The 50,074-nt window shown below is 72.2% G+C and carries 41 protein-coding genes and 2 pseudogenes (1 of these 43 only partly in view); 23 read left to right on the top strand and 20 right to left on the bottom strand.

Going from position 1 to position 50,074, the window contains the following annotated elements:
* Nucleotides 1-143 precede the first annotated feature (143 nt).
* From trxA to ACFQ87_RS03355, 7 genes are all read right to left on the bottom strand, one after another.
* Nucleotides 144-470, bottom strand: coding sequence for a thioredoxin (gene trxA / locus ACFQ87_RS03385; protein ID WP_380608872.1), 327 nt, complete (start codon nucleotides 468-470; stop codon nucleotides 144-146).
* A 131-nt stretch (nucleotides 471-601) separates the two neighbouring features.
* Nucleotides 602-1,567, bottom strand: a complete 966-nt coding sequence (gene trxB, locus ACFQ87_RS03380; protein WP_380608871.1) for a thioredoxin-disulfide reductase — start codon at nucleotides 1,565-1,567, stop codon at nucleotides 602-604.
* A 194-nt stretch (nucleotides 1,568-1,761) separates the two neighbouring features.
* On the bottom strand, nucleotides 1,762-2,739 hold the full coding sequence (locus ACFQ87_RS03375; RefSeq protein ID WP_380608870.1) for a hypothetical protein: 978 nt from the start codon (nucleotides 2,737-2,739) through the stop codon (nucleotides 1,762-1,764).
* Entirely contained in the window at nucleotides 2,736-3,500 is a 765-nt protein-coding gene (gene sigM / locus ACFQ87_RS03370) for an RNA polymerase sigma factor SigM (RefSeq protein ID WP_380608869.1), read from the bottom strand. The genes ACFQ87_RS03375 and sigM overlap by 4 nt, the downstream gene beginning before the upstream one ends.
* A gap of 45 nt (nucleotides 3,501-3,545) precedes the next feature.
* On the bottom strand, nucleotides 3,546-5,549 hold the full coding sequence (locus ACFQ87_RS03365; protein ID WP_380608868.1) for a protein kinase family protein: 2,004 nt from the start codon (nucleotides 5,547-5,549) through the stop codon (nucleotides 3,546-3,548).
* Nucleotides 5,550-5,855: 306 nt separating this feature from the next.
* The gene (gene murJ / locus ACFQ87_RS03360) at nucleotides 5,856-8,312 is read right to left on the bottom strand and encodes a murein biosynthesis integral membrane protein MurJ (protein ID WP_380608867.1); all 2,457 of its coding nucleotides are present in this window, start codon (nucleotides 8,310-8,312) and stop codon (nucleotides 5,856-5,858) included.
* 58 nt (nucleotides 8,313-8,370) lie between these two features.
* The gene (locus tag ACFQ87_RS03355) at nucleotides 8,371-10,863 is read right to left on the bottom strand and encodes a DUF6049 family protein (protein WP_380608866.1); all 2,493 of its coding nucleotides are present in this window, start codon (nucleotides 10,861-10,863) and stop codon (nucleotides 8,371-8,373) included.
* 360 nt (nucleotides 10,864-11,223) lie between these two features.
* Between ACFQ87_RS03355 and ACFQ87_RS03350 the strand changes: the two genes are divergently transcribed.
* Entirely contained in the window at nucleotides 11,224-12,648 is a 1,425-nt protein-coding gene (locus tag ACFQ87_RS03350) for a CCA tRNA nucleotidyltransferase (protein ID WP_380609116.1), read from the top strand.
* Nucleotides 12,649-12,720: 72 nt separating this feature from the next.
* Here ACFQ87_RS03350 and ACFQ87_RS03345 read toward each other — a convergent pair whose 3' ends face one another.
* From ACFQ87_RS03345 to ACFQ87_RS03325, 5 genes are all read right to left on the bottom strand, one after another.
* Nucleotides 12,721-13,728 carry a hypothetical protein gene (locus tag ACFQ87_RS03345; RefSeq protein WP_380608865.1) on the bottom strand — a complete coding sequence of 336 codons (1,008 nt, stop codon included), beginning with the start codon at nucleotides 13,726-13,728 and terminating at the stop codon, nucleotides 12,721-12,723.
* Nucleotides 13,729-13,787: 59 nt separating this feature from the next.
* Entirely contained in the window at nucleotides 13,788-14,402 is a 615-nt protein-coding gene (locus ACFQ87_RS03340) for a hypothetical protein (RefSeq protein WP_380608864.1), read from the bottom strand.
* A 196-nt stretch (nucleotides 14,403-14,598) separates the two neighbouring features.
* A complete protein-coding gene (locus ACFQ87_RS03335) occupies nucleotides 14,599-15,936 on the bottom strand; it encodes an MFS transporter (RefSeq protein WP_380608863.1) in 1,338 nt (445 codons plus the stop codon).
* A gap of 173 nt (nucleotides 15,937-16,109) precedes the next feature.
* Nucleotides 16,110-17,192: an inositol-3-phosphate synthase gene (locus tag ACFQ87_RS03330; RefSeq protein ID WP_380608862.1), complete on the bottom strand. Its 1,083-nt coding sequence runs from the start codon at nucleotides 17,190-17,192 to the stop codon at nucleotides 16,110-16,112.
* 127 nt (nucleotides 17,193-17,319) lie between these two features.
* Nucleotides 17,320-18,018: a helix-turn-helix transcriptional regulator gene (locus ACFQ87_RS03325; protein WP_380608861.1), complete on the bottom strand. Its 699-nt coding sequence runs from the start codon at nucleotides 18,016-18,018 to the stop codon at nucleotides 17,320-17,322.
* A gap of 515 nt (nucleotides 18,019-18,533) precedes the next feature.
* Between ACFQ87_RS03325 and ACFQ87_RS03320 the strand changes: the two genes are divergently transcribed.
* Nucleotides 18,534-20,984 (top strand): transglycosylase domain-containing protein, encoded by a 2,451-nt coding sequence (locus ACFQ87_RS03320; RefSeq protein ID WP_380608860.1) that lies wholly within the window; start codon nucleotides 18,534-18,536, stop codon nucleotides 20,982-20,984.
* A 164-nt stretch (nucleotides 20,985-21,148) separates the two neighbouring features.
* Nucleotides 21,149-22,726: a glycosyltransferase family 87 protein gene (locus ACFQ87_RS03315; protein ID WP_380608859.1), complete on the top strand. Its 1,578-nt coding sequence runs from the start codon at nucleotides 21,149-21,151 to the stop codon at nucleotides 22,724-22,726.
* A gap of 51 nt (nucleotides 22,727-22,777) precedes the next feature.
* Here ACFQ87_RS03315 and ACFQ87_RS03310 read toward each other — a convergent pair whose 3' ends face one another.
* The 3 genes from ACFQ87_RS03310 to ACFQ87_RS03300 all read right to left on the bottom strand — a co-directional run bounded on the left by ACFQ87_RS03310 (nucleotide 22,778) and on the right by ACFQ87_RS03300 (nucleotide 25,414).
* The gene (locus ACFQ87_RS03310; protein ID WP_380608858.1) at nucleotides 22,778-23,812 is read right to left on the bottom strand and encodes an alanine racemase; all 1,035 of its coding nucleotides are present in this window, start codon (nucleotides 23,810-23,812) and stop codon (nucleotides 22,778-22,780) included.
* Between the two features lie 13 nt (nucleotides 23,813-23,825).
* On the bottom strand, nucleotides 23,826-24,944 hold the full coding sequence (locus ACFQ87_RS03305) for a lipid II:glycine glycyltransferase FemX (RefSeq protein ID WP_380608857.1): 1,119 nt from the start codon (nucleotides 24,942-24,944) through the stop codon (nucleotides 23,826-23,828).
* A gap of 170 nt (nucleotides 24,945-25,114) precedes the next feature.
* Nucleotides 25,115-25,414 carry a hypothetical protein gene (locus tag ACFQ87_RS03300; protein WP_380608856.1) on the bottom strand — a complete coding sequence of 100 codons (300 nt, stop codon included), beginning with the start codon at nucleotides 25,412-25,414 and terminating at the stop codon, nucleotides 25,115-25,117.
* Between the two features lie 319 nt (nucleotides 25,415-25,733).
* On the opposite strand from ACFQ87_RS03300, the gene rpsF reads away from it, so the two are divergent.
* The 4 genes from rpsF (at nucleotide 25,734) to rplI (ending at nucleotide 27,503) form a co-directional block, all read left to right on the top strand.
* Nucleotides 25,734-26,024 carry a 30S ribosomal protein S6 gene (gene rpsF / locus ACFQ87_RS03295; protein ID WP_030233085.1) on the top strand — a complete coding sequence of 97 codons (291 nt, stop codon included), beginning with the start codon at nucleotides 25,734-25,736 and terminating at the stop codon, nucleotides 26,022-26,024.
* 96 nt (nucleotides 26,025-26,120) lie between these two features.
* Nucleotides 26,121-26,723: a single-stranded DNA-binding protein gene (locus ACFQ87_RS03290; RefSeq protein WP_380608855.1), complete on the top strand. Its 603-nt coding sequence runs from the start codon at nucleotides 26,121-26,123 to the stop codon at nucleotides 26,721-26,723.
* Between the two features lie 79 nt (nucleotides 26,724-26,802).
* The gene (gene rpsR / locus ACFQ87_RS03285) at nucleotides 26,803-27,039 is read left to right on the top strand and encodes a 30S ribosomal protein S18 (protein ID WP_030059640.1); all 237 of its coding nucleotides are present in this window, start codon (nucleotides 26,803-26,805) and stop codon (nucleotides 27,037-27,039) included.
* Between the two features lie 17 nt (nucleotides 27,040-27,056).
* Nucleotides 27,057-27,503 (top strand): 50S ribosomal protein L9, encoded by a 447-nt coding sequence (gene rplI, locus ACFQ87_RS03280; RefSeq protein WP_270145722.1) that lies wholly within the window; start codon nucleotides 27,057-27,059, stop codon nucleotides 27,501-27,503.
* Nucleotides 27,504-27,578: 75 nt separating this feature from the next.
* Here rplI and ACFQ87_RS03275 read toward each other — a convergent pair whose 3' ends face one another.
* Nucleotides 27,579-28,913, bottom strand: coding sequence for an MATE family efflux transporter (locus tag ACFQ87_RS03275; protein ID WP_380608854.1), 1,335 nt, complete (start codon nucleotides 28,911-28,913; stop codon nucleotides 27,579-27,581).
* A gap of 452 nt (nucleotides 28,914-29,365) precedes the next feature.
* On the opposite strand from ACFQ87_RS03275, the gene dnaB reads away from it, so the two are divergent.
* Together dnaB and ACFQ87_RS03265 are read left to right on the top strand one after the other, a co-directional pair.
* Nucleotides 29,366-30,964: a replicative DNA helicase gene (dnaB, locus tag ACFQ87_RS03270; protein WP_380608853.1), complete on the top strand. Its 1,599-nt coding sequence runs from the start codon at nucleotides 29,366-29,368 to the stop codon at nucleotides 30,962-30,964.
* A gap of 68 nt (nucleotides 30,965-31,032) precedes the next feature.
* The gene (locus ACFQ87_RS03265; protein WP_380608852.1) at nucleotides 31,033-32,415 is read left to right on the top strand and encodes an acyltransferase family protein; all 1,383 of its coding nucleotides are present in this window, start codon (nucleotides 31,033-31,035) and stop codon (nucleotides 32,413-32,415) included.
* Nucleotides 32,416-32,489: 74 nt separating this feature from the next.
* On the opposite strand, the gene manA is transcribed toward ACFQ87_RS03265, so the two are convergent.
* Nucleotides 32,490-33,689: a mannose-6-phosphate isomerase, class I gene (gene manA / locus ACFQ87_RS03260; protein ID WP_380608851.1), complete on the bottom strand. Its 1,200-nt coding sequence runs from the start codon at nucleotides 33,687-33,689 to the stop codon at nucleotides 32,490-32,492.
* Nucleotides 33,690-34,017: 328 nt separating this feature from the next.
* Here manA and ACFQ87_RS03255 point away from each other — a divergent pair, with 328 nt between their 5' ends.
* Nucleotides 34,018-34,785, top strand: coding sequence for a polyprenol monophosphomannose synthase (locus ACFQ87_RS03255; protein ID WP_380608850.1), 768 nt, complete (start codon nucleotides 34,018-34,020; stop codon nucleotides 34,783-34,785).
* A gap of 93 nt (nucleotides 34,786-34,878) precedes the next feature.
* Here the strand turns inward: ACFQ87_RS03255 and ACFQ87_RS03250 are convergent, their stop codons facing one another.
* Nucleotides 34,879-35,286 (bottom strand): winged helix-turn-helix transcriptional regulator, encoded by a 408-nt coding sequence (locus ACFQ87_RS03250; protein WP_380608849.1) that lies wholly within the window; start codon nucleotides 35,284-35,286, stop codon nucleotides 34,879-34,881.
* A 107-nt stretch (nucleotides 35,287-35,393) separates the two neighbouring features.
* Here ACFQ87_RS03250 and ACFQ87_RS03245 point away from each other — a divergent pair, with 107 nt between their 5' ends.
* The 11 genes and pseudogenes from ACFQ87_RS03245 (at nucleotide 35,394) to ACFQ87_RS03195 (ending at nucleotide 46,252) form a co-directional block, all read left to right on the top strand.
* Nucleotides 35,394-36,041 (top strand): FMN-dependent NADH-azoreductase, encoded by a 648-nt coding sequence (locus tag ACFQ87_RS03245; RefSeq protein WP_380608848.1) that lies wholly within the window; start codon nucleotides 35,394-35,396, stop codon nucleotides 36,039-36,041.
* A 119-nt stretch (nucleotides 36,042-36,160) separates the two neighbouring features.
* Nucleotides 36,161-37,132 (top strand): MBL fold metallo-hydrolase, encoded by a 972-nt coding sequence (locus tag ACFQ87_RS03240; RefSeq protein WP_380608847.1) that lies wholly within the window; start codon nucleotides 36,161-36,163, stop codon nucleotides 37,130-37,132.
* Nucleotides 37,133-37,178: 46 nt separating this feature from the next.
* Nucleotides 37,179-37,760, top strand: a complete 582-nt coding sequence (locus ACFQ87_RS03235; RefSeq protein WP_380608846.1) for a molybdenum cofactor guanylyltransferase — start codon at nucleotides 37,179-37,181, stop codon at nucleotides 37,758-37,760.
* 106 nt (nucleotides 37,761-37,866) lie between these two features.
* A pseudogene (locus ACFQ87_RS03230) lies at nucleotides 37,867-38,148 on the top strand (DUF6457 domain-containing protein); the annotation flags it as partial.
* Complete coding sequence (locus ACFQ87_RS03225) at nucleotides 38,145-39,353, top strand: molybdopterin molybdotransferase MoeA (protein WP_380608845.1); 1,209 nt, start codon at nucleotides 38,145-38,147, stop codon at nucleotides 39,351-39,353. The pseudogene ACFQ87_RS03230 and the gene ACFQ87_RS03225, both read left to right, overlap by 4 nt.
* A 236-nt stretch (nucleotides 39,354-39,589) precedes the next feature.
* Nucleotides 39,590-40,006, top strand: a pseudogene (locus tag ACFQ87_RS03220) (NAD-binding protein); the annotation flags it as partial.
* A 36-nt stretch (nucleotides 40,007-40,042) separates the two neighbouring features.
* Nucleotides 40,043-41,020, top strand: coding sequence for an NAD(P)H-quinone oxidoreductase (locus tag ACFQ87_RS03215; RefSeq protein WP_380608844.1), 978 nt, complete (start codon nucleotides 40,043-40,045; stop codon nucleotides 41,018-41,020).
* 138 nt (nucleotides 41,021-41,158) lie between these two features.
* Nucleotides 41,159-41,824, top strand: coding sequence for a hypothetical protein (locus ACFQ87_RS03210; protein ID WP_380608843.1), 666 nt, complete (start codon nucleotides 41,159-41,161; stop codon nucleotides 41,822-41,824).
* A 247-nt stretch (nucleotides 41,825-42,071) separates the two neighbouring features.
* Nucleotides 42,072-42,686, top strand: coding sequence for a bacterial proteasome activator family protein (locus tag ACFQ87_RS03205; RefSeq protein WP_380608842.1), 615 nt, complete (start codon nucleotides 42,072-42,074; stop codon nucleotides 42,684-42,686).
* 271 nt (nucleotides 42,687-42,957) lie between these two features.
* The gene (locus ACFQ87_RS03200) at nucleotides 42,958-44,382 is read left to right on the top strand and encodes a protein kinase (RefSeq protein WP_380608841.1); all 1,425 of its coding nucleotides are present in this window, start codon (nucleotides 42,958-42,960) and stop codon (nucleotides 44,380-44,382) included.
* A 112-nt stretch (nucleotides 44,383-44,494) separates the two neighbouring features.
* On the top strand, nucleotides 44,495-46,252 hold the full coding sequence (locus ACFQ87_RS03195) for a protein kinase (protein ID WP_380608840.1): 1,758 nt from the start codon (nucleotides 44,495-44,497) through the stop codon (nucleotides 46,250-46,252).
* 5 nt (nucleotides 46,253-46,257) lie between these two features.
* Here ACFQ87_RS03195 and ACFQ87_RS03190 read toward each other — a convergent pair whose 3' ends face one another.
* Together ACFQ87_RS03190 and ACFQ87_RS03185 are read right to left on the bottom strand one after the other, a co-directional pair.
* A complete protein-coding gene (locus tag ACFQ87_RS03190; RefSeq protein WP_380608839.1) occupies nucleotides 46,258-47,346 on the bottom strand; it encodes a phosphotransferase in 1,089 nt (362 codons plus the stop codon).
* A gap of 65 nt (nucleotides 47,347-47,411) precedes the next feature.
* Nucleotides 47,412-48,071 carry a response regulator gene (locus ACFQ87_RS03185; RefSeq protein ID WP_380608838.1) on the bottom strand — a complete coding sequence of 220 codons (660 nt, stop codon included), beginning with the start codon at nucleotides 48,069-48,071 and terminating at the stop codon, nucleotides 47,412-47,414.
* A gap of 425 nt (nucleotides 48,072-48,496) precedes the next feature.
* Here ACFQ87_RS03185 and pdhA point away from each other — a divergent pair, with 425 nt between their 5' ends.
* Nucleotides 48,497-49,651, top strand: a complete 1,155-nt coding sequence (gene pdhA / locus ACFQ87_RS03180; RefSeq protein WP_380608837.1) for a pyruvate dehydrogenase (acetyl-transferring) E1 component subunit alpha — start codon at nucleotides 48,497-48,499, stop codon at nucleotides 49,649-49,651.
* On the top strand, nucleotides 49,651-50,074 hold the start of the coding sequence (locus ACFQ87_RS03175) for an alpha-ketoacid dehydrogenase subunit beta (RefSeq protein ID WP_380608836.1). The gene runs 551 nt beyond the window's last position; 424 of the gene's 975 nt are visible here — the first part of the coding sequence; the start codon lies at nucleotides 49,651-49,653; its stop codon lies off the right edge, out of view. The genes pdhA and ACFQ87_RS03175 overlap by 1 nt, the downstream gene beginning before the upstream one ends.

Genomic DNA, 50,074 nt, shown 5'->3' with positions numbered 1-50,074 from the left:
GGGTGGGGGGGTGGGAGGGGAGGGGGGGGCGGTGTGGTGGTGCTGTTGGGGGGGAGGAAGGCGAGGGGGGGGGGGAGGAGGGGTGTTGTCCCCCCCCCCCCCCCCCCCCCCCCCCCCCGCCGTTCGGTTGAGGACCGAAGGGCCTAGTACAGGCCGTCCAGCTCGCGCAGCAGCGCGGCCTTCGGACGCGCGCCGGTGATCTGCTTCACCGGCTGGCCGCCCTTGAAGAGGATCAGCGTCGGGATCGAGATGACGTTGTACTCGGCGGCGGTCACCTGGTTGGCATCCACGTCGAGCTTGGCGACGGTCAGCTTGTCGCCGTGCTCGGCCGCGATGTCCTCCAGGACCGGGGCGACCTGGCGGCACGGGCCGCACCAGGTGGCCCAGAAGTCGACCAGTACGGGCTTCTCGCTGTCCAGGACGTCGGACTTGAACGTCGCGTCGGTGACGATGGTGGTGGCGCCGGCCACGGGAACTCCTCGGGTTCGGACGGAGGGGGCTGCCAGGAGAACAACGGGAGGGCCGTTTCTGTTTCTGCCTGGCCGGGGCGGGGGTGTTCCACGTGGAACACCCCCGCGGGGATCGGTCGGTGGCGAGGGGGTCAGACCGCCACGGCGGCGGCCTTGGACTCCAGGTCGTCCAGCGCGGCGAGGTAGCGCTCGGCGTCCAGCGCGGCGGAGCAGCCGGTGCCGGAGGCGGTGATGGCCTGGCGGTAGGTGTGGTCCACGACGTCGCCGGCGCCGAACACGCCCTCGATGTTGGTCCGGGTCGAGGGGGACTCGACCTTGAGGTAGCCCTCGGCGTCGAGGTCCAGCTGGCCCTTGAACAGGTCCGTGCGCGGGTCGTGGCCGATCGCGATGAACAGGCCGGTGACGGCCAGCTCGCGGGTCTCGCCCGTGGTGGTGTCGCGCAGGGTGACGCCGGTCAGCTTCGGGTCGCCGTGGATGGCCTCGACCGCGCTGTCCCACTCGAAGCGGATCTTCGGGTCGGCGAAGGCGCGCTCCTGCATCGCCTTCGAGGCGCGCAGGGTGTCCCGGCGGTGGATGATCGTGACGCTCTTGGCGAAGCGGGAGAGGAAGGTCGCCTCCTCCAGGGCGGTGTCGCCGCCGCCGACCACCGCGATGTCCTGGTCGCGGAAGAAGAAGCCGTCGCAGGTCGCGCACCAGGAGACACCGCGGCCGGAGAGCTTGTCCTCGTTCGGCAGGCCCAGCTTGCGGTGCTGGGAGCCGGTGGTGACGATCACGGCGCGGGCCTTGTGCACATTGCCCTCGGAGTCGGTGACGGTCTTGATGTCACCGGTGAGGTCGACCGCGACGATGTCGTCCGGGATCAGCTCGGCGCCGAAGCGCTCGGCCTGCGCCCGCATGTTGTCCATCAGCTCGGGGCCCATGATGCCGTCCCGGAAGCCCGGGAAGTTCTCGACCTCGGTGGTGTTCATCAGCGCACCACCGGCGGTGACGGCCCCCTCGAAGACCAGCGGCTTGAGGGAGGCACGGGCCGTGTAGAGCGCAGCCGTGTACCCGGCCGGGCCGGAACCGATGATGATCACGTTACGGACGTCGCTCACTGCTTCTCCTGGTTCGCATCGCGACCCGCGTTTGCTGCGGGGAGGGCGGTCCTGCTCCGCCGCCCGGGACAACGACTGACCAGTCTCTCGCATTCCCAGGCCGATCAGTACCATGCACCCGCAGTGTGGGAGCGGCGTGGCGTCCTGGTCGTCGATCGCATGGGAACGGTCCCGCGACGGCTGGGAACGCCTGGTCAGCCCTTGGGGACGGTCCGCTGCAGCACGATCGGGCCGCAGTCGGGGGAGCGCAGGTAGACGTCCACGAACCCGGCCCGGCCGGGGGCCGGGTAGACCAGGACCTCGACCGGGGCGCCCTGGAAACTACCCCGGTCGGTGGCCAGCGGGGTGCCTGCGGCGGGGGCCGGACAGGAGGCCGGAGGAGAGGCCGCGGCGGAGTTCGGGGTGGCCGGGGTGTTGAGCTCCGGCCGGATGCCCTCGGCGGGTGCCGCGGCGTCGGACTTGGCGGGACCGGTGGCGCGCGGACCGGGAGCGGTGCCGGAGCGGGCCAGCAGCTGCTGCACCTGGGCGGTGAGTCGGTCCTCCTGGTAGACGGTGACCGGACCGGTGCTGCGGGGGGTGCGGGCGCTCTGGTCGGCGGCGGAGGTGCCCGCCGGGGCGCCTGCGGCGACCGAGGGGCGGTCGGTCGGGTCGGAGGAGTTCAGCAGCAGCGCCCCGCCGAGTCCGAGGGCGGCCAGTACGGCGGTCGCGCCGAGGAGCAGACCGGCCCGCCGTCGGCGCGGGCGAGGGCGGCCGGGCCCGGTGGCGGAGGCGGGGCGGGACGGGGGCGCGGAGGGCGCCGCTGCGGCCCGTACGGACGGAGCCGGGGTGACCGTCCGGTGGTCGGTTCCAGCAGCCTCCTGGGGGCGGCCGGCGGCTTCGGCGTGGGCGGCTTCGGCGTGGACGGCTTCGGCGCGGGCGGCCTCGGCCAGGGCGGCGTCCAGCCGGGCGGCGACGTCGACGGGCATCGGCTCGGGCTCGACGGCGCCGAGCAGCGCCTGCACCTCGGCCAGCGCGTCGACGGTTTCCCGGCACTCGGCGCAGCCGTCCAGGTGCCGGCGCAGCGCCTCGGCGGTCGCGGCGGGCTCGATCAGGCCCTCGGCGAGGTCGGCGAGCTCCTCGACGGAGGGGTGGGCGTCGGCGGGTTCGGGGGAGGAGAGGGGGGCGGTCGTCATCGCGTGCTCGCATCTCCTTCCAGCATCGTCCGGCCGGTGCTCGGGCCTGTCCCTGTGACGGTGCGGGGGCCCGACGGGTTCCCCGGGGTGCCCCGGCGTGACGGCGGGGCCGCGCCGGGGGCGCTCGGTGTCTCTCGTACGGGTGTCCCGCGTCCCGGTGTTCCGCGCCCTGGTGTTCCACGTGGAACACCGGACCCGTCGTCCGTCTCGCGCAGGTGCCGGACCAGCGGCAGCAGCCGGGCCCGGCCGCGCGCGCAGCGGCTCTTCACGGTGCCCACCGGGACGCCCAGCAGCTCGGCGGCCTCGGCGACCGGGTAGCCCTGCATGTCGACCAGGACCAGTGCGGCCCGCTGCTCGGGGGGCAGCTCGGCGAGCGCCGCGGTCAGCTCGCGGTGCACCTCGGCCCGGACCACCGGGGAGTCGGCCGGTTCGGCGGAGCCGACCAGGGTGTCCAGCCTCTGGGGGTCGTCGTCCAGCGGGGTGGTGCGGCGGGTGGCGCTGCGCCGGGCGCGGTCCAGGCAGGCGTTGACCACGATCCGGTGCAGCCAGGTGGTGACCGCCGAGCGCCCCTGGAAGCCGGCGGCGGCCCGGAAGGCGGAGACCAGGGCGTCCTGGAGGGCGTCCGCCGCCTCCTCACGGTCGCCGAGGGTGCGCAGGGCGACCGCCCAGAGCCGGTCGCGGTGGCGGTTCACCAGCAGTCCGAAGGCCTCCGGATCGCCGGCGACGTGCCGGGCGAGCAGCGTCGCGTCGTCGTCCGCCACTGTTCTCCCTCGTCCCGCCGTCGTTCCGGTGTGCGGACCGTGCGGTCAGCCGGAGACCTTGACCTCGGCGACGTGGCCGCGGTACCTGCCGTCGGAATCCTTGTTTAGAGAGGTCAGCCAGATCAAGAGGTAACGCGTGGTGACCGGCGAGTCGAGGGTGTACTCGACATTGGTGCCGGACTTCTTGGCGACGACGGTGAAGCTCTCCGGCCTGGCCTGCGTCGGGTTGGCAGCGGCCGCCGCCGTGGGCACCCGCAGCTCCGCGGCCTGCTCGCCGCCCTGGAACTGGACGTTCACCGAGGAGACCGACTGCGGCGAGCCGAGGTCGATCATCAGCCCGGTGCCCGACTTGAGGGCGGGCGGCTTGGGGCCGAGCTGGTCGACGTACCAGCCGGTGGTCCAGGCGGTGTTCGGGTCTCCGTCGATGGCGTTCTTGACGGTGTCGGTGCCCTCGGGCCCGTCGCCCAGCGGGTTGTACGACTCCGCGCCCTTGATGGTGATCGGCACCGGCGTGTGCGTCGTCGGTTGCGCGCTCGGCGCGGTGGTGCTGACCGTCGTGGGCTGCGGGGTGGTGACGGTCTGACCGGGGTTACGCAGGCTGCCGACGAACTGCCAGGAGGCGACGCCGATCGCGCCCAGCGCGACCGTCCAGGCGGTGGCCTTGACCACCCGGCGCAGCCGCCGCTTGGTGCGCCGGGAGGCGGTCGGTCGGGAGGAGGCCGGCAGCGGGGAGACCGTCGTGTCGGCCACCCGGGTCGGGTTGGGCGCGGTGGGCAGGGCGTGGGTGTTGTGCCTGGGCGGGGCCTGGAAAGCGGGCAGCTCCGGCTCGGGCTGGCGGATCTTGGGCAGCCGGGCGATCGCCCGGACCAGCTCCTCCGGGGTGGTGATCGGCTCGGCGTGGTGCGGCGGGTGGTCGAACAGGGCCCGCGCGGCGAGCTCGGACAGGCCCTTGTGGACGCCCGCGCGGACCTGGTCCGGTGCGGCGTTCTGCAGGCCCTTCGGCAGCCCCTGGAGGTCGTAGCGGTCCTCGGGGTACGGCCAGCGGTGGGTGAGCGCGGCGAACAGCAGCGCGCCGATCGCACGGGTGTCGGTGCGCTGGGCGTCCTCGCCGGAGTCCTCGGCGGGCAGCCCGCGCAGGGCGGCGTCCACCGCGATGCCGTTGATCCGGTACTGGCCGCTGTCGGTGCGCAGCACGCAGCGCGGGGTGAGCCGCAGGTGGGCCTGGCCGCGGCGGTGGGCGGCGGCGACCGCGTCGGCGACCTGGCGGACCATCTGGTACGCCTCGTGCGGCTCCATCGGGCCGTTGACGAGCAGCTTGGCGAGGTCGGAGGCGCGCGGCAGCCACTCCCGCACGACGTAGACCAGCTCGCCCTCCTGGACGGCGTCCAGGACCTGTACGAAGCGCGGGTCGCCGAGCAGGGCGGCGGACTTGGCGGCGGCCAGTACCTTGCGGGCACGCTGGTGGCCGGAGGCCATCAGGTGGACACCGACGGCCCGGCGCAGCTTCTCGTCGACGGCGCGCCAGCTGCTGAAGGTCTCGGTCTGGGAGATGCACTCCTCCAGCCGGTACCGGTGGCCGATCATGTCGCCGCTGTGCCGCATCGGCGCCGGGAGGGTGCGCGGGAGGGTGGCGGTGTCGCGCGGGTCGACCGTGGGCTGCGGGTCGGTGGGGGGGCGCTTGGCGGCGGCGGGCTCCGGAGCTGGGGCGGGCTTCTTCGGGGCGGAGCCGGCGGCCAGTTCGGCGGCGATCTCCTGGACCGAGAGCGGGGCGGTGATCTCCGAGGTCTCCTCGCCGAGGGAGGCCCCCGGCAGGGGCTCCGCGGGAGCGTCGGCGTCGTCGGCCGTGGGGGTTTTGTCGTCGGCCGCGCCGGCCGCCTCGTTGTTGGTCTCGTCGTCGGCCTCGGGGGCGTCCGGGGAGGAGGCGTCGGCGACGTCCGCCGGGGCGGCCTTCCCGTCCCCGAGCTCGTCGATCGCCGCAGCCAGCGCGGCCTCGTCCGCCGCCGCGTCAGCTGCTGACGTGTCGACGACCGCCTTGGTGCCATCAGCCACCGTGGTCCTGCCTCCCCTTGTGTCGCCCCGGCTTGAGAGAGTCGCTGGAGCCCGCGGATTGGCCGCCCTGTGCTCCAGGACAATTGTGCCCACTCTTCTCCACCGGGTACGACCGCTGAAAGGTCCGCTCGGTTGCCTACGGGTGGAGAGATGTGGTGCAGATCCGACACCGGGCCGCCACCTTGTGGGCCCGGGGGTGCCCGGTACAGGTGGCGGCACAGCACTCGGCCGGACGGGCGGAGGCGGTGGTCGCCCCGGTTGACGCCCGGTCAGGGCGCCCGCTCGTCCGGCCGGTTGACGTGGTGGTCAGCGGCCCAGTCGGCCGCGGACCATGCCCAGCATGGCGTTCATCTCCTCGATCCGCAGACGCTTCGCGATGAACACAAACACCAGCATCTGGAGGCCGCCGCCCAGGACCACCGACAGCACGCTGCCCGGCCAGCCGGCCAGCACCTGCTGGACCGCCAGGCTGACGCCGAGGCCGACCACCGCGGCCGGGACGCAGGCGGCGGCCAGCCGGCTGTAGGTCTTGCCGATCCGCTTGGTGTCCAGCCCGCCGATCTTCTTCTTCAGCTTCGGCACCGCGACCGTCACTCCGACGGCGTAGGCGAGGCCGTAACCGAGGGCCATTCCGGTCACGGTCCACTGCGCGGGCAGCGCGACCCAGCAGATCAGCGAGAAGCCGGCCTGGCAGGCGGCGACCCAGACGGTGTTGGAGAACGGCGTCCGGGTGTCCTCGTAGGCGTAGAAGCCGCGCAGCATCACGTACTGGGCCGAGTACGGGATCAGCCCGAGCGCGAAGGCCGAGAGCATCAGACCGACGTTGGTCGCGTTGTCCAGGGCCGTGCTGCCGCCGCCGACCGCGTAGATCGAGCGGCCGATCGCCGGGCCGAGCGCCAGGAACAGGAAGGCCGCCGGGACGACCGCCACCGCGGTGGTGCGCAGTCCGTACGACAGGTCGTCGCGGACGGCGCCGGCGTCCTCGTCGGCCGCCGCCCGGGAGAGCCTGGGGAGCACCGCGCTCATGATCGAGACGGTGATGACGGCCTGCGGGAGCTGCCAGATCAGCAGGGCGTTGGAGAAGGCCGACAGGCCGACACCGCCGTGACCGCCCTGTTCGGCGGCGCTGCCGGCGGCGGTGGCCAGCTGGGTGATGACCAGGTAGCCGGCCTGGTTGGCGAGCACGAAGAAGAAGGTCCACTTGGCCAGCCGGGCCGCCTTGCCGAGGCCGTGGCCACGCCAGTCGAAGCGCGGACGGAAGTGGAAGTCCGCGGCCCGCAGGTACGGGATCATCGCCAGCGACTGGACCACCAGGCCGAGCAGGGTGCCCAGGCCGAGCAGCCGGACGCCCTCCGGGGAGATGTTCTCCGGGGTGACCTGGGTGCCGTTGTAGCCGCCGTAGACCCAGATGTACGCACCGAAGGTGAAGATCACCACGATGTTGTTGAGGACCGGGGTCCACATCATCGCGCCGAACCGGCCGCGGGCGTTCAGGATCTGGCCCATCACCACGTGGACGCCCATGAAGAAGATGGTCGGCAGGCAGTAGCGGGCCAGCGCCACCGTGGTGTCCGCGCGGGCCGGGTTCGACATCATCGGGTGCGCGATCAGCTGGACCAGCAGGGGCGCCCCGAGCACCGCCAGGAACACCACGCCGCCGAGCCCGACCATCACCAGGGTGAGCAGTCGGCTGGCGTAGGCGGTGCCGCCGTCCTCGTCGTTCTTCATGCTGCGCACCAGCTGCGGCACGAAGACCGCGTTCAGCGCGCCGCCGCCGATCAGGATGTACAGCAGGGTCGGCAGGGTGTTCGCCGCGTTGTACGAGTCACCCATGACCGCGATGCCGATCGCACCGGCGATCACCATCGTCCGCAGGAAGCCGGTGCCCCGGGAGACCAGCGTGCCGGCCGCCATGATCGCGCTGGAGTTCAGCAGGCTGGCGACCTTGCCGCCGCCACCGCCGGAGGCCGGGGCCTGCTCGGCGGGCTGTGCCTGCTCCTGCGGCTGCGCGGCGCGCTCCTCGGCGAGCTCCGCCAGCGGCTCGACCGCCGGGGGCACCGCGACGGCGGCCACCTGCATGGTGGCCTCCTCCTCGGAGAGCGGCGGGTCGAACTCGATCGGCGGCACGAAGGGGCGCTGTCCGTCCGGGCCGCCGTGCTGCGGCTGCCCCGGGTAGCCGCCCACCGGCGGGTAGGGCGCGGCCGGGGGCATCGGCGCGGCCGGCTGGGCCGGGACGGGCTGGGGGATCGGCGGCGGGGCCGCGGCCTCGGCCTGGTGGCCGCCGAACAGCGCGTCCACCCCGACGTACTCGGTGGTCTCGGTGTCCCAGGCCGAGTGCGCCGGGCCCGGCTCCCACTGCGGCCGGGGCTGTTCGGCGCCGGCCCACTGGCCGCCGTCCTGAGCCGGCTGCTGCGGCCAGGCGGTCTGCGCCGGGGTGTCCCAGCCGGGCTGCGTCGGCGGCACCGGGGGCGAGAACGGGTTCGGCGACGAGAACTGGGCCGGCGGCACCGGCGTCGGGTAGCCGCCGCCCTGCGGCGGCAGCTGCGGCGGCACGTCGTACGCGGTGGCCGGCGGCTGTGGGGCCTCGGGCCGCCCGGCCTGCAGGCCGTACGGGTCCTGGTCGTCCTGCGGGGTCCCGTACGCGTCGGCCGCGTACGGGTCCTGGGCGTAGGTGTCGGCCACGTACCAGTCGCCGGACGGCGACTCGGCGCCCGGCCGGCTCTCACCGCGGCCCGGCGGCCGCTCCTCGCTGCGCCCGGTCATGTCACCTCTTCGCTGTCGTGGGGGGAGGCCGACCCGGCGTTACGGGGGGTCGGCGGTATCAAGGACCAACCTTCTCATCACTGGCGGTCCGATCCCGGCCATCCGGGCTGCTGGCGCGCGGTGTCTGCGCGGGACCGTCACCGGCGGAGTCCTTTGCCGGGCCCTCCGCCGGGCCCTCCGGCTCCGCTTCGGCGGCGTCCCCGGTGCCGTCCGTCGCGGGGCCGTCCCCGACCGGCTGGTCGCCGTCCTCGTGCGGCTGCCCGCCGCGGCGCTTGCGCTGGCGGACGAAGCGCAGTGCGGCCAGCAGCAGCAGGACGCCGGCGCCGGCGAAGACGTACAGCACCCCGTTGGTCACCGAGGTGACCTCGACCCGGAACGTCTTGGCCTCGCCGTACTTCTGCGGGTTGGGGCCGGTGGTCCACAGCTGGGCGGTCATGGTGACCGGGCCGTTGTTGCGCGCCTCGGCCGGGAAGCGCAGGGTGACGCTCTGCGAGGCCGGGATGACCAGGTCCTCCGCCTTGCCCACCCACACCCTGTTCTGCTGGTTCGAGCTGAGCACCAGCCTCAGGTTGGTGACCGTCTGGGTGAGGTCGTTCTTCACGCTGACCTGCAGCAGGCCGGTGTTCCCGGCCAGGGTGACCACCTTCTTGTCCGGCACCTTGACGGCGCCGGTGAGGTCGTCCAGGTACTTCTTGACACTGTCGCGGTAGGTGCTGCCGGCCGGGCCCTGGGCCCGCCACTCGGTGGAGAGCGAGCGGACCATGGCGGCGCTGAACGGGCCGCGCACCCGCTGCGGCAGGGTGAGCACCCGCATCAGGATGTCCAGCTTCTGCTGGATCTCGTCGGTGGTGCTCAGGTCGGCGGCCGACAGCTCGGTGGCCCGGGCCTGGGTCGGGTAGTCGGCGGGCGAGGGGACGGCGGTGCTGGCCTTCGGGTCCGGTGCGGACTGGGCGAGCGTGTCCAGCTTCACCGGGGTCAGCCACTTGTCGGTCGCCGTCTGCAGCGCGCCGGCCAGCACCTTGGCGGTGGAGGCGGACAGCTCGCGCGGCGGCATGACCAGCAGTCCGCGCTGGTTCTGCGGCTGCTCGTGGGTGATCGTGTAGGTCTCGGCCAGGAAGCGCTGGGCCGCCTCGGTCTGGTCCTTGGGGCTGGTCAGGTCCTTCTGGAAGAGCGAGGAGACCGTGTCGTCGGCGACCAGGGCGTTCTGTCCGTTGCCGATCGGGCGCACCGCGGTCGGGGTGTAGTTCACCGAGTCCGGCTCCGGCATGCTCGCGCCGTTGACCAGCACCAGCCCGTCGCCCGCCTGCCGGGCGATGCCGGCGATCTGCTGGTCGAGGTAGCCCTGGTACGGCCAGGCGACGTCGGAGCGGGTGTCCACGGACAGCCGGCCCTCGACGGTCAGCCGGCCGGCGGTGGCCGCCTTGTTCAGGGCGGTGCCCATCCCGGTCAGGTCGGCGCCGTTGTGCGCGATCGAGGCGAGGTCCGGGTCGGCGTACGGCAGCGCGACCACCTGGCTGCCCTGTTTGGCGACGGCCGCGCGCAGCTTGTCCAGCCAGGCCGTGGCGGCGGCCGAGCCGGTGCCCGGGACGGTGTTGTCGTCCCTGGCCGGCTTGCCCGGATCCGTGCCCGGCTTCTGCACCCGGTACTGCTTGTTGGTCATCGCGAACGCGGCGTCCAGCAGGTCCGGGTCGACCACCCAGGTCAGGTTGGACAGCTTGGCGCCGGTGTCCACCAGCTCGTACAGCCGGCCGCCCGGCGCGAACTCGGCGGCCAGGCTGTCGTCGCGCAGCACCGGGACGGTCTGGTCGTTGTCGGAGACGGTCTGCGCGGCCAGCACCGGGGCGTGCACCAGCGGCCAGAGCGTGGTGATCTTCGTCGGCTGGGCCTCGGTGCCGCCCTGGTTGTACGGCAGGAAGCTGCGGGCGATGCCCAGGGCCCGGTCGCGCGGGTTGTCGGCGGTCGCGCCCCAGGCGTCCACCGCGAGCTCGTAGACGCCGCTGTCGGACAGCCCGAGGTCGCTCACCGCGACGCTCAGGGTGTACGGCTGGCTCTGGCCCGGGTTCAGCTCAGGCAGGGCGTACTGCGGGCTGTCCAGCTCCACGCCGTCGGCGCTGCCGGGCGCGTTGCGGGTGGCCACCAGCTGCAGCTCGCTGCGCCGCTGCAGCGGCTTGCTGGAGGCCGGCTTGCGGATCGCCGCGTGGGCGCCCTTGAGCGCCGACTTGCCGGCGTTGGTGACGTGCCCGCTGATGCTCACGGTGCCGTTCGGGGCGGCGACCTGCGGGGTCACCGTCTCGATGGTCAGCGCCACCGGGTACTCCGCGGTGGTCGTGGCGTCGGCGGCCGGGCGGACGTCGCCCCCGGCCGGCAGCGCCACGGCCGGGGCGGCCGTGAACAGGGTCAGGACGGCCGCGCAGGCGGCGGCGAAGCGGCGGGCGCGGCGGCCCCGGCTCCGTCCGTCGGCGGCGCGTTCTGCGGGACGTTCGGCGGGGCCCGCGGCCCGTCCAGGCTGTCGGTGCGCCCCCAGGCCCGAGTGCCGTGCCGGCTCACTCACTCGCTTCGCCCTCGCCGTTCTCGATCGCTCGCTGCTGATGCTGTCCGCCCGGCGCTGCCGCCGGACGTTCCCCGCTCGACGTTCTTCGCCTGACGCCGTTCGCCGCGCTGCTGCCGCGGAGGGTTCCGTCGGCGGTGGCGGCACGCGACACCGCATCCCCGGTTCCGGTGCGCGAGACTCGTCCACCGGCATGGTAACGATCCAGCCTGGCGTGCAGTGTTGCGGGCTGTGGGGTGAGACGCCCAAAACGCGCGGGCGGTTGACCTGTCGGGGCACGTACCCTTGTGAGCCGTGTCCACTGCCAATGAGCCCAACGCGCGCACCGATCGTTCCAGCACCGCCGTCCAGGTCGTCCCAGGCCTGAGCGAGGCCCAGACCCTGGGGCTGCAAGAGCTGCTGCGGGTGTCGCCGGTCGCCGACGAGATCGCCCGCCGGTTCCAGGCGGCCGGTCACCGGCTGGCGCTGGTCGGCGGCTCGGTGCGGGACGCGCTGCTCGGCCGGCTCGGCAACGACCTGGACTTCACCACCGACGCCCGCCCGCAGCAGGTGCTCAAGCTGGTCAAGGGCTGGGCGGACGCGGTCTGGGACGTCGGCATCGCCTTCGGCACGGTCGGCGCCCGCAAGGACACCGCCGAGGGCTCCTTCCTGATCGAGATCACCACCTACCGCTCCGAGGCCTACGACCGCACCTCGCGCAAGCCCGAGGTCACCTACGGCGACACCATCGAGGAGGACCTGGTCCGCCGGGACTTCACGGTCAACGCGATGGCCGTCGACCTGCCCGGCCGCGGCTTCGTCGACCCGCACCACGGCCTGGACGACCTGGAGGCCCGGGTGCTGCGCACCCCCGCCACCCCCGAGGAGTCCTTCTCCGACGACCCGCTGCGGATGATGCGGGCCGCCCGTTTCGCCGCCCAGCTGGACTTCGACCCGGCGCCCGAGGTGGTCGCCGCGATGACGGAGATGGCCGAGCGGATCGCCATCGTCTCGGCCGAGCGGGTCCAGGCGGAGCTGAACAAGCTGCTGCTGGCCAAGTACCCGGTGAAGGGCCTGCGGCTGCTGGTCGACACCGGGCTGGCCGGCTACGTGCTGCCGGAGCTGCCCGCGCTGCGCCTGGAGCGTGACGAGCACCACCGGCACAAGGACGTCTACGAGCACTCGCTGACCGTCCTGGAGCAGGCCATCGCCCTGGAGCAGGACGGCCCGGACCTCACCCTGCGGCTGGCCGCGCTGCTGCACGACATCGGCAAGCCGCGCACCCGCCGCTTCGAGCTGGACGGCCGGGTCTCCTTCCACCACCACGAGGTGGTCGGCGCCAAGATGACCCGCAAGCGGATGCGCGAGCTGAAGTACTCCAAGGAGCTCACCGAGGACGTCTCGCGCCTGGTCGAGCTGCACCTGCGCTTCCACGGCTACGGCGGCGGCGAGTGGACCGACTCCGCGGTGCGCCGCTACGTGACCGACGCCGGGCCGCTGCTGGAGCGCCTGCACAAGCTGACCCGCTCGGACTGCACCACCCGCAACCGCAAGAAGGCCGCCGCGCTGTCGCGCACCTACGACGGCCTGGAGCAGCGGATCTCCGAGCTGAAGGCGCAGGAGGAGCTGGACGCCGTCCGCCCGGCGCTGGACGGCAACCAGATCATGGAACTGCTCGGCGTCAAGCCCGGTCCGCTGGTCGGCAAGGCGTACAAGCACATGCTCGAACTGCGGCTGGAGCACGGCCCGATGGAGCACGAAGAGGCGGTCGCGGCGCTGCGGGCCTGGTGGGCCGAGCAGCAGGGCTGACGTCCGTTCACGACGCGAGGGGTGGTCCCGGCACTCGGCCGGGGCCACCCCTCGCGGTCGTACCGGCGCCGGTTACTTGAGCTGCTTGAGGCAGAGCACGTAGTCCAGGGCCGGGAGGCTGGGGTGCTTGCTGGTGTACCAGCTGTCCGCCTTCGGCTGCTTCTCGCAGACCTTCTGGTCGGAGGTGGCGAAGTACTTGTACACCACCTTGTACTGCGCCTTGGAGTCGGTGCAGGGCAGCACGCTGACCTTCGGGTGGGTGTCGGTGGTCTCGCTGGCGCCGTTCTCGTTGCGCAGGCAGTCGCCGATCTTGGCGTCGTCCGGGCCGTCCGTCGAATCGGTCGGGGTGGGCGTGGTGACCGGCGGCAGGGTGATGCTCGGCAGCGGCGGCAGGGTGAAGGTCGGCGAGGGGAAGGTCGGCGGGGTGTAGGTGGGCACCGGCAGCGGCGTCGGCGAGAAGGTGACCGGCGCCGGTGTCGGTCCCGGGCTCGCGTTGTTGTTGTCGTCCTTCGGGCCGAGCACGCCGGTGGCGGCCAGGATCACGGTGACGACCAGGGAGACCGGCAGCAGCAGCATCGCCATGTGCGGCCGCCGGCCCAGCGGGACGCCCGGGTCGAGCTGCGGCCCGTGGGTGCCCGGCATCGGCGGCGGCAACTGCTTGATCCGGCCGTTCGCGCCGAGGTTCAGCAGCAGTGTGATCGGCGCCAGGATCAGCGACGCCGGGCTCCACCAGCCCTGGACCAGGGTCCGGGCGGACATGTCGCGCACGGTGGCCGTCCCGCAGGTGCGGCAGAACGGGCCGTGCATCCGCAGCATCCGGTAGGCCAGGACCAGGCCCTGGTGGCCGCGGACGGTGGCGCTCACCGCCGGGTAGCCGCCGCAGAAGCGGCAGGTCTGACCATCCATCGGGGCCGGCGGCGGGTACCCGTAGCCGGGCGGCTGGGCGTCGTACGGCGGCTCCGGCGGCGGGGCGCTCGGGTAGCCGTACCCGGGCGGGCCCGGGGGCGGCGGGGGCGGTGCCCCGTACGGGCTGCCGCCGGAGTACGGGTTGCCGTCGCCCGGCGGAGGGCCGAACGGCATCTGGGGCGGAGGCGGAACGGACAAGTGGTCCCCCCGGAGAAGGGTGGTGGTTGACGAGGTCAGGACTTCTTCACCGGCGGGTAGCCGGTGGTGCTGGGCGCGGTGGGGGCCAGTGAACCGAGGCAGAGCACGTACCGCTTGGTGTTCCAGCGGCGGCCGGTCTTGCCGTAGACGGTCCGCGTGGTCTGCGGCGTCTGCTGGCAGCGGTTCACGTCGGTGGTGCCGGTGAACTTCGCCAGTACCTTGTAATTCGCCTTGGAATCAGTGCACTTGACGATTTCGACATCGCTGTAGCCGCCCACCTGGACGCAGTCGCCGACCTTGGCGCTGCTGACGCTCGGGCCGGCCACGAAGTAGGCCACGGCCAGCCCGGCGGCGCAGACGGCCCCGACGGCGATCCGCGCTTTGGACCGGAGGCCGCGTTTGGCGGGGGGCGTCGGGGGAGCGGGGGCGGGCTGTTGCTGCGGGTACGGCTGCGGCTGCCCGTAGGGAGCCTGGGCGTACGGTGCCTGACCGTACGGGGGCTGGGCGTACGGCGCCTGACCGTACGGTGCCTGACCGTACGGGGGCTGGGCGTACGGCGCCTGACCGTAGGCCGGCGGCGGTGGCCCGAAGCCGGCCGGGGTCGCCGGCGTGGGTGGTGGCGGCCCGTACGGGCCGGGCGGTGTGCTCATCAGTTCGTCCCCCGAGACCAAGTACTGTCGCTCCGACAGGTCTACGTACCCTAGCGACTGGGTCGGACGCAATCCGTCCGGAGCCCACAAGGGGATTTCGGGACCAGGCGGTTTCCATTCCGGGACATCGCGGTTTCGGACAGCGTGGTCACCCGGCCCGGTGGTTCGCCGCACCGAGCCCTTCCGCGGCGCGGTTTCAGGAGTGCCGGTCGCCGGGCAGCGGACCGGAGCGGCGGGCGGCCCGCAGGTAGAGCACCGCGGTGAGCGCGTACACCGCCGCGACCCCGACGACCACCGCGACCGACCGGCCGGACAGCGGCAGCACCAGGGCGGTGACCATGGCGGCGGCCACGAAGGCGACGTTGAACAGCACGTCGTAGATGGCGAAGACGCGGCCGCGGTACTCGTCCTCGACCGACTCCTGGACCACGGTGTCGGCGCAGATCTTGGTGCCCTGGGTGACCACCCCGAGCAGCAGCGCGGCGATCAGGCAGGGCACCGGGGCGAAGAACAGGCCCAGCGCGGGGACGAAGACGACGGGGGCGAGCAGGCAGACCGTCATCCAGCCGGCCAGGCCCAGCCGCCGGGTGCACCAGGGGCTGACCACGGCGGCGACGAAGAACCCGGCGGCCGACAAGCCGACCGCCTGGCCGAGGGTGGCCAGCCCGGCCGCGCTGTCGGTCGGGTCGTTGAAGGTGTACCGGGCGAGCATCACCACGACCACGATCAGCACGCCGTAGCAGAACCGGGCCGCGGTGACGGCGGCCAGCGCGTGCACGGCGCTCCGGCAGTCCCGCCGCAGGTGGCGCAGGGCGGCGCCGAGTTCGACGGCGGCCCGCACCAGCGCCTGGCTGAGCGCCGGGTGGTCGCCGTGCTTCTCCGGGCCGAGCAGGTCGCGGTCCATCCGGCGGGCGGCCAGCGCGGCCGACAGGTAGAGCAGCGAGGCGACCGTGACCAGCGCGGCGTCCGCCCGCGGCCCGGGGGTCATCACCTGGTGCAGCAGGAAGCCGATGCCCCCGCCCGAGGCGGCGGCGACCGTTCCGAGGGTGGGGGAGAGGGCGTTGGCGGTGACCAGGTGGTCCTGCTCCACCACCCGGGGCAGGGCCGCGGACAGGCCGGCCAGGATGAACCGGTTGAGCGCGGTGACCAGCAGCGCGGAGGCGAAGAACAGCCAGGTCGGGGCCTGGACCAGGAGTAGCGCGCCGGTGCCCAGGCCCAGCCCGAAGCGGGCCAGGTTGCCGAAGTAGAGCACCTGGCGGCGGCGCCAGCGGTCCAGCAGCACCCCGGCGAACGGGCCGATCACCGAGAACGGCAGCAGCATCACGGCCAGCACCGAGGCGATGTCGGCGGGGGAGGACTGCTTCTCGGGGGAGAAGACCACGTAGGCGGCGAGCGAGACCTGGAAGACACCGTCCGAGAGCTGGGAGAGCACCCGGGCGGCCAGCAGCCGTCGGAAGTCCCGGCCGCGGAGCAGACCGAGGAGCGTGGCACGGTGCGCGGACTGGTGGGTGCTGCCGTTCTCGGTGATCGCCACCCGCCCAGGGTGCCATGGAACCGGGCACCGTTTCACGTGAAACATTGGCCGCGAAATGGTGAAGGGCCCACGATCACCGGATCGTGGGCCCTTCCGAGGAGCTATGAGGGGGGCGGCTCAGACTTCGAGCCGAACCCTCAGGAGCTCAGAGCTCAGAGCTCAGAGCTCAGCGCTCAGCGCTCGACCTCGCCGCGGATGAACTTCTCGACGTTCTCCTTGGCCTCGTCGTCGAAGTACTGGACCGGCGGGGACTTCATGAAGTACGAGGAGGCCGACAGGATCGGGCCACCGATGCCGCGGTCCTTGGCGATCTTCGCGGCGCGAACGGCGTCGATGATGACACCGGCGGAGTTCGGGGAGTCCCAGACCTCGAGCTTGTACTCCAGGTTCAGCGGGACGTCACCGAACGCGCGACCCTCCAGGCGGACGTACGCCCACTTGCGGTCGTCCAGCCAGGCCACGTAGTCCGAGGGACCGATGTGGACGTTCTTGGCGCCCAGCTCGCGGTCGCGGATCTGCGAGGTGACGGCCTGGGTCTTGGAGATCTTCTTGGACTCCAGGCGCTCGCGCTCGAGCATGTTCTTGAAGTCCATGTTGCCGCCGACGTTCAGCTGCATGGTGCGCTCGAGGATGACACCGCGGTCCTCGAACAGCTTGGCCATCACGCGGTGCGTGATGGTGGCGCCGACCTGGGACTTGATGTCGTCACCGACGATCGGCACGCCGGCCTCGGTGAACTTGTCCGCCCACTCCTTGGTGCCCGCGATGAACACCGGCAGGGCGTTCACGAAGGCGACCTTGGCGTCGATGGCGCACTGGGCGTAGAACTTGGCCGCGTTCTCGGAACCGACGGGCAGGTAGCAGACCAGGACGTCGACCTGCTTGTCCTTGAGGACCTGGACGACGTCGACCGGGGCCTCGTCCGACTCCTCGATGGTCTCCAGGTAGTACTTGCCCAGGCCGTCGAGGGTGTGGCCGCGCTGGACGGTCACGCCGGTCGGCGGCACGTCGCAGATCTTGATGGTGTTGTTCTCGCTGTTGCCGATGGCATCGGCCAGGTCGAAGCCGACCTTCTTGGCGTCGACGTCGAACGCGGCGACGAACTCCACGTCACGGACGTGGTAGTCACCGAACTGGACGTGCATCAGCCCGGGGACCTTGCCGGCCGGGTCGGCGTCCTTGTAGTACTCGACACCCTGCACCAGCGAGGCGGCGCAGTTGCCCACGCCGACGATGGCTACGCGAACCGAACCCATTTCCGGTTGCTCCCTGTGATCTCATGAGTGCCGCCGAAGTCGGCGGTACTCGTCCTGCTTCTTCGATGACTGCTTGTCCGGGCGCGAGGCGCCCTCTCCTGCCGCGTGGCACAGGGCTGACGCGGTGTCAGCGCTCCTGGGCGGAGCGCCCCGGGCGGTCGTACGGTGGCCCGGACGGGTCCGGGGACCCGGTCTCCTGGCCACGGCCGTCCGAAGTCTGGTGGGGCCCGGTGGCGGTGCCGCCGGTGGCGGGCCCGGTCCGGCCGGTGCGGTTGGCCCGCTCGGTCTCGATCAGCTCGTTGAGCCACCGGACCTCGCGTTCCACCGACTCCAGTCCGTGCCGCTGGAGCTCGACGGTGTAGTCGTCGAACCGTTCGCGGGCCCGGGCCAGCGAGCTGCGCATCCGCTCCAGACGCTCCTCCAGCCGGCTCCGGCGACCTTCCAGGACGCGCATCCGGACCGCCCGGTCGGTCTGGCCGAAGAACGCGAAGTGGACGCCGAACCGCTCGTCCTCCCACGCGTCGGGGCCGGAGTCGGCGAGCAGCTCCTCGAAGCGCTGCTTGCCCTCGGGGGAGAGCCGGTAGACGATCTTCGACCGCTTGCCGTTGAGCGCGGTGGCCGGGACGTACTCGACGTCCGGGTTGTCCTCGACCAGGAAACCCTGGGCGACCAGGCTCTTCAGGCACGGGTAGAGCGTTCCGTAGGAGAGCGCCCGCAGCGCTCCGAGCAGGATGTTGAGCCGCTTGCGCAGTTCGTAGCCGTGCATCGGGGCGTCATGGAGCAGGCCGAGAACGGCGAACTCCAGCACTCCTGAGCGCCTGCCCACTGCTGTCGTCCTCCTCCCTCTCGACCTTCGTCCCGGCCGCTGCATCCGGCGGTATACCGCTTCGATGTATCGGCTCGATATATCGAGAACAGTAAACCCGGCCCTCGGAACGGGCAAGGGGGGCACGCGTGAATGTGATCACAAGCCGACGCGCGGGCAGGGTTGGCAACGGGCGTGTAATGATCTGTCGCCGTTTTGCGGTAATTGACGGCTGATGCCCGATTAGTTGCCATTTCGTGCTGCGTACGCTGTCGCGTGTGCACGAGGACCAACCTCCGGGGTTAGGGCGGTCCGGGCATCGGACGTGAACCCTGCCTTCAGGCTGGACAGGCCTGGCGAGGAGTGGCTGGAACATGAGCGAGCGACGGCGAAGGACGCCCAACCCGGGCGGTGACGGGCAGCAGCCCCCGGGAGGCGGTGGCCGTCGGGGTGGACCCGGTCCCGATGAGCTGAGCTCCGAAGGGATCGGCCGTCGACGCCCACCCGGCGTCCGGGAGACCGCTCAGCAGCCCCGGATGGGCCGTGCCGAGATGCGCAAGGCCGCGCAGAAGAAGGGCAAGGGGGGTGGCAAGCGGGGTGCCGCCGCCGCTTCGGCCGCCGCGGCCGCCGACCCCGGCAAGAAGCGCTTCATCGACTACCCCCGGTGGGGCAAGACCGGCGTCCGGCGCTGGCTGCCGTCCTGGAAGCAGTGGCTGAGCGCCTTCCTGCTCTTCTTTGCCACCGGCGTGGGCATCGTGTTCTACCTCTACCAGACCACGACGGTCCCGCAGCTCAAGGACCTGGTGAAGGAACAGAACACGATCTACTACTGGGCCGACGGCAGTGAGATGACCCGCAAGGGCGACACCAACCGCCAGATCGTCGAGCTCAGCGACATCAGCCCCAACCTGCAGAACGCCGTCATCTCGGCGGAGAACGAGACCTTCCGCACCGACAGCGGCATCGACCCCAAGGGCATGCTGCGCGCCGTCTACAACATGGCGAAGGGCGGGGAGACCCAGGGCGCCTCGACGATCACCCAGCAGTACGTCAAGAACGCCTATCTCAGCCAGGAGCAGACCCTCAGCCGCAAGCTGAAGGAGTTCTTCATCACGCTGAAGATCAATCAGCAGACGAGCAAGGACGAAATCCTCAAGGGCTACCTCAACACCAGCTGGTTCGGCCGCAACGCCAACGGCGCGCAGGCCGCCGCCCAGGCGTACTACGGCGTCAACGCCAAGGACCTGAACCTCTGCCAGAGCGCCATGCTGGCCGGACTGCTGAAGGGCGCGAACTACTACGACCCCTCCAAGCCGGCCAACCACGACCGCGCCGTGGAGCGCTGGAAGTGGATCCTGGACCGGATGGTGATCACCCACAACACCACCCCGGAGGAGCGGGCCAAGTGCACCACGTTCCCCGAGCCGATCCAGCAGAAGCCCAGCTCCAACATGAACGGTGAGGTCAGCTACCTGGTCGACACCGTCAACCAGTACGTGATGGCCACCGACAAGACGATCACCCAGCAGATGATCGACAAGGGCGGCCTGAAGATCTACACCACCTTCGAGAAGGACAAGGTCGACGCCCTGAAGAAGGCGGTCGACGACGTCAAGGCGGAGAACCTCAACCCGCAGAAGCGCCCCGACAACGACACCTTCATCCAGTTCGGCGCGGCCAGCATCCGCCCCGGCGACGGTGCGATGGTCGCGCTCTACGGCGGTGACGGCGTGGAGAACGGCCACTTCGACAACAACGCCAACGCGACGGGCGTCCAGGTCGGTTCGACCTTCAAGCCCTTCGTGCTGGCGACCGCGATGCAGGTCGGCGTGCAGACCGCGAAGGGCGACGACGGCAAGCCGAAGCGGATCAACGCGGACAGCCGCTACCTCTCCGACGACCTGTCCGAGATCCGCAAGCCGGACGGCTCGCTGGTGATCGGCGACGACGGCAAGCCCTACCGGCAGAAGAACGAGGACGCCGGCAAGCGCGGCTACGTCTCGCTGCGCCAGGCCATGCAGTTCTCGTACAACGTGCCCTTCGTCCAGCTGAACCAGGACGTCGGCGGCCAGAACGTGGCCGACATCGCGGTGCAGATGGGCATCAAGAAGGAGAGCCTGGCCGACCCGAAGACCCCGACCTTCCCGCTCGGCACCTCCACCATCAGCCCGATCCGGATGGCCACCGCCTACGGCACCCTCGCGGCCAGCGGCAAGGAGGCCGAGCCCTACTCGGCCACCAAGGTCGAGGTGGACGGCAAGGAGCGCCCGGGCTTCGGCAAGAAGGACACCAAGGCCGCCCTGGAGCCGGCCGTCGCCGACAACGTCACCGACGTGCTGGTGAACGTGGCGAAGAACGGTACCGGTACCAAGACCAACACGCTGGGCCGCCCGGTGGCCGGCAAGACCGGTACCACCGACCAGAACAAGTCGGCCTGGTGGGTCGGCTACACCCCGCAGCTGGTGACCAGCGTCGCGATGTGGCGCGAGGACCCGAACAAGCACGACCGGCTCTCGCTGAACGGCACCGGCGGCAAGGAGTCCATCCACGGTGGTGACATCCCGACGGACATCTTCACCCGGTACATGAAGGCCGCGCTGGCCAACGAGAAGAAGATGGACTTCCCGAACCCGCAGCCGGTCGGCACCGAGGTGGACTCCTCCGGTGCGCCGTCCACGGCCACAGCCACCCCGACCCAGACCCCGACCCAGACCGCGACCGAGACCCCGTCGGCCCCGGCGCAGCCGACCCAGGCGCAGCCGCAGCCGCCGCAGCCGCCGCAGCCCACCCAGGGCGGGGGCTGTGTGCCGGGTGTGGACTGCCAGCCGACCCCGCCGCCGACCCACCTGCCGAAGCCGACGCCGACGGACACCTGTTTCCTGTTGAGCTGCACGACGCCGACGCCGACCGGCGGTGGCCCGGGCGGCGGCACCGGCAAGCCGACCGGCGGTGGCAAGCCGACTCCGAGCAGTACGGCCACCCCGTAGGGCGTGGTCGGTCGGTGAAACGGCGGTGGCGGTCCTCCTCGGAGGGCCGCCACCGCCGTTTCGTCACCTTTCGCCGCCCGCGCCCCCTGCGTACCACCCGTACCGCCGGGGCCACCGCGGGGTCCTCCTCGTCCTGGCGCATCCGGTGCGGCAGGATGTCCGGCATGACGTCGAGCGATCGTGACGAAACCGCGGGCCCGCACGGGCCCGGCGCCGCCGCAGGGCCCACCCCGGCAGCCGTCGCCACGGCCGCGCCGCCGGCCAACACCGTGGTCGTCCCGGCCGACGAGGACCGGGTGGCGGCGGCCGGCAGCGAGGTGTTCGGCGGCCCGCCCGGCCGCCGGGCGCTGCTCGGCGTCTCCTGGTGGATCCCGGCGCGCTTCCTGGCGCTGGTGGTGATCGTGGTCTCGGCGCTCGGCATGGTGCACAACCTGCCCTGCTACCAGCAGGCCTGGTTCCAGCCGGGGTCGCCGCAGTACATCCACGCCTGCTACAGCGACATCCCGCACCTGTTCTCCGGGCGCGGCTTCGCGGCCGGGCTGCACCCGTACGTGGACCGCATCCCGGGCAGCTCGGGGGACCTCCAGTACCTCGAGTACCCGGTGCTGACCGGCCTGTTCATGCAGGTCGCGGCCTGGCTGACGCCCGGCGGCGGCACCCAGCAGGACCAGGAGCAGTGGTTCTGGGCGATCAACGCCGGGATGCTGATGGCCTGCGCGGTGGTCGCCGTGGCGGCGCTCTCGCGCATCCACCGCCGCCGCCCCTGGGACGCCCTGCTGTTCGGGCTCTCACCCGTCCTGCTGCTGAACGGCACGGTCAACTGGGACCTGCTCGCGGTCGCCCTGGCCGCCGTGGCGATGGCCTCGTGGGCGCGCTCCCGGCCGGGCTGGGCCGGGGTGTTCATCGGCCTGGCGACCGCCGCCAAGCTCTACCCGCTGCTGCTGATCGGCCCGCTGCTGGTGCTCTGCTGGCGGGCCGGGAAGTGGCGTGAGTTCCGGGTGATGCTGGGCGGCGCGGTGGGCGCCTGGCTGGTGGTCAACCTGCCGATCATGCTGGCCAACTGGCAGGGCTGGTCGACCTTCTACGTCTTCAGCAAGCACCGCGGCGAGGACTACGGCTCGTTCTGGCTGATCCTGATGCAGAACCGCGGCGTCGGGCTGGCCGACCTCGACCTCTACATCGGGGTGCTGATGGTGCTGGGCTGCGTGGCCATAGCGTGGCTGGGCCTCTCGGCGCCCCGCCGGCCGCGCTTCGTGCAGCTGGCCTTCCTGGTGGTCGCGCTGTTCGTGCTGGTCAACAAGGTGTACTCGCCGCAGTACGCGCTCTGGCTGCTGCCGCTCGCGGCGCTGGCCCGGCCGCGCTGGCGGGACATCCTGATCTGGCAGGCCTGCGAGGTGCTGTACACCCTGGGGATCTGGTCCCACCTGGGCTTCGTGACCGGGCCCAAGCAGCACGGGATCGGCGAGCCCTGGTACCACTTCGCGATCGTGCTGCACCTGCTCGGCACGCTCTACCTGGTCGTGCTGGTGGTCCGCGACGTCCTGCACGCGGACCGCGACCCGGTCCGCTGGGACGGCAGCGACGACCCCTCCGGCGGGGTGCTCGACCGCGCCCCGGACGTGTTCGTGCTGGGCACCGCCCGGCGGCTGCACGAGGAGGAGAGCTACGCCGCCTACGCGCCGGCCGGCCCCGAACAGTGGCTCAAGGAGCCCGTACTGCCGGAGCCGGCCGAAAAGCCGTAACGCTGCGAGCGGACCGTAACGCTGCGAGCCGAGCGCCCAAAGAGGGGGTGCTCAGCGGTCCACCACGCGGTCGAAGTGCGTGGTGGTGTGCCGGACCTGGAGGCCCAGCTCCTCGCCGATAGCGGGGGGCGTGGTCTCCCCGTCCAGGAACAGCAGCGAGACCTGCATGTGCGGCGGCTCGGCGAACCAGAGCTGCTTGCCGGCCCAGTGGAACGGCGACTTGGTCTTGTTGACGGTCGCCAGACCGGCCCGGGCGATGCCCTTGGCGCGCGCACCCATGCTCGCCACGTACTTGGGCGCCTCCAGGCCGATGCCGTGCGCGGTGCCGCCGGCGACCACCAGGATGTGGCCGTCGGAGGGCGCCGGGTGCTGGCGGTAACCGTAGCGGTCGCCCTTCTTCAGCGGGGTGACGTCCAGCACCGTGGCCCGGACCTCCAGCGCGGCGTGGTCGCCCAGCCAGAGCCGGGTGCCGATCCGGGCCCGGAAGACGGTGCCCGGGTAGCGCTGGGTCAGCTCGTCCATGCCGGCCGCGCCGAGGTGGCTGACGAAGACGGTGTGCACCGGGATGCCGGCCGCCTTGGCGGTGTCCACCCAGTACGCGACCTCCTCGATAGGGCTGGAGCCGTCCGGCCGGTCCATCGGCAGGTGCAGCGCCAGGCCCTCGAAGGAGACCCCGTCCAGCTCGCCGGCCACCGTCCGCAGGTCGGCCGCGCTCACGCCGTGCCGGCGCATGGTGGTCATGCACTCCAGGACCACCCGGGTGCCGTGCAGCGCGCGCAGCGCGTCCACGCTGGCCACCGTCCGGATCACCCGGGCGTGCGGCAGCGGGAGCACCTCCTCGCCGACCCGGTACGGGGTGAGCACCAGCAGCTCGCCGCCGTACCACTCGGCGGCATCGGCCGCCTCGTAGGCGGTGCCGACGGCCAGCACCCCGGTGCCGAGCAGCGTCGCCTCCTCGGCCAGCCGGTGGTTGCCCAGGCCGTAGCCGTTCCCCTTGGCGACCGGCACCAGGCCGGGGAACTCGGCCAGCACGGACCGCTGGTGGGTGCGCCAGCGTTCGGTGTCGAGGTAGAGCGACAGCGTCATCGGGGCAGCCTCCTCAGCGGCGGGACATGTAGAGGTCGAGGGCCTTGTGCAGCAGCTTGTTCAGCGGGAAGTCCCACTCGCCGAGGTACTCGGCCGCCTGGCCGCCGGTGCCGACCTTGAACTGGATCAGGCCGAACAGGTGGTCGTTCTCGTCCAGGGTGTCACTGATTCCGCGCAGGTCGTACACGCCGCCGCCGAGGGCGTAGGCGTCGCGCATCATCCGCCACTGGATCGCGTTGGACGGCTTGACCTCGCGCTTGTGGTTGGCCGAGGCGCCGTAGGAGTACCAGACGTGCTCGCCGACCACCAGCATCGTGGTCGCGGCCAGCGGCTCGCCCTCGTGGTAGGCGATGTAGAGCCGCATCCGGTTCTGGTCCTCGGCGGTGAGAGCCTTCCACATCCGCTGGAAGTAGGACAGCGGGCGCGGGGTGAACTTGTCGCGCTCGGCGGTCACCAGGTAGAGCTGGTGGAAGATCGGCAGCTCGTCGTAGCCGCCCTGGTACACCTCGACGCCGCTCTTCTCGGCCTTCTTGATGTTGCGGCGCCAGAGCTGGTTGAAGTTCTTGTGGATGTCGTCCAGCGAGCGGTTGGCCAGCGGCACCTGGAAGACGTAGCGCGGCTGGACGTCGCCGAAGCCGGCGCCGCCGTCCTCGCCCTGCAGCCAGCCGGCCTTGCGCAGCCGGTCGGCCACCTCGAAGGCGCGCGCCTCGTACCAGTCGGCCTCGACGTCGCGCAGGCGCTTGGCCTGCTTGCCGGCGATGGCCTCCTTGATGGTGGGGGCGTTCCAGCGGCGGATGACGATCGGCGGGCCCATCTTCACCGAGAACGCGCCCTGCGACTTCAGGTGCGCCAGCATCGGGGAGAGCCAGCGGTCGAGGTCGCGGTCGAACCAGTCGATGACCGGGCCCTCGGGCAGGTAGGCGAGGTAGCGCTTGACCTTGGGCAGCTGGCGGTAGAGCACCAGGCCGGCGCCGACCAGCTGGTTGTGCTCGTCGAACCAGCCGATCGACTCGGAGCGCCACTCGGCCTTCACGTCGCCCCAGGACGGCACCTGCATGTGGCTGGCCGAGGCGCGGCTCCTGATGAAGGCGAGGTGCTCCTCGCGGGTGATCGTCCTCAGGCGCAGACTCATTGCTCGGTGCTCCTCGTCGGTCGGGCTGCGGTGGCCCCCGGTTCTCGGGGTGACCCTATCGTCCGGGGCCCGGGGGCCCGCCGCTGCGGGCATGACAGCGCCCCCGTCGCGTACCTGTCTTCTTGCAGATACGCGACGGGGGCGCCGGGGGTTCCGCGGGGCCCGTCGGCTCAGCCCACCAGACCGCCGCGGGCGATGCCGAGGTAGAAGCCGATCGCGGAGGCGCCGAGCGTGATCATCAGGACGAAGCGCTCGGCGGTGGTGACCGAGACGAACATGCCCCAGAGCCCCGTGACGATCCCGGCCAGGCCGGTCCACGAGGTCAGCACGTGCAGGTTGTGGAAGAACGAGGTGGTGAAGGCGATCACGCCCAGCACGGCGGTCAGTGCCACCAGGGTGTTCTCGCGGGGGTGCGGGTGGCCGTCGGTGTTCAGCGTGAGCGCGGGCATGCGGGGGACGGACTGGGCCATGAGTCCCACCTCCTGGCGTGGAGACGAACGGGCAGGAATCCCGTTCCGTCCAGATTGCGGCGGCCCAGTCGCTCTCACAACCCCTGTGCGTTTTGTTCGGCCGTCCGGGTGCAGGTAGGCTGTGCCGTCTGCACTGGTGTAGTTGTGCCCCCTTCTGCCCTCTTCCGGGCGACATCCTCTTTCGGGTGAGCGGGGGCCGACTGTCGGACCCGGCCGCTACGGTGGGCCGGAGTCGTCACTGCTCCGGTGCCGACGCTACGCACAACCCTCCTGCCACGGAGAGACCGTGGCCGCTGAGTCCAAAGGAGGTGGGTTACTCATGCGTCACTACGAGGTGATGGTCATCCTCGACCCCTCGGTCGAGGAGCGCGCTGTCTCCCCCCTGATCGAGAACTTCCTCACTGTCGTCCGCAACGGCGGCGGCAAGGTGGAGAAGGTCGACACCTGGGGTCGTCGCCGTCTGGCTTACGAGATCAACAAGCAGTCCGAGGGCATCTACTCGGTCATCGACCTGAAGGCCACGCCTGAGGTCGTCAAGGAGCTCGACCGCCAGATGGGCCTGAGCGAGTCGGTTCTGCGGACCAAGGTCCTGCGCCCGGACACCCACTGAGCCACCTCTGAGGCCTTCGGGTCTCGGGTAGCTCGCGTCCGCTGTTTCACGTGAAACAGCGGCGAACGGACATCTTCCCGAGAGGTCATCACCACCATGGCAGGCGAGACCGTCATCACCCTCGTCGGCAATCTCGTCGACGACCCCGAGCTGCGTTTCACCCCGTCGGGTGCGGCGGTCGCGAAGTTCCGCATCGCGTCCACCCCCCGCACCTTCGACCGTCAGACGAACGAGTGGAAGGACGGCGAGAGCCTCTTCCTCACGTGCAACGTCTGGCGTCAGCCGGCGGAGAACGTGGCCGAGTCGCTGCAGCGCGGCATGCGCGTCATCGTGCAGGGCCGACTGCGCCAGCGGTCTTACGAGACCAAGGAAGGCGAGAAGCGGACGGTCTTCGAGGTCGAGGTCGACGAGGTGGGCCCGAGCCTGCGCTCGGCGACCGCGAAGGTCACCCGGGCCAACCGGTCCGGTGGCCCCGGTGGCCCCGGTGGCGGCTTCGGCGGCCAGCAGGGTGGCGGCCAGGGCGGTTGGGGCGGCGGTGGCGGCCAGCAGGGCGGCGGCGGCTGGGGTGGAAACTCCGGCGGCGGCCAGTCCGGCCCCTCCGACGACCCGTGGGCGTCCAGCGCCCCGTCCGGCGGCAACCAGGGCGGCGGCTGGGGTGCCCCGTCCGGTGGCGGCTTCTCGGAAGAGCCCCCGTTCTAAGAGCTGACAGATTTCGTGCGGCCCGGCAGCCGGCGTCCCCGGACGCCCGCCGGGCCGTGAACCCCAAATGGAGCACACCATGGCGAAGCCGCCTGCTCGCAAGCCGAAGAAGAAGGTTTGCGTCTTCTGCAAGGACAAGGTCAACTACGTTGACTACAAGGACACGAACCTGCTGCGGAAGTACATCTCCGACCGCGGCAAGATCCGTGCCCGCCGGGTCACCGGCAACTGCACCCAGCACCAGCGTGACGTCGCCACGGCCGTGAAGAACAGCCGTGAGATGGCGCTGCTGCCCTACACCAGCACCGCGCGCTAAGAGAGGGTGACCGAGTAATGAAGATCATCCTCACGCACGAGGTGCCGGGTCTCGGCTCCGCCGGCGAGGTCGTCGAGGTCAAGGACGGCTACGCCCGCAACTACCTGGTCCCGCGTGGCTACGCCATCCGCTGGACCAAGGGTGGCCAGAAGGACGTCGACGCCATCCGTCGCGCCCGCAAGATCCACGAGATCCAGACCCTTGAGGCCGCCAACGAGGTCAAGGGCAAGCTCGAGGGCGTCCAGGTCAAGCTGGCCGTTCGCTCGGGCGACGCCGGCCGTCTGTTCGGTTCGGTGACCCAGTCCGACGTCGTCGAGGCCATCAAGGCCGCCGGCGGCCCGGCTGTGGACAAGCGCGCCGTCGCGATCGCCTCGCCGATCAAGACCGTGGGCACCCACAAGGTCTCGGTCAAGCTGCACTCGGACGTCGTGGCCAACCTCGACGTCGCCGTCGTGGCTGCCTGAGTTCCGTAGCAGTGGCCTGAGGGCCGGACTCCCCCCGGGGAGTCCGGCCCTCGGTCGTTTTCGAGGAGACACGGCCTAACCCCGGACGGCGCCGGTGACCAGCCAGTGTCCGCCGCGGGCGCGGGCCGCCAGGAAGACCGCGCGGACCAGCATGAACAGGTTCATCGCCCACCAGAGCCCGGCCAGCCCGGTGCCGGTGGCCGGAACCGCGGCCGCCGCCGGGGTGAAGACCGCCAGGGTCGCGAGCGCCGCCCAGGCCAGGTACGGGCCGTCGCCGGCACCCATCAGCACGCCGTCCAGCACGAAGACCAGGCCGGCCACCGGCTGGCTGAGCGCGAGCAGCAGCAGGGCGGTGTTCAGCTGTGCCTGCACCGACGGATCGGGCGTGAACAGCGGGACGTACAGCGGGCGGGCGAGCACCACCAGCAGGCCGAGCACCACCCCGGAACCGAGGCCCCACTGGACCATCCGCCGGGTGGCGGCCTTGGCGCCCGAGACGTCCGAGGCGCCCAGGTAGCGGCCGATGATGGCCTGCCCGGCGATCGCGATGGCGTCCAGCGCGAAGGCCAGGAAGCTGAACAGCGTCATGGTGATCTGGTGCGCGGCCACCTGGTCGTCGCCGAGCCGGGCGGCCACCGCGGTGGCGATCATCAGCACCCCGCGCAGACTGACGGTCCGGACCAGCAGCGGACCGCCCGCCCTGGCACTGGCCCGGATGCCCGTCGCGTCGGGCCGCAGCGAGGCCCGCTCGCGGCGGGCGCCGCGGACCACCACGGTCAGGTAGACGGCGGCCATCCCGGTCTGCGCCAGCACGGTGCCCCAGGCCGAGCCGGCCACCCCGAGCCCGGCGCCGTACACCAGGCCGGCGTTCAGGCCGAGGTTGGCGGTGAAGCCCGCGACCGCCACCAGCAGCGGTGTGCGGGTGTCCTGGAGTCCGCGCAGCACACCGGTGGCGGCCATCACCAGCAGCATCGCCGGGATGCCCAGGGAGCTGATCCGCAGGTACGTCACCGCGTACGGCGCGGCGGTCGGCGAGGCGCCCAGGAGGTCGGCCACCCAGGGGGCCGACAGCAGGGTGAACAGGACCACCGGGACGGCCAGCCCGAGGGCGAGCCAGAGGCCGTCGACGCCCTGCTGGACGGCGCCCCGGCGGTCCCCGGCCCCGATCCGGCGGGCCACCGCGGCGGTGGTGGCGTAGGCGAGGAAGACGAACACGCCGGTCGCGGTGGTGAGCGCGGCGGAGGCGACGCCGACCCCGGCGAGCTGGGGGGTGCCGAGGTGGCCGACGATCGCCGAGTCGGCCATCAGGAACAGCGGCTCGGCGACCAGCGCGCCGAAGGCCGGGATCGCCAGGGCGAGGATCTCGCGGTCGTGCCGGCGTATGGAGGGCTCGGCGGGGGAGGCGGTCATGGGCTCCAGGGTACTCATCCACAGGTAATGATCGCTAGCCGCTTTCGATCATTACTCGAAACCTTGAGCGACGAGCTCCGTCCGCTGTGTGCCCACAGCCGTTCGGAGGTGTGTGAAGAATTTCTCATGCACAGGCCCGGGAAGAGGTATTCGCAGGTCAGGCGGTTGACGGTGGATCGATCGTCTGGTTATCCACAGGGGCTTCCACAGGGGTGTCCACAGCTTTGCGGCAGTTCTCCACAGCCCAGGGCCACTCGTCCACACCCCCTGTGGATAACTGCCTTGGCGCAAGGGCTCCCGGCGCCTTAGCGTGGGCTCTCCGCCCGACACTCCCACCCGCCCCGGCGTCCGATTTGTCGGTGCCGTGGCGTACAAAGAGGAGCGGCTCCGCTCCACCCAGCCACCGGCAAGGCCCGCTCCAACTCGCACCACTCGCTGATCGGGGAACACGCGTGACCGGCCCCCAGTACGACGACCACGACGCCCCGCCGCCGGAGGAGGACTGGCAGACCGCCGATGACCCCTTCCCGGTCGGCGCCTTCGATGACGCCCCCTTCCCGGACGGGCCCGGCGACCGGCTCCCGGTCTCCCGCAACCGCGGTGGTCAGGGCGGCGGCCAGGGTGGCGGTCGGGGCGAGGGTTTCCGCAAGGGCGGTGGCTTCAAGAAGGGTGACCGCCGGGACGACCGCGACCGCCGCGAGGACGAGGGCCAGGGCGGCGTCGACGGCTTCGAGCGCGTCCCCCCGCAGGACCTCGCCGCCGAGCAGTCCGTCCTGGGCGGCATGCTGCTGTCCAAGGACGCCATCGCCGACGTCGTCGAGGTGCTCAAGCCGGCCGACTACTACCGGCCCGCGCACGAGATGGTCCACGGCGCGATCCTCGACCTCTACGCCCGCGGCGAGCCGGCCGACCCGATCACCGTGGCCGGCGAGCTGACCAAGCGCGGCGAGCTGCAGCGCGTCGGCGGCGCCTCCTACCTGCACACCCTGGTCAACTCCGTCCCGACCGCGGCCAACGCCGAGTACTACGCCCAGATCGTCCACGAGCGGGCCGTGCTGCGCCGCCTGGTCGAGGCCGGTACCCGGATCGCCGGCATGGGCTACGCGGCCGAGGGCGACGTGGACGAGATCGTCAACGCCGCCCAGGCGGAGATCTACGCCGTCACCGAGCAGCGCACCAACGAGGACTACGCGCCGCTGGCCGACATCATGGAGGGCGCCCTCGACGAGATCGAGGCGATCGGCTCCCGGCAGGGCCAGATGTCCGGCGTGCCCACCGGCTTCGCCGACTTCGACCAGCTCACCAATGGCCTGCACCCCGGTCAGATGATCGTCATCGCGGCCCGCCCCGCCATGGGTAAGTCCACCCTCGCGCTGGACTTCGCCCGCGCCTGCTCGATCCACCACAAGCTGCCGAGCGTGATCTTCTCGCTCGAAATGGGCCGCAACGAGATCGCCATGCGTCTGCTCTCCGCCGAGGCCCGGGTCGCGCTGCACCACATGCGCTCCGGGAACATGACGGACGACGACTGGACCCGGGTCGCCCGCCGGATGCCCGACGTCAGCGAGGCGCCGCTGTTCATCGACGACTCGCCGAACCTGTCGATGATGGAGATCCGCGCCAAGTGCCGCCGGCTCAAGCAGCGCAACGACATCAAGCTGATCGTGATCGACTACCTCCAGCTGATGCAGTCCGGCGGCTCCCGCCGGGCCGAGAACCGCCAGCAGGAGGTCTCGGACATGTCCCGTAACCTCAAGCTGCTGGCCAAGGAACTGGAAGTCCCGGTCATCGCGCTCTCGCAGCTGAACCGTGGTCCCGAGCAGCGCACCGACAAGCGGCCGATGGTCTCGGACCTGCGTGAGTCCGGCTCGATCGAGCAGGACGCCGACATGGTCATCCTGCTGCACCGCGAGGACGCGTACGAGAAGGAGTCCCCGCGCGCGGGCGAGGCCGACCTGATCGTCGCCAAGCACCGTAACGGTCCGACCGCCACCATCACGGTGGCCTTCCAGGGCCACTACTCGCGCTTCGTCGACATGACCCGGGACTAGCTGTCGTCCGGTCAGGTTGCGGGCTCCCAGGCCGAAAGGGGGGTGGGCGATGCACTACTGTCCCTGCGGTGAAGCAAATACGACTGTGGTTGCCCGGCAAGCGCGGTGCCGAGCGCGCCCCAGCCGCGGGGTCCAGGCTCGGCTGGCTCGACGCGCTGCGCGGTCTGGCCGCACTGGTGGTGGCGCTGCACCACTTCGGCATCCTCGAAATGCTGCCGTTCGGCGGGGCGGTCTGGAGGCACTTCGACCTCGGCGTGTACGGGGTGATGGTGTTCTTCCTGGTCAGCGGCTACATCATCCCGGCCTCGCTGGAGCGCCGGGGTGACGTGCGCGCGTTCTGGGTGGGGCGCATCTTCCGGATCTACCCGGCGCTGATAGCCACCTACGCGGTGGCCATCATGATCCTGCCCAAGGGCGACGGCTCGGTCGCGCTGTTCCGGACCGGCCACAACCTGATCTCGCTGACGGCCAACGCCACCATGCTCCAGGACATGTTGAACGTGTTCAACGGCATGGGCGTGACCTGGACCCTGACCTACGAGATGGTCTTCTACTTCCTGGTCACCGGCCTGTTCACGCTGGGCTGGCACAAGCGCAGCAGCGTGTTCGCGGTGGGTTTCGCCGCGGTGGGCCTGGTGTTCGGCGGCACGCTCACCGCCGACGTCTTCGGCCACGACATCGACTCCACCCGGCACCTGGTGCTGGCAGCCGCGCTGATCGTGCTGATGGGCTTCGTCTGCATGCTCAGCGGCAACCCGGCGCTCACCCGGCTCGGCGGCCTGCTGGTGGGCACCCTGGCCGCCGTGCTGCTGTTCACCAACAGCCGGGCGCCCGTCTTCGAGACCCTGCTGATCTTCGCCACGATGTTCGCCGGCACGGTGCTCTACCGGGTCGAGCACGGGCAGATCGACCGGATACAGGGCTGGTTGGTCTGCGGCTTCGTGGTGGTCTCCGGCGTGGCCATCGGCTGGATGTACAACCGCAACGGCATGGAGAACAACACCTGGAACTCGGGCTGGATCGCGTGGTCCACGTCCTACACCGGGGCCTGGGCGACCTTCCTCGGCGCGATGGCGCTGCGCAAGCGGCGCTTCCCGAAGGCGATGACCTGGCTCGGCGCGGTGAGCTTCTCGCTGTACCTGCTGCACGTCCACCTGCTGCACACGATCGGCCCGATGGTCGGCGTCCCGCCGAGGCCCACCACGACGGGGGCCAAGGTGCTCTGGACGGCCGAGTTCCTGACCGTGTCGCTGGTGGCCGCCTACCTGATGTACCGGCTGGTGGAGCTGCCGTTCCAGAAGCTCGGCCGGAAGGCGCTGAAGACGCTCGAACGGGTCCTGCCGGCACCGCCGGCCCAGCCCGCGCCCGCGGTACCGGCCCAGGACGCACCGGCCCCGGCGGCTCCGGCCGAGCCGAAGGTCCCCGCCGAGGCGGGTTCGCGCAGCGGCTGAGCGGCTCGCCGCAGACATCGAAGGCCCGCACCCCGGACGGGGTGCGGGCCTTCGCGTCGGTCCGGGGCTCCGGGTCAGATGCTGACGGTGGCCCGGAAGAGGGTGCTGTCCGTGCCGGCGAGGCGGGTCGGGGCGCCGGTGGCCGGGAGGAAGGCCGACTGGCCGCGGGCGAGGTCCAGGGCGGTGCCGTCGGCGGCGGTGAGCCGTACCGCGCCCTCGGTGCAGAGCAGGATCTGCGGGGTGCGGCCGTCGATCTCGCGCTCGACGCCGTCCAGCTCGAAGCGGGAGAGCCGGAACTCGTCGATCGGGACGGGGTAGAGCTGCTCGCCGGGAGTCGCCGCGACCGGGACGGGACGGACGACCCGGGCCGCGTCGGGCTCAAAGACGACGACCTTCAGCAGCTCCGGCACGTCGATGTGCTTGGGGGTGAGACCGGCCCGCAGCACGTTGTCCGAGTTGGCCTGCAGTTCGACGCAGACGCCGGACAGGTAGGCGTGCGGCACCCCGGCGCCCAGGTAGAGCGCCTCGCCGGCGCGCAGTCGGACGTGGTTGAGCAGGAAGGCGGCGATCAGGCCGCGGTCCTCCGGGAAGTCCTTGGCGATCCGGGCGTACGGGGCGTAGTCCCGGTCCGGGGCGCCGTCGTCGCTCTCCGCCAGCGCCTGGGCCGTCTCCCGGGCGACCCGTTCGGCGGTCCGGTCGTCCATGGTGAGGACGGCGGCCAGGGCTCCGCGCAGCGCCTCGGCCTCGTCCTCGACGGACAGCAGGTCGATCAGCGGGGCGTGCCCGGGCACCGAGAGCCCGGCCATCAGCCCGGCCGCCTCGGCGGGCCGGCGGAAGCCGCACAGGCCCTCGAACTCGCCCAGGGCGCAGACCATTTCGGGCTTGTGGTTGTCGTCGCGGTAGCTGCGCTCGGGGGCGTCCAGCGAGATCCCGAGGGCGTTCTCGGCGGCGAAGCCGACCCGGGCCTGGTCCAGCGTGGGGTGCGCCTGGATGGACAGCGGGATGCCCGCGGCGAGCACCTTGAACAGGAACGGCAGGGTCGGGCCGAACCTGGCCACGCTGGCCGCGCCGAGCTCTCCCTCGGGGTCGGCCGCGATCAGCTCGTCCAGCCGCCGCGGGCCCTCGCCGCGGTCGGCGCGGGACGGGTCGCCGGGGTGGGCGCCCATCCACAGCTCGGCCTGCGGTTCGCCGGTCGGCTGCTGCCCCAGCAGCTCGGGCAGGGCCGTGAGAGACCCCCAGGCATACGGGCGGACGGTGTTGACGAGCCTGTCCATACGCGCGGTCCTACTCCTTCGCTGTCTGGGCGGGTCTGCCGGATCGCCGGGGCGGGCCCGGCGGTGCGGGGGGTCCGGGCACGGGCAAGGGCATCGACCCTAGCCCACCTGCCGCACCCACGGGGAAACGGTGGTCATCCGGTGGGAGTGCCGTGGTCGGACCGGTGGTTCCCGGGCGCGGTAGTAGGATGCCAGGACGCAGTAGTCCCCGCCCCGCACAGCATTCTCCACCGTGGTCAACCCCTCGGCGGGCTGTCGGCGGGACCGCGTTCCAGAGTGCGGGCGACGGTGTTCTGATACTCCCCGCCATCGGCCGAGAGGTTTGTACGTGACCGTGAACCAGCAGAGTTTTGCTGATCTCGGCAGGGTCCTGGTGATCATTCCGACCTACAACGAGGCGGAGAACGTCGAGCGGATCGTCGGCCGGGTCCGCGCCTCGGTGCCCGAGGCGCACGTGCTGGTGGCCGACGACAACAGCCCCGACGGCACCGGCGAGCTGGCCGACAAGCTGGCCGCCGAGGACCAGAACGTGCACGTCATGCACCGCAAGGGCAAGGAGGGCCTGGGCGCCGCCTACCTCGCGGGCTTCCGCTGGGGCATCGACAACGGCTACGACGTCCTGGTCGAGATGGACGCGGACGGCTCGCACCAGCCCGAGGAGCTGGACCGGCTGCTGGGCGCGCTGCGCGGCGCCGACCTGGTGCTCGGCTCGCGCTGGGTGCCGGGCGGCCGGGTGGTGAACTGGCCGAAGTCGCGGCTGCTGCTCTCGCGCGGCGGCTCCACCTACTCGCGGCTGATGCTGGGCGTGCCGATCCGGGACGTCACCGGCGGCTACCGGGCCTTCCGCAAGGAGACCCTGCTGGGGCTGGGCATGGACCAGGTGGCCTCGGCCGGGTACTGCTTCCAGGTCGACCTGGCCTGGCGCACGGTGAAGGCCGGGTTCAAGGTCGCCGAGGTGCCGATCACCTTCGTCGAGCGCGAGCTGGGCGCGTCCAAGATGAGCCGCAGCATCGTGATCGAGGCGCTCTGGCGGGTCACCTCCTGGGGTGTCGCCGACCGGGTGGCCCGACTGCGTGGTCGTGTGACCAAGCGCTGAGTCCTGGGCGAAGGGCCCGTCCGCCGGTTTCCGGCGGGCGGGCCCTTCGTCGTGTCCGGGGGCTTTCGGTGGCTGCGGCCCGAGCCGGTCAGGTCAGCAGCCGCCCTTGAGGGCGCTCTCCGGCAGGTAGCGGTCGGCCCAGACGGCCAGCTCGGTGAGTGCGGGCTTCAGCGCGATGCCGCCCTCGGTGAGTCGGTAGCTGACCCGCAGCGGCGGGCCCGCGTCGACCTCGCGGACGAGCATCCCGGCCTCGGCCAGCTCGGACAGCCGGTCGGAGAGCATCCGCTCGCTGATGCCCGGGACCGCGCGGCGCAGCTCGGAGAAGTAGGCCGGGCCGCTCTGGGCGAGCACGCCCAGCAGCAGGCCGGTCCAGCGCTTCCCGAGCAGGGTGAAGACCCGGGTGAGGGCCAGCTCGACGTTGGTGCACCCGCCCTGTCCCCCGGCGCCGCACGCCTCCACGGCGGTGGGCGCCCCATCGGTCACTACCTCGTGCTCGGCCATGGCATCCAGACTACTCGACCTGTCACTAGTGACTGCAGAAAAGTAAGCTGCTACGGTACTTGCAGCTGCGGCGAAAATAGCAGCTACTTATTCTCTGGAGGTCCCTCATGCCCACGCTTCTGCACATCGACTCCTCCGCGGTCGCCGACGGCTCCGTCTCCCGCGAGGTCACGGCCGCCTTCCGGGCCGCCTGGCTGGCCGAGCACCCCGAGGGCACGGTGATCTACCGGGACCTCGCCGTCGACCAGATCCCGCACCTGGACGTCCACGGCATCACCGGCGGGTTCGTCCCGGCCGAGGGCCGCAGTGCCGAGCAGAGCGCCGCCTTCGCGCTGCGCGACGAGCTGATGGCCGAGCTGGAGGGCGCCGACGCCGTGCTGATCGGCACCCCGATGTACAACTTCACGATCCCGTCGACCCTGAAGGCCTGGCTGGACCAGGTGATCCTGGTCGGCCGCACGGCCGGCGAGGAGCCCTCCGCCAAGGGCACCCTGGTCACCGTGGTCGCCGCCCGCGGCGGCTCGTACGCGCCCGGCGCCCCGCGCGAGCCGTACGAGTTCGTCACCACCTACCTGGAGAAGGTGCTGACCGGCATGCTCGGGCTGGAGGTCGACTTCATCGTCCCGGAGTTCACCTTGGCTGGGACCGTCCCGGCGATGGCCGACTTCGTGCCGAAGGCCGCCGAGTCCAAGGCGCAGGCGCTGGAGCAGGCCGCCCGCCGCGGCAAGGAGACCGCCGCCCGCGCCGCGGTGTGAGCCGCGTGAGCCGCGTTTGAAGGCGCGCCCCGCCGGGCGCGCCTTCCGCGCGATCGGCCGCCGGTACTCCCATGCTGTAGGGCGCAGGGAGTCCGACCGCCGACCAGAGGGAGCAACCCGTGACGTCGTCCCCGCCCGAGGAGAGCGCCGGCGCGGAACGGGTGGACGGAGAGCCCGCTGCGACCGATCCCGCGGTGGCCGCCGCCGCCGCGCAGGTCGAGCGGCCCGCGCGGCCGCTGGAGGTCGCCGTCTTCACCGGCCCCGAGTCGGCCTTCTTCACCACCTCCACGCTGATCCTCGGCGAGCGGACCGCGATCCTGGTGGACGCCCAGCTCACCCGCAGCGCAGGGCGGGAACTGGCCGAGTGGGTCGCGGGCAAGGGCCGCCGGCTGCTCGCCATCGTGGTCACCCACCAGCACCCCGACCACTACTTCGGCGCCGAGGAGGTGCTGAGGCTCTTCCCGGACGCCCAGCTGCTGGCCGCGCCGGCGGTGGTCGAGGGCATCCGGCGTACCGTCGCCGCCAAGGTCGCGCAGTGGAAGCCCGTGTACGGCGACGACATCCCCGACCACCCGCTGGTCCCGGCCCCGCTGCTGCCGCAGCCGCTGATGCTCGACCGCCAGGTGATCCCGGTGCTGCTGCTCGGCCAGGCCGACTGCGGGGAGTCCTCGGTCGTCCACGTGCCCAGCATCCGGACCGTGATCGCCGGGGACTTCGTCGGCAACGGCACCCACGTGTGGACCGCCGACACCACCCCGGCCCAGCGCACCACCTGGGGGCACAACCTCGGCCGGATCGCCGACCTCGGGGTGGACCGGGTGATCGCCGGACACCGCGCCCCCGAGCAGGGCGACGACGCGGCCCGGGTGCTCGCCTTCACCGGGGAGTACCTGCAGGACTTCGACCGGGCGCTGGCCGCGCACCCGGCCGACCCGGAGGCGCTGGTCACGGCGATGAACGAGCGGTACGGGGAGCTGACCCTGCCGTCCTTCCTGGAGCTGGGCGCGGCGGCGAACACCGCCCGGGCGGCGGCGGAGGCGGAGGACGGGATCATCGACGCGGAGATCGTCGAGGACGACCCGGCCGAGTAGGGCCCGGTCGAGTAGGGCCCGGCACGGCCGGGCGGATACTGGCCGCATGACTCCGTACGACGTGATCGTCCCCGCGGGTGGGGCCGCCCGCCGCCTCGGCGGGGTCGACAAGCCCGGTCTGACCGTGGGGGAGGCCACCCTGCTCGACCGGGTGCTCGCCGCCTGCGCGGGCGCCCGCACCACCGTGGTGGTCGGCCCCGCCCGGCCGACCGCGCGCGATGGGGTCCGCTGGACCAGGGAGCAGCCGCCCGGCGGCGGGCCGGTCGCCGCCGTCGCGGCCGGGCTCGACCTGGTCACCGCGGACACCGTGCTGCTGCTCGCCGCCGACCTGCCCTTCCTGGACCGGCGGACGGTGGACCGGCTGGTCGGCGCCCTCGACGCGGCCGCCCCGACCGTGGCGGCCACCGTCCTGGTCGACGCCGGCGGGCGCGAGCAGCCGCTCGCCGCCGCCTACCGGACCGCCCCGCTGCGGGCCGCGCTGGCCGGGCTCGGCGATCCGGACGGGCTGCCGCTGCGCCGGCTCGTCGGAGGGCTGTCCCGGCTGCTGGTGGCCGACACCGACAACGTCGCGTACGACTGCGACACCTGGGAGGACCTGGAGCAGGCCCGGGAGCGGGAGAAGTCCTGAGGGTTCGCCGCGCGGCGGTCGGCGGGGACCTCACGGGGTCCGTCGTCGGCCCGTGAGGGAAACGACGCGCCTTGCACACGGGGTGAACACCTCGGGGAAACCGCCGATCAGGCAGCATGGGCGCATGGAGCGCACGCTGGAAGACTGGATCGCCGAGGTCAAGGCCGACCTCGGCATCGACCTGGACGTGGACGTCCGGGGCCTGCTCGACATGGCCCGGGTGGTCGCGCACGGGGTCGCCCGGCCGGCCGCGCCGCTGACCGCCTTTCTGATCGGCTACGCGGCCGCGCAGCAGGGCGGCGGGTCGCAGGCCGTGGCCGAGGTGTCCCGCCGGACCACGGCGCTCGCCGAGAGCTGGAGCGCCGCCGCCGGGCCGGGCGAGCCGTGAGCGCGGTCGGGCAGCCCACCGTGGCCGCCCCGTCCACCGGCCCCGGCCTGCTGAGCTGGCCGCAGGCCCGGGAGGCCGCGCGTCGGGCCGGACTGCGCCCGCTGCCGGTGGTCGGGCTGCCGCTGGCCGAGACGCTCGGCCACACCCTCGCCGAACCGCTGGGCGCGCTGACCGACCTGCCCGCCTTCGACACCTCGGCGATGGACGGCTGGGCGGTCGCCGGTCCCGGGCCCTGGCGGGTCGCCGGGCGGGTGCTGGCCGGCCGCACCGAGGTGACGCCGCTGGCCGACGGCAGCGCCGTCGAGATCGCCACGGGGGCCCAACTTCCGCCCGGCGCCACCGCCGTACTGCGCCGCGAGCACGGTCGGACGGACGGCGCGCTGCTACGCGACTGCGGCCCGCAGCCGCTGACCACCGGTCAGGACGTCCGCCCGCGCGGCCAGGAGTGCCGCCGGGGCGAGGAGTTGCTACCGGCCGGGGCGGTGGTCGGCCCGGCGGTGCTCGGCCTGGCCGCCGCCTGCGGCCACGACCGGCTCGCCGTCCGCCGCCGTCCGGTGGTCCAACTGCTGGTGCTGGGCGACGAGTTGCTCGACTCCGGGATACCAGGGCCGGGGCTGGTCCGGGACGCGCTCGGTCCGCTTCTGCCGCCCTGGTTGCGGGCAGCCGGTGCAGAGGTGGCCGAAGTCCGCTGTGTCCGCGACGACTTCGGGCTGCTGCGGGACGCGCTGCGGCACTCCACCGCCGACGTCGTGGTGACCACCGGCGGGACGGCCGCCGGGCCGGTGGACTTCCTGCACCGGGCGCTCGCCGAGTCCGGTGCCCGGCTGCTGGTGGACGGCGTCGCCGTGCGGCCCGGGCACCCCATGCTGCTCGCCGAACTCCCCGGCGGGCGCCACCTGGTGGGCCTGCCGGGCAACCCGCTGGCCGCGGTCGCCGGGATGGTCACGCTCGCCCTGCCGCTGCTGCACGCCCGCGGCGGGCGGTCCGTCGCCGCCCCCGCACTCGCGCCGGCGGCCGTGCTGCTGCCCGGGCACCCGGTGGACACCCGGCTGCAGCCGGTGCGGCGCACCGTCGAGGGGGTCGTACCGCTCGCCTTCGACGGGCCCGCGATGCTGCGCGGCCTGGCCCGGGCGGAGGCGCTGGCCGTGGTCCCGCCCGGCGGGGCGGCGGCCGGGCAGACCGTCGAGCTGGTGGAGGCGCCGTGAGCGAGCGATGGGGGCGCCCCTGGCCGGAGGCCGGGGAAGAGCTCACCATCGGGAGGTGCGGGTGAGCGAGCGAACCATCAAGAGGTGCGCGTGGGCGCATGAGCCGGTTGCGGCGCATCTCGGCGCCGGGGACCGAGCCGTGGGCGGACGCCGGGATCGTGCTGCCGCCCGGCGTACCGCGCCGGCGCTGCGGCAGGTCGGCTCGCGGCTGCTGCTGGCGCTGCCGTCCTGGTCCGCCCGAGCGGGACGACACCGCCGTGCTGATCACCCTGACGGCGCGGCAGTTGAACAAGGCCGCCACCGTGGTCGCGGCGGTGCGGGAGGACGAGAACGCGCCGCTGCTGCGGCAGAGCGGCGCCGACATCGTGGTCACCAGCTCCAGTTCGGCCGGGCGGTTGCTCGGGCTGTCGATGCTCAGCCCGCACGCCGGAGCGGTGATGGAGGACCTGCTGACGTACGGGAACGGGCTGGACGTGGTGGAGCGGCCGGTCACCCGGGCCGAGGCCGGGCACAGTCCGCGCGAGTGCGCGGACCTGGTGGTCGCGGTGGCCCGGGGCCGGCGGGTGCTCAACTACACCGAGCCGGAGACCGCCGTGCTGCAGCTGACCGATCGGGTGATCGTCATCAAGTCGACCGGCCGCGGGAGGGCCTGACCCCCGAACTGCCGTGAGGCGCAGTAGGTTCGGGGCATGTATGCGATGACGATTCCCGTACCCGGCGGCCCCGAGGCGCTGGTGTGGGCCGAGGTGCCCGACCCGGTGCCCGGCGAGGGCGAGGTCCTGGTCGAGGTGGCGGCCACCGCCGTCAACCGGGCCGACCTGCTTCAGCGGCAGGGCTTCTACAACCCGCCGCCCGGCGCCTCGCCCTACCCGGGGCTGGAGTGCGCCGGGCGGATCGTCGCGCTCGGGCCGGGGGTGTCCGGCTGGGCGGTCGGCGACGAGGTGTGCGCGCTGCTGGCCGGCGGCGGGTACGCGCAGCGGGTCGCGGTGCCGAGCGGGCAGCTGCTGCCGATGCCGAAGGGGCTGAGCGCGGAGCAGGCCGCGGCACTGCCGGAGGTGGCCTGCACGGTCTGGTCCAACGTGTTCCTCACGGCCCACCTGCGGCCCGGTGAGACGGTGCTGCTGCACGGCGGCGCGAGCGGCATCGGAACGATGGCGATCCAGCTGGCCAAGGCGGTCGGCGCGCGGGTCGCGGTGACGGCGGGCAGCGCGGAGAAGCTGGCCCGGTGCGTCGAGCTGGGCGCGGACATCGCGATCGACTACCGCGAGCAGGACTTCGTCGAGGTGCTCCGGGAGGCCACCGACGGGGCCGGGGCGGACGTGATCCTGGACATCATGGGCGCCAAGTACCTGCAGCGGAACGTGGACGCGCTGGCGGTCAACGGACGGCTGGTGATCATCGGGCTGCAGGGCGGGGTGAAGGGCGAGCTCGACCTCAACGCGCTGCTGCGCAAGCGGGCGGCGGTGATCGCCACCAACCTGCGCGGGCGGCCGCTGGCGGAGAAGGCGGCGATCGTGGCGGCGGTGCGGGAGCACGTGTGGCCGCTGGTCGAGTCCGGCGTGGTGAAGCCGGTGGTGGACCGGGTGCTGCCGCTGGTCGAGGCCGGTGCGGGGCACCGGGTGCTGGAGGCGGGGGAGCAGGTCGGGAAGGTCGTGCTGAAGGCCTGAGGGGCGGGTCCGCGGGGCGGCGGGGTGGCCCGGGGTGTCTGAAATGCCACATTAGTCGGAATGTGTGAGGCTGGTCCGGAGCTGTCTCGCCGCCGACCCCGCCCCCGGGCGCGGTCGGCCGTCGGAAGGACTCCGACCGTGGCCGCATCATTCCACTCACCCCTCGGGCCGCTGCCCGCCGCGCCGCACCACCGTCGTACCCACCAAACCCAGAGGCTGCTCGCGGCGGCCGTGCTGGGGCTGATGCTCCCGCTGGCCGCCGCGACGACGGCCGCCGCGACGACGACCGTCGCGGGGACCCTGTCGGACACCGGGCTGAGCGTCGGGGCGGAGCCCTCGGCCGCACGGCCGCAACATCAGGGGCCCAGGTCGCGCCGGGCCGCCGGCGACTTCCCCCGGGCCCATCACCACCGCCTGGCCTCGGCGCCGGAGCGTCCCGGCGCGGTGGTCGAGCAGGCGCCGGACCGGGTGCCGGACCGGGCCGTCCAGCAGCCTCCCGCGCAGGCCCCGGGCCAGAGCGTCGAGCAGGCCCCCGACCAGGCCCCCGACCAGGCCCAGGCCCAGGACCACAGCGTCGAGGCCGACCAGCCGGACAGCGACGCGGGCGCCCCGGCCCCCGCCGACCCCACCGCCCCGGACGCCGTCACGGGGACCTCCGACCAGCCCGTCGCAGCCGCCGCCGTCCCCGCCGTCCTCCCGGCGCGCTGGCAGGACCCCTCCACCCTCCAGCTCCCCCTGGGCGTCGGCCTCGGCCTGATCGGCTGCGGCCTCGGCCTGATCGGCCTCCGCCTGCGGAAAGGCTGAACCGGGACCCGCTCCGGCCCGTCGAGAGCACCCCTCCGACCCCGCCGGGGTGGAGGTTCGGTGCGGGTTCCGGGGTGGGCTCCTGGGGGACGTGCGGCGGGAGTCGGTCGGAGCGGGGCGGGAACTGAGTATCCGTACGGATTCCCGCGCGGGGCGTGGGAGCGTACCGTCGTGACGGGGCGGCGCAGGACGGCGGGACGAACGGGGGCTTCCGCCCGACCAACCCCAGTGAGAGAGAATGTTGTTCATGACGAATCCGATGAACGAGCGCTCGTCGCAGGAGCCCTTCCGGGCCGCCGGCGGGCAGTCGCAGGACGGCCAGAAGGTGCTGATCGTCGGACCGGACGGGCTGCCGGTGGGCCAGGGGTTCGCCGGGCCGGCGGGAGACGGGGACGACGAGGGCGACCTCCCGCGTGAGCTCCCGGTGACCGAGATGGTCGAGCAGCCCGCCAAGGTCATGCGCATCGGCAGCATGATCAAGCAGCTGCTGGAGGAGGTCCGGGCCGCGCCTCTCGACGAGGCCAGCCGGGCCCGGTTGAAGGACATCCACGCCAGCTCGATCAAGGAGCTGGAGCTCGGGCTGGCTCCGGAGCTGGTCGCCGAGCTGGAGCGGCTGTCGTTGCCGTTCACCGAGGACAGCATCCCGACCGAGGCCGAGCTGCGGATCGCCCAGGCCCAGCTGGTGGGCTGGCTGGAGGGCCTGTTCCACGGCATCCAGACCGCCCTGTTCGCCCAGCAGATGGCCGCGCGAGCCCAGCTGGAGCAGATGCGCCGCGCCCTGCCGCCCGGTCTGCACGGCGGCGAGCCGGACGAGGAGGACCCGGGTCACGGCCGCGGCATCCGTTCCGGCCCCTACCTGTAGGCCGCAGCCTGTAGGCCGTCGCCGGGACCGGACGTACCGCGACGATCCGCCCCGGGCCGCAGCGTCGTGGAAGGGCGCCGACGGCCCGGGGCCAGGATCGGCCCTGCACCGATCACCGTCGGCGAGAGCCGATACCCTGACCCCTGTCGCTGGCCGGTCGAGCCGCCGCGACAGGGGTCCGCCAGGCCAGCGGGCCGGGCCCACCACGCACGGACGAGACCGAACGTCACGGCTGCGGCAGCACGGCCGCGCCGAGGGGGAGCAGAGGACCATGAGCGAGCACGGCAACGCGGCGGTCGAGGGCTTCTCCCTGGGCAACGGCCGCTATGTGCTGCAGCGGCTGCTGGGTGAGGGCGGCATGGCCTCCGTGCACCTCGCGTACGACAGCGTGCTCGACCGGCAGGTCGCGCTGAAGAGCATGCACAGCGAGCTGGGCCGGGACGACTCGTTCAAGGAGCGGTTCCGCCGCGAGGCCCAGGCGGTGGCGCGGCTGGAGCACCCCAACATCGTCACGGTGTACGACAGCGGCGAGGACGTCGCCCCGGACGGCTCCAGCACGCCGTACATCGTCATGCAGCTGATCGACGGCATGGGCCTGCGCGAGACGATCAACGAGGCGGTCGCCCAGTACGGCGCGGTGCCCACCGAGGAGGCCCTGAAGGTCACCGTCGGCGTGCTGAACGCGCTGGAGGCCTCGCACGACATGGGCCTGGTGCACCGCGACATCAAGCCCGGCAACGTCATGTTCGACCGCAAGGGCAATGTCAAGGTCATGGACTTCGGCATCGCCCGGGCGCTGGAATCCGGCGTCACGTCGATGACCCAGACCGGCATGGTGGTCGGCACCCCGCAGTACCTCTCGCCCGAGCAGGCGCTCGGCAAGCCGGTGGACGCCCGCTCCGACCTCTACTCGGTCGGCGTGATGCTCTTCGAGATGCTCACCGGCCAGCTGGTCTTCGACGGCGACTCGGCCTTCTCGATCGCCTACAAGCACGTCCAGGAGGAGCCGCCGGCGCCCTCCAGCCTCAACCGCTCGATCACCCCGGCCGTGGACGCCTACGTCGCCCAGGCGCTGCGCAAGGACCCGGCGCACCGCTTCCAGAGCGCGGCCGCGATGCGGGACGAGGCGGAGCGGCTGATCGCGGAGCTGAAGGGCGGGGGCGGACACTCGCTCCAGGCGAGCACCCCGCTGATGATCAACGAGGGCCCGCGCTCGGTGCACGCCGCGCCGCAGGCCCCGCAGACCCCTCATCCCTTCCCTCAGCAGCCGCAGTACCAGACGCCGCCGCCCGCCTACCAGACCCCGGCCCCGCAGGCCCCGCACACGCCGCACCCCCAGTACCTCCAGCAAGGGGGGCAGCCGCAGTACCGGACGCCGCCGCCCGCCTACCAGACGCCGCGTCCGCAGGCCCCGCAGCCGCAGTTCCACCAGCAAGGCGGGCAGCGGCCGATGCACACCCCGGTGCCGCAGCCGATGCCGCCGTACCAGCAGCCGAAGCCCAACAGCGGCGGCTGCTCCACGGCGTTCGTGGTCGTCGCGATCATCGTCGGTGTGCTGGTGCTGGCCGGCATCATCATCGCGATCGTGGTGAACAACGCGCAGGACAAGACCAAGAGCAAGTTCGGCGGGCACGCAGCGCGGCCGGCCTCGGTGCTGGTGCTGGACCAGCCGACCGGCCGGAATGGCCTGCTCTGACGGTTTCCGGCAGGTTCGGGCTGTCACGGGTGCGCGCCGGAAGCGGTAGCGTTCGGGGATACGTAAGCGACAGGGCACCGCGATTCCGAGCGAACGCCCGGGGCGAGGAGCGATGGCACAGACGCAGCAGCCGGACGACGACGCGGGTGCCCGAGCGGACGGACGGACCGGCGGGACGCCGAGGATTTCCGGGCCGGGCGACGAAGCCGCGACCTCCGCGCTGCCGCCGTTCGGCCGGAGCGGGCCGCAGACCCCCGGCCGCGGCACCGCCGCCCCGCTGGGCACGGTCGGCGACGGCCGCTACCGGCTGACCCACCGGCTCGGCCGCGGCGGCATGGCCGAGGTCTTCGCCGCCGAGGACGTGCGGCTGGGCCGCACCGTCGCGGTCAAGTTGCTCCGCGGCGAGCTGGCCCAGGACGACGTCGCCCGACTGCGCTTCACCCGCGAGGCACACGCCGTCGCGGCGCTGAACCACCACTCGATCGTCTCGGTCTACGACACCGGCGAGGAGTACGTCGGGGACGAGTCCACGCCGTACATCGTGATGGAGCTGGTCGAGGGCCGGACCGTCCGCGAGCTGCTGGTGGACGAGGAGGCGCCGCCGGTCGACCAGGCGCTGATCATCATCGCCGGGGTGCTGGAGGCGCTGGCCTACAGCCACCGGAACGGCATCGTGCACCGCGACATCAAGCCCGCCAACGTGAGCATCACCAACGCCGGCGCGGTCAAGGTGATGGACTTCGGCATCGCCCGGGCGCTGACCGGCGGGGCCACCACGATGACCCAGACCGGCATGGTCATGGGCACCCCGCAGTACCTGTCGCCCGAGCAGGCGCTCGGCAAGGCGGTCGACCACCGCTCCGACCTGTACGCGGCCGGCTGCATGCTCTACGAGCTGCTCACGCTGCGCCCGCCGTTCACCGGCGACACCCCGCTCTCGGTGGTCTACCAGCACGTCCAGGACCCGCCGGTGCCGCCCTCGCAGGCCAACAGCCGGGTGCCGGTCGGGCTGGACGCGCTGGTGCTGCGCTCGCTCGCCAAGAACCCGGACGACCGCTTCCAGGACGCCGACGAGTTCCGCGCCCACGTGCAGCACGCGCTGCGCGAGATGCACGGCGCGGCCGGGGCCGGCTGGGTCGGCGCGGCCACCGACACCGGTGCCACCCAGGTGCTCCGCCCGGACCAGTCGGCGGCCACCCAGGCCTTCGGTGCGGTCGGCGCGAGTGACCAGACCTCCGTGCTGCCGTACTCGACGGGCGGCCCGCACACCCCCTCCTCGCCCTACCCGGCGGTCGGCGGCCCGTACGGCGGCGGTGGCGGCGAGGACGACGGCGACCACGGCGACCACGGCTCGGGCCGTCGGCGCGGGCCCTGGGGCTGGGTGGTCGGCGGGATCGCCGTGCTGCTCGCGGCCGGTGCCGGGATCGCCTTCGCGCTCAGCGGCGGCACCGACATCAACAAGACGAACACGCCGAACACGCCCGCCCCGGTGGTCAGCGCCACCGAGACGAGCACGCCGACCCAGAGCGGCCAGGCGAGCCCGTCGCCGTCCGTCCCCGGCAGCCGGCGGCCGCAGCAGCCGACCGACAACGGTAGCTACACCGGCAACAGTGGTGGCTACAACAACGTGTCGCCGTCGCCGAATTCGGGCAAGCACACGCCGACCGCGACGCCGACCCAGACGGTGACGTCGACGCCCACCCACGTCCCCACGGCCACCTCGACGGGGACCGGCGGGCCGACCTCGGCGCCGACGACCCCGAGTTCGGGCGGCGGTGGCAACACGGGTACCTCGAACCCGGCGCCGCCGACCTCCAAGCCGACCGGTGGCGGTGGTGGCACCGTGCCGCCGCCGGTGACGACCGGCTGACGGGCTCAGTTGGCGAAGGCGTCCAGGACCTGCTCGTACTCCTGGCACCACCACGCCAACTGGCCCGCCGAGGCGGGGTAGAGCGGGTCGGCCCGGTGGTCGGCCCGCTGGTAGCGCCACTGCAGCATCCAGAAGTCGTTCAGCCGCTCCCACCAGACCCGGTGGACGGCGGCGGCCAGGTGCTCGGCGGTGGCGGCCCCGGAGGCCCGGTAGGCCTGTGAGTAGCGGCGGACCCGGACCAGGTCGAGGGTGCCGGTGGTCCGGTCGTTGAAGAGCAGCGTGGCGCCGCGGACGGCCTCCTCGGCGCGCGGCTGGGGGCCGAGCTTGTCCCAGTCCAGGACGGCCGCGACCCGGTCGCCGTCGTACAGCAGGTTGAGGCCGTGGAAGTCGCCGTGGGTCCAGCCGGTGGGCGGGGCGGCCTGCGGGTCGGGACGGCGGTGGGCGTGGTCGGCGAGCAGTTCCAGCCGTTCGTCGAGCCGTTGTTCGACCAGGGCGTCCAGTTCGCCGTACGGGCGGTGCTCGCGGGCGTGGCGGCGCAGTTCGCGGGCGAGTTCGGCGCTGTCGAGGGGGTCGGCGCTGCGGTAGCCGGCGGGTTGGTCGAGGGGGGTGCAGACGTCGTCGAGCGCGCCGTGCAGTCGGCCGAGCAGCGCGCCGAGCGCGTCGCACCGCGGCAGGGGGAGCTCCGTACCGTGCTGGTGTCGGCCATCGACCCAGGGGAAGAGCGCGAACAGTCGGCCGCCCAGGCCGGCCACCGTGCCGGCGCGTTCGGTGCAGGTCAGCGGGGGTGAGACGGGCAGCCCGAGGGCGTGCAGGTCGGTCATCGCGCGGTGGTGGGCGAGGATCTTCGGACGGTTGGCGGTGGCGGCGTCGACGTAGCACTTCAGGAAGTAGGCCCCGGCCTCGGTGGTGACCCGGTAGCCCCGGTTCAGCAGGCCTTCGGCGACCGGCTCGGCGGTCAGCAGCCGCCCCACCCGGTAGCGGGCCAGGACCTCGTCGAGTGCGCTGCGCGGGACGGGCGGACTGAGGGTCCCTATCGGCGGGGCGGAGAGGTCGGGGCGGGCCGGGGCGCAGGCGAGGGTCTGGCTGAAAGTCACGTGCAGAGGTTATGGCCCCCTGGTGGGGGCCCTTGACAAACAGTCAGATGTGTGAAGTGGCCGGATCAGTACTGATGGTCGGCCTGGTGCCGCGCCACGAAGGCGGCCGCCTGGGTGCGCCGCTCCATGCCCATCTTGGCGAGCAGACTGGAGACGTAGTTCTTCACCGTCTTCTCGGCCAGGTGCAACTCGTTGCCGATCTGACGGTTGGTCATCCCCTCGCCGATCAGATCGAGGATCCGCCGCTCCTGCTTGGTGAGTTGGGACAGTCGCTCGTCCTCCTTCTCGCCGCCGTCGCGCAGCCGGGCGAGCACCCGGCTGGTGGCGACCGGGTCGAGCAGCGAGCGGCCGGCCGCGACGTCCCGGACGGCGGTGATCAGGTCGGTGCCGCGGATCGCCTTCAGGACGTAGCCGGAGGCGCCCGCCATGATCGAGTCGAACAGCGCCTCGTCGTCCGAGAAGGAGGTCAGCATCAGGCACTTGATCTCGGGCAGCCGGGAGCGGACCTCGCGGCAGACCTCGACCCCGTTGCCGTCCGGCAGCCGGACGTCGAGCACCGCGACGTCGGGGTGGACCGCCGGGATCCGGGTGAGCGCCTCGGCGGCCGTGCCGGCCTCGCCGACCACCTCGATGTCGTCCTCGACCGAGAGCAGGTCGTGCACGCCCCGTCGGACGACCTCGTGGTCGTCGAGCAGGAACACCCTGATTTGTCCGTTATCAGTCACACCCAAAGCCTCCCATATCGCCCTACATGAGGCCTATCGTTCGCATCGGCGTAAAGACGTGATCCGGCCACAGTCGCCGAAACCGATACCGAGAACCCCCTTTCGTACGGGCGTCTGCCCGGATAACGTGCGCTGGTGTCCTGAAGGCGCTCGAATTGAGAGCTGCGTCACGCCGACCGTCACCCCCACCCTTCCGACGGCGAGCCCGGCGCGGCACCCTCGGGGTTGTAGGCCCTGAACAAGTAGGACGTCCTAGCGCAAGCGCGCCAAGGGCGGACGCTGGGTAACGTTCTCGTGAGGGACGCCGTCGGAACAGGATCACCACCTGCCACGCAGTAGGTGCGCACACCCACGCGCGCCCCGCGAGGCGGTGACCGGACCGGTCACCGGCGACCCCGGGCGGCCGGACAGACCGAGGAGTGAACGTGACCGTCAAAAGCACGGCGAGGGCTCGCAAGAAGGCGACCCCCGGCGTCCCTGACACCCTCCGCGCCACGGGTAAGGACGCCCAGCCGGAGCTCGTACAGCTGCTCACCCCGGAAGGCGAGCGGGTCGAGCACCCGGACTACCCCCTCACCACCACTCCGGAGGAGCTGCGCTCCCTCTACCGCGACCTGGTGCTGGTGCGCCGGTTCGACGGCGAGGCGACCGCCCTCCAGCGTCAGGGCGAGCTGGGCCTGTGGGCCTCGCTGCTCGGCCAGGAAGCCGCCCAGGTCGGCTCCGGTCGCGCCATGCGCACCGGCGACTACGCCTTCCCCACGTACCGCGAGCACGGCGTGGCCTGGTGCCGCGACGTCGACCCGCTGAACCTGCTCGGCATGTTCCGCGGCGTGAACCACGGCGGCTGGGACCCGAACGAGAAGAACTTCCACCTGTACACCATCGTGATCGGTGCGCAGGCCCTGCACGCCACCGGCTACGCGATGGGCATCACCAAGGACGGCGCCGACGACGCGGTGATCGCGTACTTCGGCGACGGCGCCTCCAGCCAGGGCGACGTCAACGAGGCCTTCACCTTCGCCTCGGTCTACAACGCGCCGGTGGTGTTCTTCTGCCAGAACAACCAGTGGGCGATCTCCGAGCCCACCACCACCCAGACCAAGATCCCGCTGTACCGCCGCGCCTCCGGCTTCGGCTTCCCGGGCGTGCGGGTGGACGGCAACGACGTGCTGGCCTGCCTCGCGGTCTCCCGCTGGGCGCTGGACTACGCCCGCAGCGGCAACGGCCCGGTGCTGATCGAGGCCTTCACCTACCGGATGGGCGCGCACACCACCTCCGACGACCCCACCCGCTACCGGCTCGCCGAGGAGACCGAGGCCTGGAAGGCCAAGGACCCGATCCTGCGGCTGCGCACCCTCCTGGAGAAGGAGGGCCTGGCGGACGAGGAGTTCTTCGCCGCCGTCGACGCCGAGAGCGAGCAGCTGGGCCTGCGGGTGCGCGAGGGCGTGCGCAGCATGCCGGACCCGGACCCGACGCTGATCTTCGACCACGTGTACAGCGAGCCGCACGCGCTGGTCGATGAGGAACGGGCCGAATACATCGAGTACGCGGCCTCTTTCGAGGCGGGGGAGAACCACTGATGGCCGGTCAGCTGAGCATCGCCAAGGCGCTCAACGAGGCGCTGCGCAAGTCGCTGGAGAACGACCCGAAGACCGTCCTGATGGGCGAGGACATCGGCAAGCTCGGCGGCGTCTTCCGGATCACCGACGGCCTGCAGAAGGACTTCGGCGAGGGCCGGGTGATCGACACCCCGCTGGCCGAGTCCGGCATCATGGGCACCGCGATCGGCCTCGCGCTGCGCGGCTACCGCCCGGTCGTGGAGATCCAGTTCGACGGCTTCGTCTACCCGGCCTTCGACCAGATCGTCTCCCAGTTGGCCAAGATGCACGCCCGTGCGCTGGGCCACGTCAAGATGCCGATCACCGTCCGCATCCCCTACGCGGGTGGTATCGGCGCGGTCGAGCACCACAGCGAGTCGCACGAGGCGTACTTCGCGCACACCG

This window comes from Kitasatospora sp. NPDC056531 (genome assembly GCF_042794375.1).
Lineage (GTDB): Bacteria > Actinomycetota > Actinomycetes > Streptomycetales > Streptomycetaceae > Kitasatospora.
Note: the sequence above shows the minus strand (reverse complement) of the source record. Positions and strands in the feature narration are given on the sequence as shown.

Coding starts and splice junctions, on each gene's coding strand:
- ACFQ87_RS03375 (WP_380608870.1), bottom strand. CDS start 2,739: ATGACGACCGCCCCCCTCTCCTCCCCCGAACCCGCCGACGCCCACCCC.
- murJ (WP_380608867.1), bottom strand. CDS start 8,312: ATGACCGGGCGCAGCGAGGAGCGGCCGCCGGGCCGCGGTGAGAGCCGG.
- ACFQ87_RS03345 (WP_380608865.1), bottom strand. CDS start 13,728: ATGCCGTTCGGCCCTCCGCCGGGCGACGGCAACCCGTACTCCGGCGGC.
- ACFQ87_RS03340 (WP_380608864.1), bottom strand. CDS start 14,402: ATGAGCACACCGCCCGGCCCGTACGGGCCGCCACCACCCACGCCGGCG.
- ACFQ87_RS03330 (WP_380608862.1), bottom strand. CDS start 17,192: ATGGGTTCGGTTCGCGTAGCCATCGTCGGCGTGGGCAACTGCGCCGCC.
- ACFQ87_RS03320 (WP_380608860.1), top strand. CDS start 18,534: ATGGGCCGTGCCGAGATGCGCAAGGCCGCGCAGAAGAAGGGCAAGGGG.
- ACFQ87_RS03315 (WP_380608859.1), top strand. CDS start 21,149: ATGACGTCGAGCGATCGTGACGAAACCGCGGGCCCGCACGGGCCCGGC.
- ACFQ87_RS03310 (WP_380608858.1), bottom strand. CDS start 23,812: ATGACGCTGTCGCTCTACCTCGACACCGAACGCTGGCGCACCCACCAG.
- ACFQ87_RS03305 (WP_380608857.1), bottom strand. CDS start 24,944: ATGAGTCTGCGCCTGAGGACGATCACCCGCGAGGAGCACCTCGCCTTC.
- ACFQ87_RS03300 (WP_380608856.1), bottom strand. CDS start 25,414: ATGGCCCAGTCCGTCCCCCGCATGCCCGCGCTCACGCTGAACACCGAC.
- rpsF (WP_030233085.1), top strand. CDS start 25,734: ATGCGTCACTACGAGGTGATGGTCATCCTCGACCCCTCGGTCGAGGAG.
- ACFQ87_RS03290 (WP_380608855.1), top strand. CDS start 26,121: ATGGCAGGCGAGACCGTCATCACCCTCGTCGGCAATCTCGTCGACGAC.
- rpsR (WP_030059640.1), top strand. CDS start 26,803: ATGGCGAAGCCGCCTGCTCGCAAGCCGAAGAAGAAGGTTTGCGTCTTC.
- rplI (WP_270145722.1), top strand. CDS start 27,057: ATGAAGATCATCCTCACGCACGAGGTGCCGGGTCTCGGCTCCGCCGGC.
- ACFQ87_RS03275 (WP_380608854.1), bottom strand. CDS start 28,913: ATGACCGCCTCCCCCGCCGAGCCCTCCATACGCCGGCACGACCGCGAG.
- manA (WP_380608851.1), bottom strand. CDS start 33,689: ATGGACAGGCTCGTCAACACCGTCCGCCCGTATGCCTGGGGGTCTCTC.
- ACFQ87_RS03250 (WP_380608849.1), bottom strand. CDS start 35,286: ATGGCCGAGCACGAGGTAGTGACCGATGGGGCGCCCACCGCCGTGGAG.
- ACFQ87_RS03245 (WP_380608848.1), top strand. CDS start 35,394: ATGCCCACGCTTCTGCACATCGACTCCTCCGCGGTCGCCGACGGCTCC.
- ACFQ87_RS03235 (WP_380608846.1), top strand. CDS start 37,179: ATGACTCCGTACGACGTGATCGTCCCCGCGGGTGGGGCCGCCCGCCGC.
- ACFQ87_RS03215 (WP_380608844.1), top strand. CDS start 40,043: ATGTATGCGATGACGATTCCCGTACCCGGCGGCCCCGAGGCGCTGGTG.
- ACFQ87_RS03205 (WP_380608842.1), top strand. CDS start 42,072: ATGACGAATCCGATGAACGAGCGCTCGTCGCAGGAGCCCTTCCGGGCC.
- ACFQ87_RS03200 (WP_380608841.1), top strand. CDS start 42,958: ATGAGCGAGCACGGCAACGCGGCGGTCGAGGGCTTCTCCCTGGGCAAC.
- ACFQ87_RS03195 (WP_380608840.1), top strand. CDS start 44,495: ATGGCACAGACGCAGCAGCCGGACGACGACGCGGGTGCCCGAGCGGAC.